This is a genomic window from Streptomyces sp. MAR4 CNX-425 (assembly GCF_048656465.1).
Classification (GTDB): Bacteria; Actinomycetota; Actinomycetes; order Streptomycetales; family Streptomycetaceae; genus Streptomyces.
This window is the reverse complement of the sequence record NZ_JBMDLF010000004.1, coordinates 229,371-287,041: the sequence shown is the minus strand read 5'-3', so window position 1 is coordinate 287,041 and position 57,671 is coordinate 229,371. Positions and strand designations below refer to the sequence as shown.

Here is a 57,671-nt window from a genome sequence, read left to right as displayed (position 1 = left end):
GGTGCTCAGGACCCGGCCGGCACCCGTCCCAGCTTCTCCGGGCTGCGCACCGCGCGTACGGCGGTGATGTGCGGCCGGCCGTCGTCGCTGAGGCCGACGTCCACGACGACGACGGCGAACACACCGGCCGGTGCGGCCAGTACGGCGGCGGGCGTGCCGTCGTACTGCTCGCGCAGGCGGACCGTGATCCCGGCCGGATAGCTCCCCGCGACGGACGCGAAGTACTCGGCGATGGCCGCGGCGCCGTGCAGCGGGGCGCGCGGGGTCTCCGCGCGGCCGTTGCCGTCCGCCCACATCGTCACGTCGGGGGCCAGCACCGCCATGAGCGACGCCACGTCGCCGTTGAAGCAGGCGGCGAGGAAGCGCTCGGTGATCTCCCGGACCTGCCGGCGGTCCGGCTCGAACCGCCGCCGGCCGAGCCGCACATGCCGCCGGGCGCGGCTGCCGAGCTGCCGTGCCGCCGTCTCGCTGCGATCGACGGCCGCGGCGACCTCGGGGAAGCTGAAGCCGAACACCTCGTGCAGCACGAACACCGCGCGCTCCAGCGGCGACAGCGTCTCCATCATCACGAGGACGGCCATGCCCAGCGACTCGCCGAGCAGCGAGGACTCCGCCGGAACATCGGAGGTGACCAGCAGCGGCTCGGGCAGCCACGGCCCCACGTACTCCTCGCGCCGGGCCCGGCTGCGGCGCATCTGGTCGATGGCGGTACGGGTGACGGCCCGGACCAGATAGCCGCGGGGATCGCGTACGGCGCCGCGGTCGGCGCGCCGCCAGCGCAGCCAGGTCTCCTGCAGGACGTCCTCCGCGTCGGTGACGGTGCCGAGCATGCGGTAGGAGATGCCGAACATCAGCTGCCGGTGCTGTTCGAACGGATCGGTGGTCCCGGACGTCTCGGAGACGGCTGTCAATTCGGCCATGGCTTCCCCGCTACGTCAGGATCGGCGCTCGTCGGGACTGCTCGCCGATTCTACAATCATGGCCTCCAGCCTCTCGTAGCGAATCTTGCCGTTCTCGTTGCGCGGCAGCTCCGGCGACACCTCCAGCAGCCGGGTCGGCAGGTACCACGGCGTCATACCGCGTTCGACGAGGATGCCCACCAGCTCCTCCAGCGTCGGGCAGCGTTCACCGGCGGCCACGACCACGGCGCACGAGCTCTCGTGGCCCGACTCATCCCGGTAGGGGACGAGGACCACCTCCCGGACACCGGAGTGGCGCTTGATCTCCTGTTCGACCTCGGCCACCGGGATCATGAACGTGCTGCCGATGCGCCGGCTCGCCCGGCCGACGAAGCGGATGCCGCCCCGGCCGTCCTCGCGGACCAGGTCCCCGGTGTCCAGCCAGCCGTCGTCGTGCCGCCACGTCTCGTGGAACGGGCGTCCCGAGCCCGGCTCCCAGAATCCGACGGCGAGCGAGGCGCCGCGGACCTGCAGCCGGCGGACGCCCCCGCCACCGGGCTCCGGGGGCAGCCGGACGTCCAGACCCGGTATCGGGGCGCCGTCGCTGCTGGCGGCGCGGTCCCCGGGGTCGTCCTCGCGGGTCCGGAACCCCATACCCACCTCGGTCATCCCCCAGCACGAGCGGGCCGGGACCCCTATCCGCTCGCGGATCTCCCGGACGAGGTCCGCCTCCACCGGAGCCCCCCCGGTCATGACGAACCGCAGGGAGGGGAACGAACGTGGGCGCCGGCGCTGCTCGTCGAGGAGCGGCTGGACGAAGTAGGGGGCCAGGAAGGTCTGGGTGACCGAGGCGGCCGACAGCAGTTCCAGATAGTGCTCGGGCGTCCACACGTCCTGATACACGCCGGTGCCCCCGGCCAGCAGCGGGCCCCACACGCAGTAGAGCAGGCCGGTCTGGCTGGTGATCGGGTGCGGGGTGCTGAACACCTCGCCGTCGTCCCAGCCCCGCTCGACCGGGCTGCCGCCCGCCCCGGTCCCCGCGAACAGGGTGTTCTCGGTGTGCAGCACCGCCTTGCGCTCGCCGGTGGTGCCGGAGGTGAACAGCAGCATGCAGACCCGGTCCAGATCGTCCCCCGCCGGCAGGCGCGGCGGCGGGTACCGCTCCTCGTGGGGGGTGTGCAGGAAGTGCCCGCGGAAGTCGACCGCCCACGACGGGACCCGGTCCCCGTGGACGACGGCGTGGCGCAGCCAGGGCAGCCGGCCGGCGATCTCCTCCAGCGCGGCCACGCACTCGTACCCTTCCCAGGTGTCCACCACGACGCACACCTGGGCACGGGCCACCCGCAGCATGCGCTCCAGCTCCAGCGCGCGCAGCGTGGGCAGCAGGGGGACGGCGACGGCTCCGGTCCAGCAGCAGGCGAGGGTGAGGGCGGGGACCTCCCACCAGTTGGGCAGCTGGAACGCGACGCGGTCACCGCGGCGCACCCCCAGGGCGGTGAGGGCGGCGGCGAACCTGCGGACGTGGAAGGCCAGTTCGGCGTAGCGCATGGTGGTGACACTGCCGTCCCGCGCGCCGAAGACGGTGATCGCGGGGTCGTCGGGGCGCCCGGCGCCGACCCGGAACAGGTCGTGCAGCACCGAGGTGTCGCGCCACAGGCCGCGCTCGCGGAACCGGGCGGCGACGTCGCCGGGGACCCGCAGCCAGCCGAGGCCCTCCGCGGTCCACGGCCGCTCGAGAAGCGTGCCGGTCACGGCCGGCCGCCGGGCGCGGGTGTGTGAGACGGCCGGGAGGCCGGGGGCCGCGCCGGCGCGGAGACGATCTCCGGGGCCGGATCGGCGGCGTCCGCCACGTACTCCACCTGCCACGCCTCCTTCTGCAGGAAGTGCAGCCCCAGGGTGCTGGCCGCGACGACCTGCTCGACGATCCGTCCGTCCGCCAGCCGCACGGTGTGCTGCTCGATGCTGGACCCGCGCTCGCCCGTGGGCAGGTTGCCGAAGTACGGACCCGTGTTGTGCCAGTGCAGTGCGAAGCGCAGGGCCGCCCGGCTGCCGTCGGCGCTGTAGAACTCGTCGTGCAGCACGGCGCGGACACCGGGGTGGGCGAGGTGGATCTCCCGACAGAACGCCAGCACGAAGGTCACGCCTTTCACCCCCCATGCGGTAGGCGTGTACATGATAACGTCCGGCGCGTACAACTTCTCCAGGGCGGCCCAGTCCTGGTCGCCGAGTGCGGTGATGTACCTCTGGACAAGGGTCTTCTCCGGCACGGGAACTCCTCCTCGGGAGTCGGGCGGGAACAACGGAGCACCGGCGTGCGGCCGGCGGAACGGGGCGTCAGTCGACGGCCGCGGCGGCGTCCTTGCCGGCGCGGGGTTCAGCGGCCGCCGGCCGCGGCGCCGCGGGCGGCAGCAGCAGCGCAACGGCGGCGGCCGCGACCGCCACGACAACCGTCAGGTACAGGCCGTAGTGCACCGCGTCGGTCAGCCCGTCGGCGAACGCGGCGTCCGCGAGCCGGCCGGCCTGCTGCTGCACCTCCTCCGGAACACCCTCGGCGGCGAGCCGGCTCTGCAGCACCGCGCCGACGGCCGCGGCGCCGACGACGGCACCGATCTGGCGGAACGTGGTGAACATGCCCGAGGCGACGCCGGTCAGCCGGGGCGGGATCTCCTGCATCGCGAGGGTGCTGGTGGGTGCGAAGACCAGACCCATACCGACGCCGAACACGAGCTGCCCCGGAATGATCGCCCACACGCTGGAGTCCGCCTGCGCCATGACGGCCGTCAGGGCGATCCCGCCGGCGAAGATCAGCAGCCCGGGGACCAGGATCCTCCGCCCACCGAGCCGGCCGACCGCGGCGCCCGCCACGGGCGCGATGAACAGCGACACGAGGGGCCCCGGCACCAGCGCGAGACCGGCCTCGCTCGCGGAGAGGCCGAGGACGGACTGCAGGTAGAGGGTGAGCGGCAGCAGCACCCCGATGGAACCGAACAGCAGCATCGCCCCGAGCGTCGCGGACACGGTGAACCCCCGGCTGCGGAACAGCTCGAACGGGACCAGCGGACGGCCGCTCTGGCCGGCGCGCTGGTGCAGCGTGAAGATCCCGAGCAGCAGGACGCCGGCCGCCAGCACCAGCGGGATGCTGAGGAACGACTCGATGGTGCCCCAGTCGTAGCGCTCGCCCTCGATCAGCGCGTACACGATCAGGCTGAGACCGGCCGTGGACAGCAGGACACCCGGCAGGTCCAGCGAACTCTCCCGGCCGGTACGGACGTCGGGCACCACGACGAGCGCGCCCACCAGGGCCACCGCCCCGATCGGGACGTTGATGAAGAAGATCCAGCGCCAGTCCAGCCCGGAAACCAGCACGCCGCCGACCGCGGGCCCCGCGACCGTGGCCAGCCCGGCGACCCCGGACCACACGCCGAACGCCGCACCACGGCGCTCCGCCGGAAAGACGGCCGTGATCAGGGCAAGGGTCTGCGGCATCATCACCGCGGCACCGAGCCCCTGGACGGCGCGGGCCGCGATCATCTGCCCCGGGGTGTCCACGAGCCCGCAGACCGCCGAGGCCGCGGTGAAGAGCGCGAGGCCGGCGACGAAGGTGCGCTGCGGACCGAACCGGTCGCCGAGCCGGCCGGACAGCAGCAGCAGAGTGGCGAAGACCAGCATGTAGGAGTTGGCGAACCACAGGATGTCGTCCAGCGACGCGCCAAGCCCCTCGGCCATCTCGGGGATGGCGATCGTGACGATCGTCGTGTCGAGCAGCGTCATGAAGAAGCTGGCGCAGAGTACGGCCAGCACCAGCCAGGGGTTTCGCTGCCGTGACTCGGTCATGTCCGTGGCCATCCCGTCGCCTCCCGTGCGTCGCGTGTGGAGCGTCGCCATGACCGACGCAGCGGGTCGCCGAACCGTGACATGGGAGGGACCGGGTCACCGGAGACGGATGCCGCCCCGGCGCCACGGCGGGTGCCCAACGGATGACCGGTCGGCCGTTCGAGGCGCACCGCCGCTCGCCCTCGCCTCGCCGTACCCTCTGGTCCTCGCCGGTGGGTACGCCGTGCGGGCGCACCGGCTCGTGAACCGCCCCCGTCAGGATCTCGACGTCGCCACCGAGAACCCGGCGCCCATGACCGAGATCGCCGCCACCCTCCGCACCGGTCTGGAAGCCCGTGGCTGGAAGGTGCACACGCTGGCCATCATGATCCGGGGCCGGGCCTTCCCCCTCGTTCTCACGGAGCGGACGACCAAGGTCCCCCACGAGCCGACCCCGCAGCAGCTCCGCCGACAGCAGCGGAACCCCTGGACGCGCCTGCCCAAGTACGACCAGAACCTGACCGACCAGCCGACGCTCGCCGGGAACATCCCGCTCTACGACGCGGGACAGCAGGTCTGGGGCGAGGAGCCGGGGCCGGCCTCCGGGGGTGAGACCGGTCGCGCGGGCCGGTGCCGTCCGGCACCGGCCCCTTCCCCGCACCACGGTCTCCCCGCGCCCGGTCGCGATGTCTGCGGGTCCCCCTAGCATCCCCGGATGGAACAGGAAGAGACGGAAGAGACCAGCGCCGCTCCACACCCGGCGGGTACGCCGGCCGGCCTCGCACCCGCGGTACGCACCTGCCTCGCGCCGCTGAAGCTGGAGCACGCCTTCGACGGTGCGGCCGCGTACGTCCTGCACGGCACGGGACCCGACGTCCTGGCCGCGCTCGCGAATCTGCGGACCACGCTGGGCGGGCGAATGGTGTCCCACGGCGGCAACTGGTCGGACGCCCGTGTCGCCACCGTCGCGGAGCTGGAGCCGGGATGGCACCCCCGCGCCGCCGATGCCGCGCGGCTCGTCCTCTACCGGACCGCGCCGGCCGACGTCCTCGCCCGCTTCGGGCACCTGCTGGGCGCGGTCGCCGTTCCGCACCGGCGGGGGCCCGTCACCTGGCTCAAGACGCTGACCGACACCGTGGCGAAGGCCACCATGTCCCGGTCCGCGGAGCACGAGGATGTGCGCGCGCGGTGGACCCCCGGCTTCGTGAGCGACGTCGCCCGGGCCGGCGACGCGCCCGGCCGCACGCCCGTGCACACGACGATACTGACGCTGCTGACCATGGCCCCCGGCAACGTGTGGAACCCCGGGCACCTGCTCCTGGCCACCGACGCCGGCGACGCGTTCCTCGACCGGCACGCCGAGGTCGTCGCCGAGGTCGCCGTCGAGGCCCTGCCCGGTCTCCGCAGGTTCGTGGCGCCCCGGTGCGCACGCGATCCCGAACGGCACGCCGGCCTCTTCGCCGCGCTGGCCGTCGACGAGGACCTTCGCGTACGGCACGACGCGCTCGCCGCGCTGGCCTGGCTCGACGGGCCCCGGCAGGTGGAACTGCTGAGCCCGCACCTGCGGACCGCGCAACCGGACCGGCTCGCCGGTGTCCTGGGGCGCCTGGCCGACGTCGACGGCGGCCTCGCCGCGATCGAGGAGGCGCTCAGGACGCCGGCGGGACCACCGCTCGACGCGGAGCGCGCGGCGTTGCTGCGCCGGACGGCCGACCGGGCGGCTCTCGCGAGCGGCCCCGGTGCCGTCGTCCCCGTCCCGCCGCCGGCGCCGCCGTCCGACGCCGGCCTGCTGGCGGACCTGGACACCCGGCCCGCCGCCGCCCGTACGGAGGGAGACCGCTTCTGGCCCGGCGTCGAGCAGCGGCTGGCGCAGCTGCCCGACGTCCGGGTGCTGCGGGACGCGCTGCGGCGGGCCGGGATGACCGACGCCGACCGCCGGGTCGCGGCGCTGCTGACCACCCGGACGGCCCCCGGGTCCGGCGGGATGATCGGGGCGGACCTGACACCCGAGGACGCCGGGCGGTGGTGGCCGCTGTTCGCCGAGCGGCCCGACCTGGTGGACGAGCACCTGGACGGAACCGACTCCAGGAGGCACCCGGACGACGCCCCCGTCGACACGACCGACATGGTGCTGAGGATCCTCCTGTGCTTCCCGGCGGCCCCGGAGACGCTCGTCCCGCGCCTGACGTCGATCGCGCTCGGTACCTCGCGGCACCGTCTGGCCGCGCGCCGGGTGCTCGGCGACCACCCGGGCGCCCGCGCCGCCGCGCAGGCGGCGCTGGACGGCGCCGGGAAGGCGGCGCGCGCGTCGGCGGCCGAGTGGCTCGCCGACCTGGGCGAGCCGGGCGCCGCGGTGCCGGAACCCGGCTGGGAGTTCGGCGACGGGGTGCTGTCCCCGGCCACCCGCGCCCTGCCCGCCGCAACCCTCCGGTGGCTCGACCGCTTCCGGCAGCAGGCACGGGCACGAGGCGTCCCGGCGGCGGACGTCGACCGCTGGCTCGGGCTCGCGCGCCCGATGCTGCGGACGGCCCCCGACGGCAGCGGACCGGTGGTGGGCAGGCTCGGCGGGCCGCTGATGCTCCCGCCCGACGTCCCCACCCCGGGCGACCGCTTCAGGTCGCGGGGCGAGGAACACCGCGAGGACCACCAGCTCATCGTGACGCTCGACCTCTCCGCCGTCCCGGCCGGGGCCACCGACCTGCCGCTCCCGCCGGACGGCTCGCTGCTCCTCTTCGCCAACGTCGACCTCGAACCCTGGCCCGCGGGCGGCGCCGTGTACGTCCCGGCCGGCGTACCGGTGGAGGAACGGGAGTCGTCCCCCGGCTACGAGGTCTACGAGTACGACACCCCGGAGGAGCTGGACAGCGTGCTGCGCGGCACGGGCGAGCTGCGCCTCACGTACGGCGTGTCCCTGCCGACCACCCCGCCCGACGACGGGACGCTCGCCCGGCACCCCCATGCGGACACCCTGCGGGACGTCTGGTCCGGCCAGACCGACGGCGGCGGCGAGTGGCAGGTCGGCGGCCACGCCGCCAACTTCGACGACTACGGCGACCCCGTGGCCGGCTCCGCGTACCCGGAGGAGGGTGAACGGACCACGGACCCCGGCGAGTGGGTCCTGCTCGCGCAGTGGGCCGGGTTCCCGATGTCGATCCTGTACTGGACCATCACCCGCCAGGACCTCGCGGCACGCCGCTTCGACCGGGTGGCCGTCCAGCTGCACGCCAACCCCTGAACCACCGGAGCGCACCGGCACTCCTCGCCCTCCGGAGCCGGAACCGACCTCCTCGCCCGTCGAAAGAAGGCCGAAGCCGCGGGGTGGGTTGGTGAGATCGAAGGCGCCGGACGATCCCCCACTCGTCCGGCACGACCCACGGCGACGTCCCCGCACCGGACCACACGCTCGTCGGCACCGGCCCACCTCACGGTGTCGACCGTTCCCCCTCCACGTACGCCAGCCGTTCCCGCAGGTAGTCCCGCTCCGCCTCGTTGGTGACCAGCGCGAGCGCCGCGCGGTACGCCTCGGCGGCCTCGCGGTGGCGGCCGGCGCGGCGGTGGAGATCGGCTTCGGTGGCGGGGACGTAGTGGTTGCCGGGGAGGCGTTCGGGCAGGCGGAGCTCGCCGAACAGGGCCAGACCGCGGTCGGGGCCGGCGGACATGGCGACGGCGACGACGCGGCCGAGGTCGACGTACGGCGAGTCGGTCAGGGCCGCCAGCCGCTCGTAGCAGGCGGCGATGGCCGGCCAGTCGGTCGCCGCCGCCGTCAGCGCCGTGGAGTGGTGGCCGGTGATCCGGGCCTGGAGGACGTACGGGCCGGGGGGCTCCCCCGCGCGCAACGCCTCGGCCAGGACGCCGGCGCCCTCGGCGATGAGGTCGCGGTCCCACGTGGAGCGGTCCTGCTCCTCCAGCGGCACCAGCCGCCCGCCGGCGCCGACGCGGCCGGGGCGGCGGGCGTCGTGGAGCAGCTGGAGCGCCAGCAGACCGAGGACCTCCGGCTGGCCCGGCAGCAGCCGGTCGAGGGTGCGGGTCAGCCGGATCGCCTCGCGGGAGAGCGACTCCCGTACCAGGTTGGGGCCGGACGTGGCCGCGTACCCCTCGGTGAACAGCAGGTACAGCACGGCGAGCACGCCGTCGAGCCGCTCGGGCAGCAGCTCGGCGGAGGGCACCCGGTACGGGATGCCGGCGCGGCTGATCTTTCCGCGGGCCCGGACCAGCCGCTTGGCCATCGCGGGCTCGGTGGTGCCGAAGGCGCGGGCGATCTCGGCGACGGTCAGGCCGCACAGGGTGCGCAGCGTCAGGGCGACGCGGGCCTCCATCGACAGCGCGGGGTGGCAGCAGGTGAAGATCAGGCGCAGCCGGTCGTCGGGGATGGCGTCCTCGGCGTCGCCCTCGCCCGGCTCGCCGCCGGCCACCCCCTCCGCCCCCTCGGATCCCATGAGCACGGCGGCCTCCCGCAGCTTGCGTGCCTCGGTGGTGGAGCGGCGGATGCCGTCCAGGGCGCGGTTGCGGGCGGCGGTGGTCAGCCAGGCGCCGGGGCGGCGCGGGACGCCGTCGCGCGGCCACCGCCTGGCGGCGGCGGCGAAGGCGTCCTGCGCGCAGTCCTCGGCCAGGGCCCAGTCGCCGGTGAGCCGGATGAGCGTGGCGACGACCCGGCCCCACTCGTCGGTGAACGCCGCCTTCAAGGCGCCCCGCGCCGACGAGGGGGCGGAGGGCTCGGTCACGGCCGCGGCTCCGGCTCCGGCTCCGGCTCCGGCTCCGGCTGCCACAGGGGGCGGATCTCGACGGCACCGCGCCACGCCGAGGGGTGCTTGGCGGCGATCTCGATGGCCTCGTCGAGGTCGGCGGCGACGACGAGGTCGTAGCCGCCGACCTGCTCGGTGATCTCGGCGTACGGGCCGTGGGTGAGCAGCGGCCGGCCGCCGCGGACCCGGGCGCCGGCGGCGGTCGCCTCGTCGGCCGGGCGCAGCCGGTGGGAGCCGCGGGTCACGCCGCGCCGTTCCATCTCCTCGTTCCACGCCGTCGGCGGCACATCGGAGCCGGGCGGGACGGCGGGGGCGTCCGGCACCGAGACCATCATCATCAGGTAGGGGCGGCCGGTGGACGAGGTCAGGTCGGTGGCGGTGGCCTCCTCCGGCTCGTCGAAGTCCTCCCAGACCTCGCGCACCTCGATGACGCCGAAGCGGGCCATGGGGTGCCGGGAGGCGTAGTCCGCGGCGGCGTCGAGACCGGCGGCCTCGACGATGTCGAAGCCGGCGATGTGCTCCTTGAACTCCGCGAACGGGCCGTCCGCGATCAGCACCTTCCCCTCGCGGACGCGCACCGTCGTCGCGTCGGCGGGCTCCCGCAGGCGGTGGCCCTCCAGCCACGCCCCGGTGCGGGCGCCCTCCGCGAGCCAGGCGGCGGGGTCGGCCTCCTCGGGGGCGGGGCGCGCCTCGGGGTCGACGCGTACCAGCAGCATGTACTTCATGACTCTCACTCTCCTCGGTTCGTCCTCGGCGGTGGGCGGCGGCCCGGGGGCCGCCTGACAGGACGACGAACGCCGCGGTCCGCGGAGGACACCCGCGGACCAGATTCTCCCCCACTTTTTCCGACGGCCCCCGTCCTCGCCGGCGTGTGCCGTGCGTCGTCCGGGTGGGCCGGCGATCGATGCCGGCCCGCGTGACTTCGATGCCGGAAGAATGCGGGGACAGCGATGACGACGAGCACGCACGGTACGAGGCGCGGCGCGCGGGGCGAGAGCCCGGGGCAGGGACGATGGCCGGTGACGGCCGTGTTCTTTCTCAACGGTCTGGCGCTGGTCAGCTACGTCGTGCGGCTGCCCGCGCTGAAGGAGGCACTCGGGCTCAGCAACGGCGAGATGGGCACCGTGGGCATGCTGTTCGCCGTCTCGGCGCTGGTCGCGATGCAGTTCGTCGGGCGGCTGGCAGCCCGGCACGGCAGCGCGTCCGTGATCCGGGTGTCGTTGCTGGCGACGCCGCTGGCACTGGGGTGCGTCGGCCTCGCGGGGAATCTCGTCACCTACGCGCTGGCGACCGTGGCGCTCGGGGCGGTCCACGGCACGATCGACGTCGCGATGAACGCGCGGGCGGCCACCGTGGAACGGCGTCTCGGGCGGCCCATCCTCAGCAGCTGCCACGCGGCGTGGAGCGTGAGCGCCATCGTGGCGTCGCTGGTCGGCGCGGCCGTGATCCGCCTGGGGCTGTCGACCGCCGCGCACCTGCTGGGCGTGGCCGCGGCGATGACGCTCGCGGGCGCGGTGCTGGGGCGCGTACTGGCGCGTTCCCCCGCGGAGCCGGAGGAGCAGAAGGAGCCGGGAGAGCCGGCGCCGCGGCGCGGCGTGTGGCGCGCGGGCTGGACGCGCGGCGTGGTGCGGCTGGGGGTGGCAGGGATGCTGCTGATGGTCCTGGAAGGCGCGGTGCTGGACTGGAGCGGCGTCTACCTCCACGACGACCGCGGAGCCTCGCTGGCGCTGGCGTCCACCGGGGTGGTGGCGTTCACCGGCTGCCAGGCGGCCGGCCGCGTCGTCGGCGACCGGCTCAGGTCGGCCTACGGGGACGCGGCGCTGTTCCGCATCGGCGGCCTGATCGGCACGGCCGGCCTGGCGCTGGCGGTCCTCAGCCCCGACCCGCGTCCGGCGGTGGCCGGCTTCGCGGTGCTCGGCCTGGGCAGCTCGGTGCTGATCCCCATGGCGTTCAGCGCGGTCGGGCGCCTGGCGGAGGCGGGCGGCGACGCCGCCGCGGCGATGTCCCGGTTCACGACGTTCACCTACGCCGGCATCCTGCTGGGGCCGGCGCTCATCGGGTGGATCGCGCAGGTGGCCGGGTTGGCGTGGACCCTCGCCGTACTGGTGCCGCTGCTCGGCACCGTGGCGCTGACGGTCCGCCTGCCACCGGCGGAGACGCCCCGGCCACCCGGGCCCGCCGGGCGGAAACCGGCAAAAGCAGATCCCCGCGGGTAAGGGCGGCGCACGCCGGCTCGACGATGCCCGCATCGCCGGAGCGCACCGGAGGGTGCGGGAAGCCCCGCGTGAGGGTCCATCGTTGAGAGATTCCAGACGGCTGAGGATCGCCCGATCCGCGCCGACGGGGACACCCCCTGAACAACCGTCGAGTCGCCAACCAGCCCAACCATCCGAATGGCCACGGCCGCCAGCTAAAACGGTGTCTTGATGGGTGGTGGGTTCCTGCCTGGCTGGGGTACTGGCTTCTCCTTCGCCAGTAGCTAAGCGGTGTGCCCGGGGGCTGTCCGAAGCGGTCCGCTCTGCCAGGGTGGGCGGATGTCCGTGGGGTTCAGTGGTGACGTCGCCGAGTACTACGCGCAATACCGCCGTGGGTATCCGTCCGCAGTCCTTGATGGCTTGCAGGCGGCCTTCGCGCTGTCTGTCGACGATGCCGTTCTCGATCTCGGGTGCGGCACCGGCCAGTTGGCCGTTCCGCTCGCGTCCCGGGTCGGTTCGGTCATCGGCATGGATCCGGAACCGGACATGCTCAGGCTCGCCAGGCAGACCGCGGCGAGGCAAGGGCTGCGGAACGTGATGTGGGTGCTGGGTGCCGACTCCGATGTCCCCGCACTGGCCGGGCTGATGGGGCGGCGGCCCCTGGGGATGGCCGTGATCGGACAGGCACTGCACTGGATGCGGCACGAGGAACTCTTCCAGGCGTTGCTTCCGCTGTGCCGCCGGGGCGGGGGCATCGCGGTGGTGGCCAACGGCGAACCCTTGTGGCTGCAGGACAGCGCCTGGTCGCGTGTGCTGCGATCGTGTCTGGAGGACTACTTCAGCACCCGGCTGGAGGCCACGTGCGGAACCAGCGCGGACGACCGGCGCCGGTATGCGCGGGCGCTGGCGGACGCCGGGTTCTCCGACGTACGGGAAGACACCCTGGACTACCGTGTCGAGCTCGGCCTCGACGAGGTCATCGGTTCGGTCTGCTCCGCGATTCCCGCAGGCCAGCTTCCCGGCCCACAGGAGCGGTCGGCCTTCGCCGAACGGATCGGCCGGGCGCTGCCATCGCCCCCTTACCGTGAGGACGTCCGGGTAACCACGCTGATCGCGCGGACGACGTGGTAGCAGATGAATTCTGTGGCGATGCCGACCAAGGCGAGGACGTGTACACCCTTGCGCGCGTAGCGGCGGTGCAGCCGACGGCAGCCGCCCAGCCACGACGTTCCCAGACCGACAACGGTGCCCGGTGGTACCACGTGTCCTTGAGCCTGTGGCCCACCGTCAGCACCCCCCACGGCGCCGACCGTGCCGAGCCGTTCGACGTGGCCTTCCCCGTACCGGCCACCCATGTCCAGCCAGTTCCCCCGGCATCGACTACGTACCCATCCCCATACGTCGCAGCCGCACCGCCCTCGCACGCACCCGCACCCGCCGCTCCCCCGCCCACGCCCACGCCCACGCCCACCGAAGTGCACCATGTCGAGTGCTTCGTCGGCCCGAGGAAAGCAGAGCTGACCACTGACCAAGCCCTCCAAGCACTCGCCCGACCGGGCGCCACCGCGTGCACCGTCTCCGGCGCCGAAACGGCACTGCCCCACACCAAGGGGAGCCGGTCTTTCGTGGGGATGAGCGCCTGGGCCACCGCCTCACGGGTTTGCAGATCGTCAACCGCATCCCGGAGAAGGGGCAGAGCTACTCACCGTTGACCCACGGATATTCCACGAGCTGTCCGTGGTCCTCATTCGTTGCTGTCGACTGCACCAGCGGGTGCCAGTTCGACTCGCAGTGGATGATGTCGCCATTGGAGTCGGCGTGGCAGGCCCGTGAGGAGATGTTGCGTATCTGGTACTTGGAGATGAACTCCCCGACAAAAACGCCCTCGTACTTCCCTCCGGTTGTGCAGTCGTAGCCCGCCACCTTGCGGTAGTGCCAGTGCCCGACCCAGGCTCCGTTTTCATAGATCTCGTAGCGGATCTGCGCCGTCGCGCAGTATCCGTCGGTGACAGTGTCGGAGATCAGGCCGTCCATAGAGAACCAGTTACCGTAGTTGCCCCAGCAGAGCTCCTGGTACACGCCGCTGACGTGGCTGAGAGAGCAGCCGGCGAAGGTGTGGTTCGCGGGTGGTTCCGCCGCGGTGTACCAGTCGTCGGTGCTATGGGCACTTGCGGCTCCGGGCAGACCTAACACCAGTCCCACGGCCGCAATGACAGCGAACAGGATGCGTCTCACGTTCCCTCTTCTCTTAGATGGCGTCGGCAGCGTACTGCGCGCGGATGGCCCAGTCATGAGCCGATCGCGCCATCTTGTTGCGTCGGCCTGCCGCACCTGCTCGCCGGCGCGAAGCGGCAGCCACTACGCGCGCCGGGCAACCGCCACGTCGACACCCGTGGCCCGGACGCGTGCCAGGGCTCGTTCGACGGACTCGGTGTGGGCGCCGAGCCGTTCGGCCAGTGCGTGGACCGGCAGCGAGCCGTCACACAGGCTCAGCAGCCTGTACAGATCCCGGGAGACGCGATGGACCAGGACCCGGGCGGGGGCCACGGAGGCGTGGGCAACGACGTAGTAGGTGGGCCGTTCGCGCAGATCCTCGTACGCGGCCTTTTCGATCAGCCGTCTTCTGATCTGCCCGACCGCGCACCCGAATTCCGCCATACGCACGTCGGCGCCCAGGGACGGTCCCACGGCAGGGGCCGTGGTCGGCCGGACGGAGTTCCCCCGGACTTCTTGCGGCAGGACTTCATAACGGACGATGTCCCGGATGACCGGGACGTCACCGGCCGCGGCGCTGCGGGAGGCGAGTTCTCCCAGTCGCGTGATCGCGCTGATGAGTCCCGCTGGAGAGGACATCTTGGCGGGCAGCAGGCAACGCGTAAAGATCTCGTCCTCGTCGGCCACGGCGCGGCACAGCGCCAGCGTGCCGGGCGCGGCTCCGTCGGCAAGCAGGAACTTCATCGCGCGGGTCTTGTCCGCGCTGAGAGACACACCCGGCCGGCCGGAGCCGCAGAACCGACGGACTTCGGCGGGCGTGAGACCGTATCGGTCCGCGTACTCCTCCGGGTTCGCCGCCGCATCGTCCAGCAGCGTGGGATCGGCCAGCGCGCGGGCCAGCAGTTCCTGTGCTCCCGGCACGCTCCTCACGCTCCTTCGCGTGCGGCCACGTGCCGCGCCCGACGCAGATCGGTGAGGAGTTCGTGGAAGTCTCCGGGGAGTTCGTCCCGCTCGATCAGAATTCCCTTGACCTGCCGCCGGTCCAGGAGATGGCTCAGCAGCCGCAGCACTTCGTCGCCGACCGGGGCGTTGTGGCCGTCGATCAGCTGTCCGTAATCGTCGGACACCGGGACATTGCCTGCCAGGTGTACTTGTTCGACCCGGTCCAGGGGTATCTCGTCCAGGAATTCATACGGGTCGAAGCCGTGGTTGCGGGCGTTGACGACGACGTTGTGCAGGTCCAGCAGGAGCCCGCAGTCGCAGTGCTCCATCACCTCGCTCATCAGCTCGCTCTCGGTGAGGTCGCCGGGCAGTTCCACGTAGTAGGTGATGTTTTCCAGCAGGAATCTACGGCCCAGCGTGTCCTGCACGTGCTGGGCCTTGCGCGCGATGCGGCGCACGTTCTCGCGGGTGCGCTGGACGGGTGTGAGGGTGCCCAGCTCGATGCCGCCCTCGCGGGTGAAGGAGAGATGATCGCTCACCCACGGTGCTTCCACGGCTTTCGCCAGCGTCCGCACCTGCTGGAGGTATTCGTCGTCGACCGGTCCCTGAGAGCCGATCGACATCTCCACCCCGTGCGGCACGATCGGAATCAGGCCCATGGTCTCCTGCACGAGCCTCAGCGCCTCCGGGGCGTCGAGGTACTGATCGGTGATGATCTCAAGGAAGTCGATCTCCTGCCGGTATTCGAGAATCGATTCGTGCAACGCATTTCGGTACCCGAGCCCCACTCCGAGGTTCGGCAGCTCCGCGCCAGTGGCCATCGTTCTCCTCCTCTTCCCGCTGCGGCCGGTCGCCGCTTGCGGCGGACATGCCCTGAGCGGCGAGCAGGGTGCTGTACGCACCGCCCGCTGCCCGGAGCCGGTCGTGGCGGCCCTGCTCCAGCACCCGGCCGTGCCCGAGCACGATCACTCTGTCGTCCGCGGCCAGGCGCGGAATCCTGTGTGCGATCACCATGATCGTGTGATCGGTCAGGGTGTCCCGCAGCGAGTCGTGGACGCGCTGTGCGAGCACCCCGTCGAGCGCGCTCGTGGTCTCGTCGAGGATCAGCACACGGCCGCCGGCCAGCAGCGCACGGGCGAGGGCCAGCCTCTGTCGTTCGCCTCCGGACAGGTGCTGTCCGCTCTCTCCGACGGGTGTGTCGAGGCCGTCCGGCTGCGCCGGGCCCGAGTCCGTCAGGCAGGCCGCGCGCAGTACACGATCCAGCTCACCGTCGGTGACGTCCTCTCGGCCGAGGCACAGGTTGTCGCGGAGCGAGGTGTTCGAGAAGGCGATGTGCTGGGGCACGATGGTGACGTGTTCGCGCAGGAGCTTCGGGTCGGCCGGCTCGCCGTCGAGCGTGACCGCTCCGTGGTCGGGCGGGAGCAGCCCGGCAAGCAGGAGGGCCAGCGTGCTCTTTCCGGAGCCGGAGGGGCCGAGCACCACGTTCATGACGCCCGGGACGATGGTGAGGCCGACGCCGTCGAGCGCGGCGTGCTCCGCTCCGGCGTAGCGGAACCGCAGCCCGCTCGCCTCCACCGTCGTCGGCTTGCCTGAGGTCTTGCGGATGTGCGGGAGTGCCACGACGGGCAGGCTCGTGTAGTGCATGATCCGTTCGAACATGGCCACCGATGCCTGCACCTGGGCGCTGAATCCGAGAAGCGTCTGCACGGGATCGGACAGCCGCATCTGCAGAACGGCCAGTGCGACCAGCTCGCCGACCGATACGTGATCCATGAAGACACCGCCCACCAGATAGATGGCGGGCGTGACCGTGCCGAAGCAGACGTAGATGACGGTGGTCGTGCCCGCGCCGATGATGCGTTGCCGCACCGTGGTGTCGCGGATCTCCTCGCATCGGTCGGCGAACCGCTCCCGCTGCCACCGGGTGTGTCCCAGCGTCCGGCCGAGAACGGCGCCGTCCAGGTTCAGCACGTCGGACACGTGCCGGATCAGCTCGGTGAGGTGCCGTTGCCGGTCCCTGGCCAGAGTGCGGCGCCGCATGGCGAACCGCTTGTTCAGCAGCGACAGCAGCCCGGTCAGCACCAGCGTGACGACCGCCAGTTGCCAGGCGATGATGAGCATGGCCACGGCCGCCGCGGCCGCGCCGGCGAAGGCGGCCACGGCGGAGCGCACCGTCTGGCTGAAGAACCGGTCGACGCCGTTGGCGTCGCTGACGAGGCGCGCCTGGATCTCGCTCACGCTCTGATCCGCGTAGAACTCCAGCGGCTGCGTCGCCGTGCGGTCGAACATCTCCAGGCGCAGATCACTTACCAGGCGTTGGCTGACCGAGCTGGTCAGCGCCGTCTCGGCCACGATGAGCACGCCCGACAAGGCGCTGACCAGCACCAGACCACCGCAGACCAGGACCAGGAGCGATGTGTCGTGCTGCGGCAGCGCCGTGTCGAGCAGCACCAGCAGGGCCATCGGGCTCAGCACGCCCAGCCCCATGCGGAGCAGAACGACAAAGAGGGCCAGGGCGGAGCGTCCGCGGTACCTCTTCAGCCGGACGGCCATGAAGCGGACGGTGTCCCATGTGGTGACCGTTTCCCACCGCGAGTTCTTCACCCAAGTCGCCAGTCCGCCGGGCCGGTCTCCGGCGGGTGGCCGATGACGACCGTGAACATGTGCCGCATGGCCGGGTCACGACTCCGCATGATCTGCCCCAGCCTGAAGTCGGCGGCGCCGTAGGCGCAGCAGTCCAGGCCGTACGCCCGGGCAGCGTGCCACACCGCGAGGCCGAGGGCTCCGGCGTGCGTCAGCAAGGCCCCGTACGTGCCGCCGGCGGTCGTCGCGACCGGGCCTCCGATGAACACGTACGCCGGCGCGTCGGTGAAGGTCTCGGCCCAGTGGCTCGGAGGTGCGGGTGTGTGTGACAGCCGCTCGAACTCCTCGGTCCCGCCCGCCGCCGCCAGGTTGTAGAGGCCCGGTGTCACGTCGGTGACACGACGCATGCCCACGAGGGCGCTGACCGGTGCCGGACCGTCCGGGTACGGCAGACGCCGGGCTCGGTAGCCGCGTTCCGCCCGGATGAGCAGGTGCCGGAGGGTGCCGAGCTCGATCGGCGCCGCCGTGAAAGCGCGCACCGTTTTCCGCCCGCGGAGCACCGACTCCAGGGGCAGCCGCTGGCGGGAATCGCGTTCGGGCTCGTCGGCACCCGCCCCGAAGAGGGTGCCGGGCGGGACGGGAGGCAGCGGTGTCCTGGTCCGCAGGAGTTCCTCCACGCTCCGCTCAAGGTCACTTTCCTCGATCAACGGCATGACGAGCCTCCGCTGTCCTGCGTGTCGGGCTGGTGCCTGATTCCGGCGATCGCCGTGATGAGTTGCTCGCGGGCATGGAGACCCAGCAGCTCTGTCGCCTTCTCGTCCCAGCTCTCCGCCCACGCGGTCTGCCAGCCGTAGCCGGCCGCTACGGTGTCGAGCTGCGTCATCGCCACGCCTGCGTCCAGATGCGCGAGGCGGTGGGCGAACGCGCGGTACTTCTGCGACGTCCTGCCGAACGCCGCGACGAGGGCGATCACGGCGTCATACGACTCGCCGGGCCGCAGATCGGTCGCGGTCAGCAGGTCGTCGACGGTGACAAGGTCCGGGCGCACCGCGATGAGGCGGTGCTCGATGTCGTCGTAGCGGAACGCGACCTCGGGCAGATCCGCACGACCCGTATCGCCCACCACGTAGAGCTCGACGGATCCGAGGTTTCCGCCGCTGGGTGTCCAGCGCTGCGTGGGACGCTCGCCGTCTCCCTTCCTGAGCCCTCCGACGCGGCGCAGCAGTTCGCCGAACGTCTCCGCCGCGTTCGCCGCGGGGACCGGCCCGTCCTCCTCGGCACCCGAACCGTCGCTCACGGGCGGGCTGCCCTCGGGGAGCAGCCAGCCCGGGTGGCTGGAGAGACGGGGCCGCTCGCTTTCCAGTGCGGTGAACTGCTCCGCCTGGCTCCTGGACTGCCGGGACTGCAGGACGAGCGGTGCGCCGCGGACGGCCCACTCGTAGAGCTGGACCGCCGAGGACTCCGGCGTGGGCTCGTCGCCGATGCCCGTCGTTCCGCACGGCTGGCACCCGGGATACGGGGTTGCGAGAACGTGCGTCATCCGGGCGCTGTCGACGGAGGTCCGCACGATGCGCTGGTCGAGCACGAGCCCTACGCCTCCGAGCAGGAACGACACCGCTTGGGCAGCTGCCAGGCCGACCGCCGTCTGCAGAGTTCCGTTCGTGACGGGACGGCTCGCGGGCAGGTCCCAGCCCGCTTCGTGACGCCCTCGCTCCAGGCATGCCAGGCACACGCTGTATCCCGGCAGGAGGTATGGGCCGAACTCCAGATGGTCGGCGCCCAGCAGCACCCGGAGCACCGGTGTTCCCTGCATGCCGGCGGCGGCGACCGCGGTCTCCGCCGTCCCGTCCGCTTCGTGGCCGGTCCACACCACGACCGCGAGGCCGGTTCCCTCGAAGAGCGCACGGGAACCGCCGGGCGGTATCCGGGGCACGTGCACGACAGTGCCGACTCCACTGCCGACGAGGTCCTGCGCCATCGGAGCGGCCACGTCGTCGCCCCCGATCACCACGACGCGCGAGTCGGCCAGGTCGGCGGTGAGATCGCTCGTCTCCCGGTATCCCGCCATGCTCCTGACGCGGGAGTAGTAGGCGGCCGCCGCGTCGGTCAGCCCCGTCGACCGCACCAGGCCGGGGGCGTGGTCCAGCAGCCCCCGATGGTCGAGTACGGAAAGGGCCTTCGCCAGCTGCATGGACGTAAGCCCCAGCGTCTGACATATATCGTCTCTGCTGTGCGTTCCGTCGAGCAGGCGGAGCAGTCCCGGCAGCACCTGCTTGGCGGCCTTGCCGCGGAAGTGCTGGCGCCGCGGGCCCCCCGTGACGGCAACGCCGTCCTCGACCTCGACCACCGCCACTCCGGGCAGCAGGCGTCCGACAGCCGATGTGGTCTCAGACATGGGAACCCTCCGGTTCGCTGAGGCGCAGCAGGGTCGTCATGTCGCGTGGCGCGGGCGTCTCCCGGCAACGGCGGCACGAGCCGACCGCCACCACCTGGTCCCGGCTGACGTCCAGGGACGGCAGGGCAAGCGTGACCACATGGCCCGGCGGGAGACTTCCCGCCGCCGACTGGGCGAGCATCCCCGCCGCCCATCCGGCTGCCGTGCGGGCATGTTGCGGCAGGAATCCCCGCGGCCCGAGCGCCCGGTCACCTTCGTATCCCGCACGCAGCGCCGCGGTGCTCTCCCAATGCCGATCGTGCTGTACGAGACGGGCGTCGAAGCAGGTGAAGCAAGGGCCGCTGCCGGGTACGACCAAAGGGCCGATCCGAATCGTCAGGTGATCGAGGACGACGGGCAGCCAGGGAATCCCGTTCTCGTGTGCGGCGTGCTCGGCCCGCCCGGCCAGACCGGCGTCGGCCCGCCACAGGGCGAAGGTCACCATGTCGGGCTGTGCATCGAACGCCGACGTGAAATCCGCGTGGCGCACTGCGCGCTCACCGGGATGGCACGTCTCCAGGAAGTCGATCACCTGACGCCCGAACTCTCCGGTGGCGGCCATGGCTATCGTGTTCAGGCGAAGGGCTGCGGCCACGGGTTCAACTCCTCTTCTGGCAGAACCCGGTATCCCATGAGCCGGGGAGAACTGTAGAGCCTGCCGTGTCCCTTGAACTGCACCCAGGGATTGGTGCTCATGGGCTGCAGGTCCGGAATGACGACGTTCATCGCGGTGAGGCCGACCCCGCTCAACTCCTCGGTGGTCCTGTCGACCACCGCGACCTGCATGCCCGCCGCCGCGAGCCGCTCCTTCAGCACCGCGAGCGCCGCATCCGGACTCTCCGGCAGGCCGTCCCGCGCCTCCCGTGGAGACGTCCGGCCCGCCGCCGTAAGAAAATCGAAGGCGTGCGCACGCTCGCGTGCCGCCATGTACCGGCTGGCCTCGCCGATGGAGCCGCGGATCTCTTCCAGCTTCGTCACCGGTTCCTCGCCGTGGATGAGAGCATCTCCGCCGGCGGTCTCCAGCAGCGCGCTCTCCGCGGCCGCCGCCAGGCTCCTGCCCGTACCGCATGAGACGTATCGGCAGGCGCGCTCGTCCTCGTCCGCGGCCGCGACCGCGTACACGGTGGGCAGGCCCAGGTCAGTGGTGGCGTCGAACAGGTGGATACGGGTGAAACGGCGCTCGAACCACTCGACGATATCCGCCATGGCGTCGGTCGTGATGTCCTCGCGCAGTCGGGGAATCGGAAGTCGCTGCAACCACAGCACAGCGATGGCGTCCCGCTCGATGACCTCGCAGATGCCGCGCACGGCGGCCTCCACCGGGTCCGTGTGCACCGCGTAGCCGGTCGAAATCTGGTAAGCGAACTTCTCTGCGGGCATGTCGGTCCCGGCATAGGCGGCCATGACCGCGGGGACCCACAGCTGCCTGCTCTCGATCAGATCCCATCCGCGCACCCACCTGATCTCCGCGGTGTCGTCGAACGGCACGACCGAGCATGCAGGATGCGCGTACTCCGCGGTCGAACAGCGCGGATACCTGGCGGGGTCGAGGCAGTCGCCGCCCAGTTCGGCCGCGCTCGCGACGATGGACTCGTCCCCGACGGGCACCATCCCCGCGTAACGCTCGGCCCCTTCGGCGATGGCCACGAGCCGGGCGAGGTCGGCGTCGTGCAGGCTGGCACCCCCACAGATGGTGTGGTATTTCGTCGTCAGTCCCCTGCCCGCCACGCCGGTGCCGATCTGCGAAACGGTCCGGTGGGCGCAGTGCGCGGAGGACCCCTTGGGACGAGCCTTCGTCGCGCTGACGACTCCGTACCGGGACACCAACCCCTCAAGCGATTCGAGTGTGTCAGTGATGTTGCCGCTCATCGCCCCTCGCTGTCCATGCTTCACCCTTCTCGATACACGACGTATGACGCTGACGGGTGCGCACCGGGCTCTCAGTTGTCCTGTAGCTCGTGTTGCCACAGGCCGCGTGAGAGCCCGGCGCGGCTACCGAATCGGATGTCAGTCAGGCTCGTTGCACGAAGGCTGGCCCGTGCAACCGCAGGGGCGGCTCTCGCAGCACTGACAGGCCGGTCCGGCCGGCCCGAGGTCGAACTCCTCCGACTCCTCGACCTCGATGCCGTACGGCGTCGATCGCCGCCAATAAATTTGGCAAGGATGCCTTTCGGCGGCCTGTCCACGATCTGTCTGCGTTACACGACCAGGGGCGAACCGGAGCTGAGGGCGGGATCCCGGGTGAGGATGCACTGGTGCAGCCGCTTCAGCTCGGGTCCGGGCTCGTCGCCGATCTCACGTATCAGCTGACTTCGGATCCGCGAGAAGCAGGCCAGAGCCTCGCTCTGCCGACTGCTCCGGTGCAGCGCGAGGATGAGCATCCAGGCGATCGACTCATCCAACGGGCGCTTCTCGGCGAGCCGGTGGAGCAGCGGCAGGATCTCGGCGTGCCGCCCCAGGCGCAAGTGGACCCGCGCGCGGTCGAGCTGCATGCCGAGCCGCTCCTGTTCGAGGCAATTCCTGGTCCGGCAGGCCCAGGCGGAGGACAGGTCGGACACCGGTGACCCGTGCCAGAGCGCATCGGCCCTGTCGAACAATGCCAGGGCCGTCTCGTTCTCGTCCTGGCGCATGGCGGTCCTGGCGGCATCGAGCGACTGCCGGAAGCGGTGCACGTCGACGTTCGCAGGGTCGAGTACGAGCCGATACGCACCGCGGCCCCGCGCGACGACCTCCGTCCCCATGCCGGTCGATACAGCGATCGTGCGCCGCAGCCGGTTCGCGCACGTATACAGCGCGGCACGGGGGTGCAGAGGCGGCGTTTCTCCCCAGATTTTCTCGACAGCCACGTCATCGGAAACGAATGTCATCGGCCGCCAGGCGAGCAAGGCGAGGAGGGCGCGGGCGCCTGCGGAGGAAATCAGGACGGTCTCGTCGGGCCCCCGGTCGATGGTGACGGCGCCCAGTATGCGAATCTGAACGTTCAATATCCACCCCGTGCGGTACATATCCTCCCGCGACGGGAGGCTACAGGGCGCAGAACTCCGGTCGTCTCTCGTGACGTGCGGAGCAATGGCCAGCGGTCCCCAGCATTCTGCGATCCGCCGCTTGCACTGAGCTGACACGATGCTGAACCGAGGGAGCGGGGAAATGCTCACCGAGGTCACGGGCAGTGCGGTCGTCGCCCTTCCAGGGCTGCCGCACCGGCTTGCCGGAGAAGCTGCGGAACAGGTGTATGCCGATCGTCCGGGGGTCGGTCGCGCGTACGCGGCCGTCGTAGTCTCGGCGCAGGCAGCTGCGGTGCGACGGTGGATCCGCCTCCTCGATCGCATGTCACAGCCGGGTGGCACAGGTGTGGAGCGGGGCGCGCGGATGCCGCGGGGGCCTCTCGCTCCCTGCGTGCCGGACGATCCCGCTACGGCTGGCTTCGCCGGCCCGACGGGCCGAGCTGGTTCTCCAGCTCGTCAAGGCGCTCGCGGACTTCGTCCGCCTCGTGCCGGGCGAACTCGTCCAGCATGCTCAATGCGCGTCGCAGGCTGCTGCGGGCCAGGTCGGGCCGGCCGGCCGCCAACTGGGCGTCGGCGAGCTGCGGCAGGGTCTCGGCGTCGTACACGCGCTCCTGGCCCCGCCGCAGCGTGAGCGCCTGCTCGTAGCAGACGATCGCCTGCTCCGGCCGGCCCAGGCTGCGGTGGAGGTAACCGAGGCTGTCCAGAGCCGCCGCCTCGCCGAGGCAGTCGCCGACGCGGCGCAACATCGCCACGGCGTCCGTGCAGTGGCGTCGAGCGGTCTCGTAGTCGCCGAGCTGGGCGGAGTACCAGCCGACGTTGTTGAGCGCCATGGCCTCGCCCGGACGGTGTCCCGCCTCCCGGCTGTGGGTCAGGGAGCGCAGGCTGTGGTCGAGCGCGGACTCCGGATCACCCCGCTGGCCTTCGAGCACCGAGAGCTGGGTGTGCACGATCGCCTGTCCGAGGTGGTCCGTGAGCTCGTGGTACATGTCGCGGGCGTCGCCCAGGTGGGCGTGCGCGTCGTCGAACCGGCCGAGACGCGCGTACGCCTGCCCGAGTCCGAACTGGCAGTAGGCCCGCGCCGCGGGGTCGGAAAGCCGCACGGCGGCCGTCAGCGCCACCCTGTGCACCTCTGCCTGCGTGTTGAAGTATCCGCACCTGTAGAGGAAGGTGCGCACCGCCTGGGCGAGTTGCCAGCACGGCGCGTCGAACCCATGGTGGGCCGCCTCGTGAACGGCCGCGACAAGTGACCGGTGCTCGTTGTGGAGCCAGTCCATCGCCGCACGGGGGTCATCGAAGTCGACGCTGACGGCCCCGGGCGTGTCGGAGGCCGCTTCGAGCGGCAGCTGATGGCTGAGGTTCGTCTGCCGTTCGGCGGCGCGGGCCGTGTGCAGGTAGTGGGAGAGCATGCGGTGCGACGCCCGGTGGCGCTCCGCCGGCGGGGTCCGGGCGTGGGCCAGCTCTCTGGCGTAGGCCCACGTCAGATCGTGCCACGTGTACCGGTCCGCCGACACCGCGGTCACCAGGTGGGCCTGGACCAGCTCCGCGAGCAGCTTCCTGGTGGCGGCCGTGGACACGCCGAGGAGGGAGGCGGCCGCGGCGACGGTGAACTCGGGTGTCGGATGCAGACCCAGCAGGCGGAAAAGGCCCGCGCTCTCGGCGCTGAGGGCGGCGTAGGACCAGGAGAACGCGCTGCGCAGGTCGGCGCGGGAGTCCTCACTGCTGAACGCGTCGAGGCGGCGGCCCGCCTCGTCCATTTCGGGCAGCAGCTCGGAGAGCGTGAGGTGGGGTCGCGTCACGGCGTGCGCGGTGACCATCGCCAGAGCGAGCGGCAACCCCCCGCACAACGAGACGAGCTTCCCGACCGCGTCCTCCTCGTCCGTGACCCGCCTGTGCCCGAGCCGTACGGCCATGACCTGACGCGCTTCCTGGGCGGTGAGCGGTTCCACGGCCAGGGGACGGGCACCGTCCTTCGCCACCAGGGAGGTGAGTTCATGACGGGTCGTCACCAGCACGACGCAGCCGGGAGAGCCGGGGAGCAGTGGCCTGACCTGGTCGGCGTCGCGGGCGTTGTCGAGGAGCAGCAGGATCCGCCGGTCCGCCAGCAGGCTGCGGAACATTCCGACGCGCCCGTCCTCCGAGGCCGGTATTCGGACCTGGGGGACCCCGAGCGCCTCGATGAGCGTCCTCAGGGCGTCCGCTGCCGGGACCGGGGTGCCGTGCGGCCCGAACCCGCGCAGGTCGAGGTAGAGCTGTCCGCCGGGGAACAGGTCGCGGTTACGGTGTGCCCAGTGCACGGCCAGGGCCGTCTTGCCCACGCCGGCAAGTCCGGTGATCACACCGATGCCCGGCGCGGCGGTCCGATCCCGTTCGTGGCCCGGCCGCACCAGGGCGTCGAGCCAGCCGTGCTCCCGCTGTCTCCCGCTGTAGTACGCGTTGTCCGGGGGCAGCTGCCGGGGCGCCCGGTCCGGGGACAGCCTGCCCGCGGCGGGCGCCTCCCGCCGTACCGGGGCGGTCCCCTCGTGGCGCAGCGCCTTCTCATGCGCGCGCTGCAGGGCATCGCCCGGCTCGACACCGAGCTCTTCCACCAGAGCCTGCCGGGTTCTCCGGAAGAGGACGAGTGCCTCCGCTCGCCTGCCCGACGCGTGCAGGGAGGTGAGGAGTGCCGCCGCGAGCCCTTCACGCAGGGGGTTCACCAGGTGCAGCGGCGTCAACCGGGCCACCGCCTTCTCGGGATGGCCGGTCTCCCTCTCCAGCCGGGCGAGTTCCTCGACGGCGTCGAGATACTCGTCTTCGAGGTTCTGGGCGACGGTCTCGGTCAGCCAGGTCCCGGCGACGCCCGCGAGGACGGGGCCGCGCCGTTCGCTGAGCGCCCGCGTCAACATGTCCCGGGCCACGGAGGGTTCGGCCGTCGAGGCATCGTGCACCAGGCTACGGAACCGGAAGAGGTCGACGCGGTCGGGAAGCAGATCGATGGAGTAGCCGGAAGCCGACGATGCCAGCCGGACCGGTGCCGACCCGAGGAGCCGGCGCAGCCTGGAGACCTGTACCTGCACACAGTTCCGGGCCGAGGACGGCGGTTCACCGCCCCACAGGGCGAGGCTCATCCGTTCCACGGGCACGCAGCGACCGTGCTCAAGCAGGAGCAGTGCGAGCACCGTCCGTTGCTGCGCGGTGGCGGGGCCCAGCGGCTGCCCCTTCCGCCACACCCCGACGGTATCCAGCAATCGGAAACTCAACTCGTCCATGTGACGCTCCACCGGCTGGTCTGGGCTTTCTGCTGTCCGGCGGGCGCCTGCGCGCGCGCCTACTCGACGGTGCCCGCGGCGTCCTTGAGGTACGTCAGCACGGCGCGCACCCGGCGGTTGTCGTCGTCCGAGATGGGCAGGTCGAGCTTGTTGAAGATGTTCGAGGTGTGCTTGATGACCGCCCGCTCGGTGATCACCAGCCGTTGCGCGATCGCGGCGTTGGACCGGCCCTCGGCCATCACTTCGAGAACCTCCAGCTCCCGGGCGGTCAGCCGGGCGACGGTGCTCTCGCGCGCCGTGGTGCTGCCGCTGAACAGCCGCGAGATGACCTCCGGATCCATCGCGGTGCCGCCGCGCGCGACGCGGCGCACGCCGTCGATGAAGTCGTCCGGGTCGAACACCCGGTCCTTGAGCATGTAGCCGATGCCGCCGTTTCCGTCGGCAAGCAGTTCCTTGGCGTACAGCTGCTCCACGTACTGCGACAGCACCAGCACCGGCAGTCCGGACAGCTCCCGGCGGGCCCGCAGGGCGGCCTGGAGGCCCTCGTCGGTGAACGTCGGGGGCAGGCGTACGTCCACCACGGCCACGTCGGGACGCTCATCGACGAGAGCTCTGAGCAGGTCCGGACCGTTGTCCACCGCCGCGGCGATCTCGAAGTCGTACGCCTGGAGCATCCGGATCAGGCCGTCCCTCAGGAGGAACTGGTCTTCGGCAAGGACAACACGCAAGGCAGCTCCATGGTGAGTGTCGTCGGGCCACCGGCCGGGCTGGCGAGAGCCAGAGTGCCGTCGAAGGTAGCAAGCCGCCGCTCCATGCCGCGCAGCCCTGTGCCCTGCGCCGGGTCCGCGCCACCGGCGCCGTCGTCGCTCACCCGGGCGCGCAGCGCGCCCTCGGAGTACCAGACGTCCACCGTGGCGTTGCGGGAGGAACCGTGCTTGGCCGCGTTGGTCAGTGCCTCGGAGATGGCGAAGTACATCGCGGACTCCACGGGCGCCTCAGGCCGGCTCGGCAGCTCCGCGTTCACCTCCACCTGAAGCGGGCTGTCCAGCCCCAGGGCCCGTACGGCGTCGGCCAGGCCGCGGTCGGCCAGCACCGGCGGGTGGATGCCCCGGACCAGGTCGCGCAGTTCGTTCAGCGCCTTCGCGGAGGCGGTGCGGGTGTCGACCAGGATCGTGCGGGCGGCCTCCGGGTCCTTGCTGAGCAGCCGCTCGGCGACGCCCAGGTTCATGCCCATCGCGACCAGCCGGGCCTGCGCGCCGTCGTGCAGGTCCCGTTCGATCCGGCGCAGCTCGGCGGCGCTGGTGTTCACGGCGTCGCTGCGGGTGGCGGTGAGATGGTGCACCTTGCGCGCCATCTCGGTGGGAGCGAGCAGGACGTACGCGAACCGTGCGTGGACCCGCAGCATGGCCGGGCCCGTCAGGTAGCCCACGAGAATGAGGGGGACGCCCAGCACGGCGGCGGTCAGTGCGGTGCCGCTGTTGTTGACGTGCACCATCATGTACCAGTTGTTGCCGCCCGCGTCCGCGATCGGCTCCCACAAAAAGGGCATGAGGACGCCGAGGACGCCGTAGGCGAAGAAGGTCAGTGGCAGCACCAGGATCAGCACGCCCGCCACCGGGTTCACCAGCATCCACAGCAGGTCGCGCCAGGTGGCCGGGTCGCTCAGGATGCCCATGGTGCGCTGGAACCGGCCCTTCGCGCCGGGCTCGGTGTCCCGGGCGGGGAGGTACGGGTCACCGATCTCGACGCCCGACCAGTCCCGGGCGCGGCGCCGCTGGACGTTCATCACCCCACGTGCGGCGATCGCGACGGCGGGCACGAGGAAGATGCCGAGGCCGACTCCCAGCAGGGAGACGGCGGCCACCAGGATGCCGAAGAGCAGTACCTCGACCGGCGCGAGCGCGAGGAGCGCGAGCGTACGGCCCAGCGCCCGCAAGGCGTGGGCGGGCCGCAGGCCCTCTTTCCGGCCGCCCCCGCGGCCGCGCTCCTTGTCGGCGCTGACGATGCTCATCCCGTGTTCCCCTCATCCGGCGACTGCTTGCCGCTGTGCACCTGCCAGTCTGCGGACGGGGACGAGGTTTCTCACTGGACCTCAGTGGCGTCTCCCGGGGTGTAGCCAGGTACCCCCCTGACACTACCGAGGGCCATGGTGAGGACGGTCCGCGCGGAGTTGACTCGCTGTCGTCGATCTTCCTGAGCGCGGCCGAAGGAGCCAACAGATGACAGCCCGACGGGCCCTTGCCCCGATGACCCTGGTCCTCGGAATCGTCCTGGTGCTGCTGGGTGGAGACGCCCCGGTCTTCGCGACGCCGGCGCACCAGGCGTCGCTCCAACGGGCGCCGAACGCCCCGTCCGGCCCGGACGGGCTGGGCGTGCGTCTGGACGGGCTGCTGAAGCGGCAACTGCACGAATACGACATCCCCGGCGCCGCCGTGTCCGTGGTGTCCGGCGACAGGCAGCTGATGGCGAGGGGTTACGGCGTGCCGGACGCGGACCACGAGAGCCGGCGGGTGGAACCGGACCGTACGGGCTTCTTCATGGGCTCGGTCGCCAAGGTCTTCACCGCGATCACGGTGCTGCAACTCGTCGAGGACGGGAAACTGGACCTGCACACCGACGTCAACGCGTACCTGAAGAGCTTCCAGATCAAGGACACCTACCCGGGCAGACCGGTCACGCCCCACCATCTGCTGACCCACACCGCCGGCTTCGACTTCAGCATTGTCGGCACGGCCAGCGAGGACCCGCAGAGCGCCGAGGACCTTGGCGAGAGCCTGGCGGACAACCAGCCGGACCGGGTCCGCGAGCCCGGTGAAGCTGCGAGCTACGACAACTACGGCGTGGCGCTGGCCGGTTGCCTTGTCGAGCAGATCACCGGGCAGTCCTTCGAGGAGTACGTCGAGCAACGGATCCTCGAACCGCTCGGCATGTCCCGCACCACCTTCGAGCAGCCGCACCCGAAGAGGCTGGAGATCACGCTCTCGCGCGGGCACCGGCCCTCCGGCGGTGGCCAGGAGACCGCGAAGGGGCAGTACGGCGCGTGGACCCCGACCGGGGCCGCCGCCGTCTCCACCGCCACCGACATGGGCCGGCTGATGCGCGGCCTGGTCGACGACGGCCGACCGGCGGACAAGCGGGTGCTCGGCGAAAAGGCCCTGCGGCTCCTTCAGGAGCGCCACTACGGCAACGACGAGCGGCTGCCCGGCATGGCGTACGTCCTGGAGGAGCGCCGGCACGACGGGCACCGCTACCTGGTCAAGGATGGTGACGTTCCGGGCTTCCACACCAACATGGTGCTGTTCCCGGAGGAGAGCCTCGGCGTGTACGTCAGTTACAACGGCGACGGCGACGGCGGCAAAGCCGCCCTGGCCGCCGACGAGGTCGCGGAGCTGGCCGCCGAGCATGTCTACGGGAAGGCCGAGGGCACGCCGAAGGCGACCGTCCTGGAGGACATCGGCCGGTTCGAGGGCAGTTACCGCGCCAACCGCACCAGCCACTCCGACTTCACCCGCGCCTCCGCGCTGACCGGCTCCATCGAGGTCTCGGCCGGCGACGACGGGATCCTGACCACCAACGGCCCGCTCAGCGCCGACCCGGACACCACCGAGCAGAAGTGGCGGCAGATCGAACCGGGGCTGTTCCAGGAGGTCGACGGCGACGCCAGGATCGCCTTCAAGGGCAATCGGCTCGCGGTGAGCACCGATGTCTCGGTCGCCTTCGACAAGGTCGCCTGGTACGAATCGCCCGTGCTGCACATGCAGTTGCTCACCGGCGGGCTCGGCGTGATCGCGCTGTCCATGGTCTGCTGGCCGGCCGTCGCACTCGTGCGCCGCTCCCGTGACCCGCGCCCCGGCCCGCGCGCGGCGCGGCTGCTGGCCTGGGTCAACAGCCTGCTGCTGGGAGGGGTGACGGCCTGCTTCGCGATGCTGGTCGCGGACTCCAACGTGATGAACCAGACGGTGTTCCTGGGCGACTCGCCGCTGCTCACCGCCGTACCGACGCTGCTCACCGCCTCCGGCGTGGCCACCGCGGCGGTGCTCTGCTGCTCGGTGCTGGCCTACCACCGCCGCTGGTGGGGCTGGGCCTCGCGGCTGCACTACGCCCTGACCGGGCTCGCGGCGGTGATCGTCCTGATGCTGGCCGGTAACTACGCGCTGTGGGGCTGACCGGCTCCCGGCAGCCCGGCAACCAAACGGGGCGCCTGTGATGTCCTTGGTTCCGCGCGGTGGGATGAGCGGGTGGGGAGATTCGTGGTGACGAGGACGATGGCGCCGGACGATCCCGAGCGGATCGGCGGGTACTGGCTTGCCGGGCGGCTCGGGGCGGGGGGACAAGGGACGGTCTACGAGGCGTACGACGGGGCCGGCGCGCGTGTCGCTCTGAAGGTGCTGCACCCCGGGGCCCCGGCGCCGGTGCGGGAGCGGTTCGCCCGGGAGGCCGAGGCGGCGCGGGCGGTGCCCACCTTCTGCACCGCGCGGATCCGCGCGGTGTCCGCGGACGAGGGGCAGCCCTTCCTGGTCAGCGACTACATCGCCGGGCCCGCCCTCTCCGCCCGGGTCAGGGGCGACGGCCCGCTGGACGCGGACGCGGTGGAGCGGCTCGCCGTCGGGACAGCGACCGCGCTGGCCGCCATCCACGGCGCCGGGGTCGTCCACCGGGACCTGAAGCCCGGGAACGTCCTGCTCGGCCCCGACGGGCCCCGCATCATCGACTTCGGGATCGCCCGCGCACCCGACATGACCCTCACCGCCACCGGCGGAATGGCGGGCACGCCGGGTTACATGGCTCCCGAGGTTCTCGCCGGGAAGCGGGCGACGGGGGCCGCCGACGTCTTCGCCTGGGGGGCCGTGGTGCTGTTTGCCGCGACCGGGGAGGAGCCGTTCCGGGGTGCCCATGTGGGCGAGGTCGTCCACCGGACGACCGAACTCGACCCCGACCTGTCCGCGCTGCCGGCGGGGGTGCGGTCCCTGGTCGCCGCGGCCCTCGCGAAGAAGCCCCACGAGCGGCCCTCGTCCGTCGAGTTGCTGGCGGCGCTCATGGGGGCGCGGCCGGAGTCCGGGGGTCTGCTGGAGGAAGGGGCCCGGCAGGCGGACTCCGCCGGGAACCGTCCGTTCGGGACCTCGCCCGCCCTGGTGGACCTCACCCTGGGCGAGGCGGCCGAGGCCGCCTACACGGCGCTGCCCGCGTCCGCCCGTACGACCGCCCGCGAAGTGCTGCTCAGGATGGTCGAGCCCTTCGACGACGCGGCGCGGGACACCGTGCGTACCGTGTCGCACGAGGAGCTGTACGCCGAGCGTGCCGAAGGGGAGGACGCCGCGGTACGGGCCTGCGTCGAGACGTTCGCCGCGGCCGGCGTGCTGCGGACGGCCGACGACGGCTCCACCGCACCGGTCAGCGCCGCCCTGCTGCCCGCGTGGCAGCGACTGCGGACGTGGGTGGCCGAGGACCGGGACAACCTCCGTACGCACCGCGCGCTCGGCCGTGATCTCCGTACCTGGCTGGCGCACGGGGAGCGGGACGAGGATCTGCCGCAGGGCAGCGGCCTCCGGCTCTATCTGGACTGGGCCGCGCGCACACCGGTGTGGATCCGGCCCGGCCCGCGGGAGGTGCGGTTCCTCGACACCGCCCGCGCCCGCTCCGTGCGGACGGTGCGGATGCGGCGGCGGCTCGTCACGGCGGCCTCGGTGTTCGTCGCCATGGCCCTGATCGCGGCGGGGATCTTCTGGCAGCAGGCCCGGCAGGCGTCGCACCAGCGGGACGAGGACATCGCCGTGGCCACGGTACGAGCGGCGCGCGAACTCAGCGGGAGCGCACCGGACACCTCCCGGCTCCTCGGCCTGGCCGCCTGGCGGATCGCCGACACCGCTGCCTCCCGCGAGGAGCTCCTCTCCGCCGCGGTGCGCCGGGAGGCGGAAATGTTCACGCTGCCCGACGACGGGTACGCCGGCACCGCGCTGTCCGCCGACGGGCGCGTACTGACGTGGGATTCCGGCTTCTGGGACCTGAGCGCGAGCGGCCGTGGCGGGCGGAGGCCCGTGCAGGTCGACCGCAGCGTGGCCGCCGGGGCCGGCGATCCGCTGCTGAGCCCCGACGGGCGCACCGCGCTGATCGGGGTGGTGGGCGAGGACGGCCACACCCGGATCTCGACCCGGACGGGAAAACCGGTCGGAAAACCGGTCGGAGGGCCGGTCGGTGACCTCGCGGAGGCCGAAGAAGCCGAACCGATCGCACTGTCGAACAAGGGGGACTTACTGCTGGTGTCGGACGGTCCGGACGCGGTGGTGGACGCCGAAGGGACGGTGATCACCACCGGGGAGCGGCTCATGGCGCTGTCCGCGGACGGCCGGTACGTCGCCGGCTGTGAGGCGGGGGACGTCGTGGTGCGGCCGGTGGGTGGCGACACGTCGCAGGGCGTCGCCATGGAGCAGCCGTGCCCGGGAGAGGACGGGGCCGTCCGGTTCGATCCCAGCGGGCGGTACGTGCTCCTCTCGGGAGGGTCACCGGACGAATCCACCGGAGTCGTCGAGGGGGACTCCGTCGTCGACGCCCGTACGGGGGCGTCGATCCACCCCACGACGTTGCAGGGTTACCACGGGCTGTCGTTCAGTTCGCGGGGCAACTACGTCATCGGGCAGGACCAGGACAACGGGCTGGTGGTGCTGTCGTCCGGCAGCAGGCTCGCCGTCGTCTTCGAAACCACGGAACCGGGCGCCGTGACCGGGCCCATGGCCCTGGACGAGGAGACCGGAACCCTCACCTATCTGCTGCCGGAGCTGCGGGAGGTCCACCGGATCGGCCTGGCGGAGATCCTGGGCGGCGACGGTCCGAAGGCCGCGTCCCCCGGGCCGGATCCGGCGTACCCGGTCGGCTACTCGGACGACGGGCGAACGGTGCTCACGGTGAGCCAGGGGTTCGGCGAGGATCCGGTCCTGCGGGTGATCGACACAGACACGGGCAAGCCGCTCGGGAAGCCGTCGGTGCAGACCGGTTGGGGCCGGACGGAGGGGATCCCTTTCCGTTCCCTGTCCGGCAACGGGCGCTACGTCGCGTACGACACCGTCAGCTATGAAACCCGCGACGGGGCCACCTGGATGCCGTGGATCCTCGACGTGACCACGGGCAGGCGTACGCGCCTGCCCGTACCGCAGCCGGAGAACCACCTGGTGCACGCGATGGTCCTCGCCGCCGACGCGAGCCACCTGTCGATCGTCTGGGATCACGCGGATGCGACTGCCACGAGTGAACCTTTTCTCCAGGTCTTCGACCGGCGCGGAAGGAAGATCCGTGAGTACCGGGGCGCCCGGAACGGCCACCTCTTCCTCCCGGACGGCCTCCACCACCTGACCACCCGCGGGGAACTGCTCGACCTCCGCACCGGCGGCGTCACGAAACTGCCCTTCCCCGACGAGGAGTACGCCGCGATCACCGTGTCTCCGGACGGGCGGACCCTGGCCGCTCTCACTCCGTCAGGTGCTCTCGACCTGTGGGACACGCGGTTACGCGAAAGGACCGAGCGGATCCCCGGCCCGGGATCCGACGGCTCCGGGAAGTCGGCCCCGACCGTCGTCGGACTCCCCACGTTCTCACAGAACGGGCGCAGTCTGGCCGTTCCCCTGGACGAGGGAGTCCAGATCTGGGACGTGCCCGGGCGCGTCCGGCTCGGCACGCCCCTGGACCTCGGCTCCGGCCCGGACGACGTGATCACGTTCCGGGACAACGCCCTGCGCTTCATCGACAACGAGCGCGTACGAACCGTCGACCTCACCCCGGACGCGCTCGCGGCCACCGTCTGCGAGCGCGTCGGCCGCGACATCACCCGGGAGGAGTGGGCGACGTACATACCCGCGGCCGAATACCGCGAGCTCTGCTGACCTGCCACCCCGGCCCGTTCACCTCCTCGCGGCGGTGGTGCGGCCGGTTCCGCGGGTGATCGAAGCCGTAGCCCTGGGCGGCCGTGCGGGACGCCCTCCTACGGTGGTGCCGCCGAGCCCGCCGGGCCGACGACAGGGCGGGGCTGCGACATCAGGCGCCGCCGGGGCGGCACAGCCATCCGTTGACGGCGAAGCGGCTGTCGGCGAGGTCCCTGGACGGGCAGGACACGGGCCGCACTTCGTGCAGGGTCGTGGGGCGGAAGAAGATGATGCTGTCGTGGTCCGGGGGCCACTCCCGGTAGGTGCAGTCCTGCGCCGTCAGGGCGGCTCCGCCGCGGACCGGGGAGGCGGCGTCGTAGATGCGCAGCGCGCCGCCGGTAAAGGGTGCGGGCGTGCGGTGCAGGTAGTAGACGAAGGTCAGGACCTTCTCACCTCCCGGTGCCTTGACCGGCACGCGGTGATTGACGTCCTGGTGGGGGCGGTAGAAGTCCCCGTCGTTGTGCACGTTGAGCGTGTAGCGCGCCCGGGTTCCGCGCAGCGGCACACCGAAGACCTGCTCCAGTTGCTCGTGCAGCGTTTCGAGGACCGTGACCAGCTCACGGACCGCGAAGCGGTGGCGGGTGCGGGAGCGGCGGATCGCGGGGTTGAGTTCGTCGTTGCGGATCCGTGCCGGGGCCAGCTCCTCCTGGGGGATGGCGAGCACGCGCTCCAGGACTCCTCCGGCAGCATCCTCGCCGAGTAGCCGCGGTACGCGGCAGACCTGCGGCGCCAGCTGCCACACGGCCCTGGGAGAAGGCTCCGGCGGCGACGCGCACCGCTGCTCTGCCGCGTCGTCTGTCTGCGTCATTTCCAGCCCTCCAACCTTCGCCCATGTGTCTCGCCATGGCTGAGGTTTGGTGAACCTACGGGTGCACACGGAGGAAATCAAGCGGCGGCCGGCAAAGCGATGGGGTGCGCGATTCGTATCTCATTCGTACGCGTCGGCGCCATGGTGTTCCCTGTCGAAGGAGAGGTGCAGAAGTGACCGAGTTCGCAGATGCTCTGGCAGCGCGGCTTGAGAAACTCGTGTCTCCTTACGGCGTGATTTCCGGGGTGTCGTCGGCGGTGCAGCTACGGGGCTTCGGGAGTTTGTCGCTGGCCGCGGGCCAGGTCGGTGCCGCTCCGGGGATCCAGCAGCCGGAAGAGTTCAACGGATCCGGCCGGGCCATGGGCAGACCGGATCTCGCGCGGCTGATCGCCATCGCGGAGGCGGCGGAGCGCTATTCGGGCGCCGACTTTCTCTGCGAGCTGGACGTGCCGGCCCGAGAAGCTGAACTGGACGGGCCGGTCCTCGATATGACGGCGTTGCCCAGGTGTTCTCCCCGCGAGTACGAAAGCGGGCACTGCCCCGTATCCACTTACCATCCCGAGGAGAGCATCAGATGGCTGCGGGGCCTTGAACTGGTCTCCGGTCATGACATGTGGGTGCCGGCCGTCATGGCACGCTACGGGAGACGCCGGGTACTCGAAGCGGAGGCTTTCTGGCACCGCATCTCCACCGGGTACGCGGTCCACTCCGATCCGGCCGAAGCGGTGCTCCGCGGCCTGTGTGAAGTGGCCGAGCGCGATGCGGCCGCGCTCACCTGGCTGCAGATGCTGCCGCTGCCCCCGGTCCGGTTCCGCAGCCCCGGAGGCGAGTTGGCGACGCTCCTGGAAGCCTGCGCCCGGCAGTTCGTCGAGACGCTCTTCTTCGACGCCACCACCGACGTGGGCGTGCCCACGGTCTGCTGCCTGCAACTGGCCGAGCACGACGAGTGGTGCGCCCAGAGCATGACCGTAGCCACCGGTCGCAGCCTGGCCGATGCGGCAGCGAAGTCGCTCCTGGAGTCGATCACCGGGCGAGCCCTCCACCACCGGCCGGACCGGGACGGGTACTCCCTGATCATGGCGGGGGCGGACGAGCTGGGGGCGCGGGAGCGGCGCCACGCGTTCGGGTTCCTGCTGGAGCACAAGGACGGCTCCGCGCAGGGGGAGCCCCGTCGCCGGGAGGACGGGCCGGTCCTCGCCGAGGACGCGCGGGAGGCGCTGCGGCACCTGGTCGGAGGGTTCGCGGCGCGTGGCCAGCAGGTCGTCGCCGTGGACAGGACCACCAGCGAGCTGCGGGAGGCGGGGCTGACCGCCGTCTGCGTGATCGTCCCGGCGCTCCAGCCGCTGACGTTCCACCGGTACGGACAGTACCGCGCACACCCGCGGCTGTACGCCGCACCCAAGCAGATGGGATTCCCGAGCCGTCCGGAGGAGGAGCTGAACCCGTGGCCAGTGCCGTACGTGTGAGGGGCGTCGGGGGTTTCGGCGAGCGCACCGCTCGCCTGCTCGCGGCGCAGTTGCCGGACGCGGAGACGAGGGGCGAGGCGGATCTCCTGCGTGGGCTCGACGGATCGCCGGGCGGGGTGGTGGTGGTGGCCGCGTGGCGTCCGTTGCCCGGTCTGACAGAGCTGGTCGACGAGTTCGCCTACCGGACCTCGACGTCCTGGCTGCCCGTCGTCATGGAGAACAGCGTCGTACGGGTCGGTCCTCTGGTACGCCCGCCGCAGGGGCCCTGCTTCAGGTGCTACCGGGAGCGGCGCCGGCAGCACGACCGGCAGCAGGCGCTGACGGCGGCCCTGCACACGGCCTACGACGAGCATCCCGACCGCGGCCCCGGCGGCCACCTTCCCCACCACGCCCGGCTGGCCGCCGCGGTCGCGGCCGGTGTCCTCCAAAGGGGGCGGGCGGGCGAGGTGACGGTCATCCGGCTCGGGGCGTGGGGCGTGGATACGTATCACGTCGTGCCGTGGCACGACTGCCCCCGATGCGGCGACTTCGGCGTGGGGCACGACCCGGGGAGCCTGCGGATGGCCTTGGCGGAGGAGGAACGCGGCGGACGACGCGCACGTTCCTTGCCGACCGCGGAGGGCGGCGCTGTTCCCGCTGCCGCCGCGCCGATCGCCCGGCAGGCCGGGGAGGTGCGGCCGTGAGCGATTCCGAACGGCTGCCCGCGCTCTGCCGCGGTCTGGTGGTGGTCACCGCACCGGCGGGAGTGGTGATCGAGGGGGGACCCCATCGCATCCTGCTGGAAGGGGAGGCGGCGAAGGCGTTCGTGCCCCGCCTGCTGCCGTTCCTGGACGGCGAGCACCGTGTGGCCGACGCGTGCGCGCAGCTCTCGGTCGTACCAGCGCGCGTTCGGCAAGCGGTGCGGCTGCTGGACGACTGGGGGGTCATCGAGGGCGGCACCCGCCCGCCGGGCGGGGTGCCGGAGGAAAGCGTGGTCTTCCACTCCCGTCTCCTCGCCCCCACGCGCGGACGCGGTGGCACAGGGGAGCTGCTCCACGAACTCGCCGGTGCGCGGGTGCTGCTCGCGGTCGACGGTGACGAGGAGTTCGCGAGCCGGTTGCGTGAGGACCTCACGGCGAGCGGTGTGGGGGCGGTCGAGACGGCCGGCGACCCGGCGGAAAGCTCCCTGGCGGTCGTCCTCGACGTGCCCGGGCGGCCGGAAGCCCTGGACTCACTCGTGCGGGCCGCCCACTCCGGCGGCGTTCCGGTGCTGCGCATCGCCTTCGCCGAGGACGCGGTGGAGGCGGGGCCCCTGTTCTGTGCCGCGGACTCCGCGTGCGTCGCCTGCTTCCGGCGGGACCACGACGCGGGCGGCATGGTTCTCACGCACGGCGGAACCGGCACGCGGGAGCTGCTGGCGGGGGTGGCGGCCACGGAGGTGCTGGCGGTGCTCGCGGCCACGACCGCGGTGGGCTCGCTGAACACTCTGATGCGGGTCTCCCTTTCCGACTGGGCGACCGAGCATTACCTCTTCGTACCGCACGACGACTGCGGCGTGGAGACGGAGCGGCCGGACGGGCACGACGAGTCCGGCGAGCCCGACGTGCCCGACGAGCAGGCACGGCTCATCGAGGGCTACGAGTGGTACCAGGCCCTGCCACCACCCGGGCTCAACGCGAAGCCACGCCTGCTGGCGCCCGAGAAGCAGCAGCTCGAAGCGCTGCGGCGGCAGCGCCCCCGGCGGATGTCGGTGCCGGCCCGCGGGCTGCCGCCCGAGCCCGACCTGCCCCCGCTGGACGGGGACCGGCCCCCGAAGGGAACGTCGCCCGTGGGGCGCGCCAAGCTGGCCGGTCTCCTCACCTGGGCCGCGGGGTATCGCGGCGCGGGTACCGAGGAGGCCGGAACCCGGCGGTGGGCACCCAGCGGAGGGGGCCTCGGCTCCGTCGAGCTGTACGTGGTGGCGGAGTCCGACCCCTTCGGACTGCCGGGCACGGTTTTCGCGTACGACGACATGGGTCACCGCATGCTCTCCGTCCGGGCGGACGCGGTACCGCTGAAGAGCGCGCTGGGGGCCACCGGACCGAACGCGGCCGACGTGGACGCGGCGATCGTGCTCGTGGCCACGGTCGGGCGGCTGCTGCCGAGGTACGGAAGCTTCTCGTGGCGGCTGGCCCACCTGGATGCCGGATTCACGGCGATGCAACTGGCCGCCGCCGCGCGCGGATACGGGTTGCGCGCTTCCTTCGCGTCGACGTGGGCTGACGATCTGGCGGACGTGTTGCAGCTGGATCCGGCCTCCGAATGCGTCGCGGCAGTGGTGGGCGTGGCGGGAACGGCGCGGGGTGAGGACCTATGACGCTGCTGCGCCTCGCCGACGCGGTGGATCATGTGGACGACGTACGCCGCCGTGCGCCGGCCGCGAGTTCCGCCGCCGGCCGGCCGCAGCCGGCCGAAGGGCCCCCGGACGGCGGCGGCCCGCCACGGCCCCCGGCCCTGGGAGAGATGTTCTCCCGGCGCCGCACGATCCACGAGTTCACCGCGGAACCGGCTGCCGGGGAGCAGCTGCAACCGCTGCTGACCGCCGCCTTCGCGACGCACGGGCTGGTCCGGCCCGCCCCCGCGGGGAAGCCGGAGTACGCCGTCATCGCCGTCCGCCGGTCGGCGGAACGGGACTTCCGGGGCATCTATGCCACGGCGGGGGCGACGGAGCCGCTGGCCGACGAGTCCTGGCTGCCCCTGCTGTCCGACTACTACACCGATGCCGCCGTCCTCTTCCTCGTCTGCGGGTCGGTCCGCGGCGCCCGGGCCGACTACGCCCGGCACCTCGTGGGGGCGGGCGCGCTGGGACACGCCCTGTGGCTGGCCGCGCTGTCGGCGGGGCTGGGCGGCCGCGTCTTCGGCAGGAGCTGCCACCCCGCGACCGTAGCCGCGCGGCGGCAGCGGGCCGACATGCGCCACTTGCTGACCCTGGCCGTAGGCCACGCCGAGGAGGCGCCCCTATGACCGGGCCGTCGCAGGTGCAACCGGGCCGGCCGGAGCGCCGAACGCATCCGGAGCCCGTCTTCGTGCTCGCGCCGCCTCGCTCGTTCTCGACGGTCGCTGTGGCCCTTCTCGCCGGCCACCCGCAGGTGTACGGGTTCCCGGAGCTGCTGGTCTTCGCCAACGCGACGGTGGGCGACCTGGTGGGCGACGGTACGGAGAAGGAGCGGTACCCCGAGAAGTTCCGCAGGGGGCGGATGAGCGGAGTGTGCCGGGCCATAGCCGAGGTCCACGAGGGCGTGCAGACCGAGGACGCCGTCGTCCGCGCGCACACGTGGCTGACCCACCGGGCCGGATGGCCGATGCACCGAGTCCTGGCGCACCTCCTGGAGGCGGTCAGCCCGCTCGTCGGTGCGGAGAAGTCGCCGGACACCGTGGGCACCGAGGCGGCGTTCGCACGGTGCCTGAGCCACTACCCGGACGCCAGGTACCTGCACCTGACGCGCCATCCCGTGACGACACAGCGCTCCATGCACGAACAGCTTCCCGAACCCGCCAACCGCACCGCCCGTGTGGTGGGCGCGGCCACCTCGTGGTACCTGTCGCACAGCCGCATCAGGGACCGGCTGGCCGCTCTGCCCGCCGGCCAATGGATGCGGGTCCGCGGCGAGGACCTGCTGCGCGAGCCCGAGGCGTTGCTGCCCGCCGTTCTCGACTGGCTCGACCTGGACAAGAGCGAGGCCGTGATCGCGCGGATGCTGCGGACGGAAGGATGGCGGTTCACCGGATTCGGCGCCTCTGGACAGCTGTACGGAGGCGACCACACCTTCCTGGCACACCCTCGGCTGCGGCCGGTACCGGACCCCGGCCCGGTGCGCTTCGACCCGGCGTGGGGACTGCCGGAGGAGATGGTGAGACGGATGAGCCGTCTCGCCGCCGAGTTGGGCTACGACGCCGCCTGACCCGGCGGCACCTGATTGTCGATCCGGTACCCGTCACGCCGGGTGGCCGATCGATGCCTGGTAACCAACCGAGAGGCGAGAGGAGGGAGAAGAGATGCCGACCGAGACCGCGGACCTCGAACAGACCACCGGGCAGGCACCGGAGGCCAGTTGGGAGGAGCTCGTCGCCACCGCGCTGCGGGGTGTCGAGGAGAGCCCGGGCTGGACCGACTGCTGGCCCACGAGCCCTTACTGCTGCACCCAGGACTGCCTGGCGTGGGAAGACCCCGGGCCTAAGTAGACCCGGGCGGACCGGGAGCAAGGCGCTGCCACAGCCGGTGGCGGCGCCTTGTCCCCGGGAGACGGAGGAGGTGGAGGAGGGTTTCGTGATTGTCCTCGGATACAACGGCTTCACCAAGGCTGCCGAGTTGTTCCGCCGGCACTACGGCGCCACCGGTGTGGACCGGCATCTGCTGATCGGCCACGACGCGGCGGCGGCGCTGGTCGTCGACGGCGAGCTGGTCGCCGCGGTCGAGGAGGAGCGGCTCAGCCGCGAGAAGAAGACCTCCGATTTCCCGGCCCGGGCGATTGCGTGGTGCCTTGCCCATGCGGGGCTCTCGGTCGAGGAGGTCGACGCCTTCGCCTTTCCCTGGCGCTTCTCCCGGCCGGTCGTCGAGGGGATGATAGAGGAGGTGCTGCGGGCGAGAATGCCCCTGAGCGGCGCGTTCGACCACCTGCGCCGGCTCGGCGAGCTGTACACCGGCATGCTGGGCAAGGAGGCGCTCCACGCGGACTTCGTGGAGCGCACCGGATACGACGTCGACCCCAACCAGCTCGTCCCGGTGCCGCACCACATCGCGCACGCGATGTGCGGCTACCACATGTGCGGCGTCAGGGACGCGGCGTTCCTGGTGAGCGACGGACGCGCCGAGCACGCCTCCGCGATCATGGGAGAGATCCGCGACGGTGTGGTCCGGCAGCTGGACCAGGGAACCGTCGCCATGTCGCACTCCCTCGCCCTCTTCTACGGGAAGGTCACCCGGTACCTGGGATTCGTGCCCAACAGCGACGAATACAAGGTGATGGGGCTGGCCGGCTACGGAGAGCCGCCGAGCCCCAACCTGTTCCTGGAGCGCCTCGTGGAACTCCACGAGGACGGTGGTTACTCGATTTCCGCGCCGGCGGACACGAAGGCGTGCGGCACCTTGTTCGACATGCTCTTCGACGGAAATCCCCATGTGCGGGAGGACTTCGACTACCGGGTGCGGGTGGCGGCCGCCGCGCAGCACCTGGTGGAGACGGTCACGGCCCACCAGACACGGGCACTGGCCGCCGCGACGGGCCTCGACACGCTGGTCTTCGAGGGCGGGCTTGCGCTCAACTGCGTGAGCAACACCAAGATGCTCAACCGCTCGCCGTTCACGGACATGCACGTCAGCTTCGGCGCGAGCGACCCCGGGGTGGCCATCGGCGCCGCGCTCCACGTGGCGGGAGCGCACAGGGGAAGCCGCCGCGGCGGCACGGCGGCGGCGCACTCGCCCTATCTGGGACCCTCGTACGGCAAGGACGACCTCCTGGCCGCGCTGACCGCCCGGCGCGACGAGGTCTCGTGGCGCGAAATCCCCGGCGGCGCGGTCTCGGACGAGGTGGCGAAGCTGCTGCTGGAGAAGAACGTCGTCGGATGGTTTCAGGGAGCCGTCGAGTACGGGCCGCGTGCCCTCGGCAACCGCAGCATTCTGGCGAATCCGCAGCACGCGGACATCAAGGATGTCATCAACGTCCGGGTGAAGCGGCGCGAGCCGTTCCGGCCCTTTGCCCCGGTGGTCCTCGAAGAGGCCGCCCCGTCCGTGTTCGAGATGGGGAAGAAGGCGACGTCCCCGTACATGACCTTCGTCTTCCCGGTGCGGAGGGAATGGCGCGAACGGATCCCGGGGGCCTGCCACGTCGACGGAACGGCGAGGATCCAGACGGTGAACGAACAGCAGAACCCGGAACTCACCCGGCTGCTGCGGTCGTTCGCCGCGCTCACCGGTGTCCCCTGTCTCGTGAACACGTCCTTCAACCTGGCCGGGGAGCCCGTCGTCGCCTCTCCGGAGGACGCGCTCACCTGTTTCCTGCGCACGGAGATCGACTACCTGGTCCTGGGAGACCTCCTCGTCCGGAAGCTCGACTCCCGACGCCGGGCACGCACCGCGGAGGCGGGCGGCCGACCACCCGCGCGGTCGGACAGATCACCGTAAGATCGCCGAAAGACCCGGTTGGCACAGTGGGTGACCGTGACCGCTCCAGTGGAATACCGGGTTCTCGGTGTCGTCGAGGTCAGCGTCGGGGGGCGCTGGCTCTCCCTGAACGGCAAGCAGCGCTCTTTGCTCGCGCTGCTGCTGCTCCGTGCCAACGAGCGGGTCTCCGTGTCGGGAATCGTGGAGGCGTTGTGGGGGGACCGGCCGCCGGCGTCGCCGGCCACGCGTGTGCGCACGCTCGTGTCGGAGCTGCGCACGAAGCTCAGGTACGCCCCGCCGAACACACTGGTCACCCGGCCGGCCGGCTACACCCTGCGGGTGACGGACGGCCAACTGGATCTCGACCGCTTCTCCTCACTGGTGGAGCAGGCACGCCGCTCCTCGGCGGCACTGCGCCTGGACCGCGCGATCAGCGAGTACGACGCGGCGATGGGACTGTGGCGCGGTGCCGCGCTCGGCGGCGTCAGCGGCGGCTTGCTGGAGGCGGAGGCGGCCGGTCTCGGGGAGCTGCGTCTGCGCACGTTCGAGGAGCGTTGCGAGGTCCTGATGGCGAGCGGACGTCACTCCGACGCGATCCTGCAACTCGGCTCCCTCGCGGCCGAGTGCCCGCTGCGGGAGCAGGTCCACGCCCTGCTGATGACGGCCTACTACCGCGCCGGATACCGCCGCGAGGCGCTGGATGTCTACCAGACGCTGCGCGAGAACCTCGTATCCGAGCTGGGCCTGGAGCCCATGCAGTCCCTCAGGACACTCCAGCAGCGGATCCTCACCGGCTCGCTCGATCCACAACCGCCTCGCAACCGGGCGGGATGAGATCCAGCGGCGGCGAGTCCAGGTTCCGGTACGGCGCGCGCGGGTCGATGCCGGCCTCGCGCAGGGCCGCCGCAACGGCCGCTGCCCTCGGCCCTTCGTACCTGCCGACGGCGTGGTCCACCAGCCCGTCGGCCACCGCCAGGGCACGGTGCTCACCGAAGCTCGGCCGGTGGCCGGCCCCGCCCGCCGCCGGCGGTTCCCAGGCGGCGGCGACACCCGGTGCGAGTCGCGCGGCGAACGCCGAGACGTCCGTGCCCACGCCCTCGACGCCCGCGAGCGACGACGACACCTCCGCCGCCGCGCGCCGGCCCTCGGATCCGAGGTAGACGATCAGTCCGTCGCGGCGCGGCAGGAGCGCCGGCGAGGAACTGACCTTGGCCCGGTACGGGACGCCCTGGCCCTCCAGGCAGTGCAGCACCGCCGACCACACGGCGGGCACGGACGGGAGGCCGGCCAGGTGCACGTACACCCGAAGCCGGGGCCGTCCCCGCGGGCCGCCCCTGCTCCCGTCGGCCAGGAAGTAGCCGGGGGACAGGGCGGGCCGGGCGGCGGGCAGCGCGAGGCTGACGTCGTCCGCCCCGGCCGCATCCAGAACACGCCCGGCCGGCACGCGGACGCGCACCCCGTCGATGTCGGCCACCAGCTCTCCGGCCCGCCACTCACGCGGTCTCGCGCGCGCGACCGTGTCGTGGTGGGGCATGGCGGCCAGGAGCCGGGACTCAAGGCCGGTGTCCCGCGGGGCGCCGGACCTCCAGATCTCCGGGCTCGGTGAGAGCCCTGCGTGCAGGTGCTCGTAGACGGCGATCTTCAGCATCATCCGCAGGTGACGGGGGTTTCGGGCGGCGATCTCCGCTCCCCAGGCAAGCGCGGAGTGACCGTCCGGGCGGACGGACACGTTCTCCAGCGCGCTCCCGATGGCCTCGGGCAGGGCGTCAGACGTGCGCGGCACCGGCCGGCTCCGGCCCCATGAGGTGCGCGAGGTCTCCGGACGACACCAGGGTCGTACGGGCGAATCCGAACGCCGTGTGATGGGCTGTCCTGAGGCGCGGGAGGGTGGCGACGTCAGTCAGCAGCCGGTCGAGCACGTGCCAGCCGGCGAAGGCCGTGGCCCGCCGCGGCAGTCCGGGATCGTCCGTCGCACGGACGGCGAGGTAGCCGAGCCAGAACGACGCGACCAGCGGCTGAACCCGCCGCAGTTCGGCCACCACGTCCGCCGCGCCGCCGACGGAGCGCTCCTCCCCCGGCTCGGCGCGGTGTGCCGTCCGCAGGGCGTGATACATCCACTCGCCCAGGAACGCGCCGACGTCACGGGCGGCATCGGCGAGGCGGAACTCCTCCCAGTCCACGAGATACGCCGCACCGTCGACGAACAGGAACTGGTCGAACCGGACATCACAGTGGGCCGGCACGCGCAGAGCCGAGCGCTCCCGGCTGCGCAGGCCCCGTACGGCCTCGCAGACCCGCGCGTCCCGCTGGATGAGCCGCCACAGCTCCAGCACCGCCCCGCTCGCTGCCGCAAACCACGGAACCGGGAGCGCCTCCAGCCCTTCCACCGGCGGAAACGGCAGAGTGCCGGGGTCGAGTGACACGTCGTCGTACGCTTGCGGAAGCGGCGCCTCGTGGAGAGAGGCGAGGGCCTCGCCCACGCGCCGGGCGCACTCCGGCCCGAACCGGCTCTCCCGCACCAGCTCGTCGCCCGCGACGGCCGGCTCCAGCAGCTCGTAGACCACGATGTCCTCTTCTTCGACCGTGCCGAGCAGCAGAGGCCGGCGGAGGCCCGGGAGGTGCATGCCCTCGACGGCCCGAACACGTTCCAGGCCGGCGGGGCTTTCCCGCTTGACGAAGACGCCGCGACCGTCGGACGTGATTCCCGAACATTTGTCCCGGCGGCCCGGATAAGCCCTGACAGATTCCGGAGCCACCGCACCGAAACCCAGTTTTTTCATGCAGGTGTTGACGGTTCCGAGATCGAGCATGGGCGCATTTCGCTGGCGAACCATGATGCACATTCTCCCGTACCCGCATACACGCCGCATACGCCCGAGATACGCGAATGGAGAGGGTCCCGCGATATTGATCCGGCCGCGTCCCACTGCCAGTGTGGAGGGCGTGTCCATGAACATCACCGAGGCCGGACGCACGCTTGCCGACCCCAGCGCCTATGCCGATGACGATCGGCTGTATCGGGCACTGTCACTGCTACGTCGTGAATCTCCCGTGCACTGGGTCGACGCGCCCGGCTACAACCCTTTCTGGGCCGTCACCCGGCATGCCGACATTCAGGAGGTCGAGCGCCGCAGCGACGTCTTCCTGAACGGCCCGCGGCCCATGCTCGTCACCCGCGGCGCCGATGAGATGAACAGGCTGCGAGAGCAGCGCAACCTGGGTCTGCGCCCCCTCGTCCACCTCGACGGCCAGGCACACCGCACGTTGCGGTCGGTCACCGCGGACTTCTTCCGGCCCCCGGCCCTGAGCCGCTTCGACGTCACGGTGCGCACGTGCGCGGAGCGGGCCGTCGACCGCATGGCCGAACACGGGGACTCCTGCGAGTTCGTCGGGCAGGTGTCGGATGTCTACGCCCTCCGGGTCCTGCTGGCCCTGCTCGGCATCCCGGAGCGCGAGCACGAGGCGGTCTTCCGCTTCACTCCGGCCGCCCGGCGTTCCCTGCCGCCACCGGCCAGGAAAGCGGCGATGGACGACTTCTACCGGTACTTCTCGCGGCTGGCGGCGCACCGCCGCACCAGCCCCGCGGACGACCTCGCCTCGGTCATCGCCAACGCCCACGTCGCAGGGCGGGAACTCACCCGGCGGGAAACCCTCGCCTATTACATCATCATCGTCGCAGCGGGACACGACACTGCCAGCGCCACGATCGCGGGTGGCCTGCGGGCACTGATCGACCACCCCGCGCAGCTGCACCTACTCCGCGAAGATCCGGGGCTGCTGGACCCCGCGGTGGAGGAGATGACCCGCTGGGTCACCCCGGTCAAGGCGTTCATGCGCACGGCCGCCGAGGATTACGTGCTGCGGGATGTGCGCATAAGAAAGGGGGAATCCCTGCTGCTTTCCTACCCCTCGGCCAACCGCGACGCGGCGGTCTTCGAAAGACCGGGCGAGTTCGATATCCGACGGCGCCCCAACAGGCATCTGGCCTTCGGGTTCGGGGTGCACCACTGCCTGGGTGCCGCGCTGGCGCGCATGGAGATACGGGCATTCTTCGCCGAACTCCTGCCCCGGCTCGTGTCCGTGGAGCCGGCGGGGCCGCCGGAACTGATCAGCACAACCTTCTCCGGCGGACCCAAACGTCTTCCCCTCCGCTGCTCCGTCGGCCCGTCGCGCAATCCCGGCAGCAACGGAAAGGACTCCCGTGAACCCAGGGGCTGACGAGACCGGGGAAGGACCCGGCCTCGGAGACGCGTTCGGCATGCAACTGTCCGATGCGGTGCAGCTCGCACGCCCGGTGATGGCGTTCGTCGAGCGGTCCGACGGCCTGCTCGTCCCCTCCGGTTCGGCGCAGTGGCTGGACGAGGAGCAGGACTGGCCGGCAGCGATGCGCGAACTGCTCGACCGGGCCAGGGGGCGCGTCCTCGACGCGGGTGCGGGTGCCGGCAGGCACGCCGCACACCTGGCGGCGAAGGGCCACGACGTGGCGGCCTTCGACAACTCGCCCCTGGCGCTCGAACTGTGCGAGCAGCGAGGCATCACGGCACGGGTCCTCGGCGAACTGGAGGCCGTGGGCACCCTGTTCCGCGGCTCGCCGCCGTTCGACACCGTGCTGCTGCTGGGCAACAACGTCGGGCTGCTGGGCTCCACGGCCGTCGGGACCCGCATTCTCCGGCAGCTGCACGCGATCACGAGCCCCGAGGCGGTGATCCTCGCCGAGGGCCGCCGCCCGGTCGTCGGCACCGGGGACAACGCCGCGTACGTGGCACGCAACCGCAGTCTCGGCAGGCTCCCTGGCGAACTGCGGATGCGTATCCGCTACCGGACCACCGCCACACCGTGGTTCACCTACCTGTTCTGCGACCCCGCGGACCTCGCCGCCATCGCCGAGGCCGCCGGCTGGGCGGTATCGAACGTCACGCCCTTCCGCCACGCGCACGATGCATCCCGGCAGGAACCGCTCTCCTACACAGCGGTGCTGCACAAGGCCGCCTGACGAGGTATCCGGTTCGAGCGCGCACAGACATGGCGTGGACAGACCGCCGAGAGTCTTCTTGCCGTATTGAGCGGCAGTGTTCGGGCCATAGCTCGACGGCTGTCTTGCTGGCACCAGCCTGGCCCTAGCCTCGCTGTTTCAGTTGCGGCGATGAGGTGTTGTTGAGGGGTAGCGGTCGGGTGGGCCGAGGCGATTTCGGTGTTCGGGCATGGTGGAGACCCGGCGCGGTGGTTGGGTTCTCCAGGTCCTTCGGGTCGTGGGCGGTCAGGGGTTTGCCGGTCAGTCGGCGGGACGGGGCAGTGCGGCGAGGCGATGGAAGGCCGTGGCCAGTTCGTTTCTGCAGGGCCAGGTCGCTGATATCCGCAAACGCAGGCGTCGGCCGCCGCCGGTGAGGCGGGCGGCAACGTGCAGGAGCCGGTAGCGAAGCTTCTTCGGCTCGGCAGAGGCGAGTTCGCCGTCCAGCAGCAGGACGCGCGTCCGGGCCAGCAGGTCGATCGCCGCGAGGCTGAGTTCGAGCCAGACGGCGTTGATGGCGAAGTCGCGGGAGGGGAGGCGGCCGAAGCCTGTGGTCTTGCCGCACCGGATGTGGTCTTCGACGGTGGCGTGCCCACGGTGGCGGACTTTCAGGAACTGGGCGGATCCGCCGCCGGAGTATGGGGTGTCGGTGAGGAACACCTGGTGGCGCAGGCCTTCGTCCTGGTCGAAGAGGGACAGCTGGGCTCCGGGGTGCGGCCGCTCCCGGTGCACGATGATGCGGGTGCCGTCGGGGTAGCCGCCCAGATCGACCATGCCGGTCAGCTCGGCGACCTCGGCGCCGTCACGCAGCGTCCCGTCCTGGTCCAGGGCTCGATGCCAGAAGCGGTCGGGCATGGCCCGGACAGCTCGGCGGACCGGCTCGGTGATGGCGTATCCGACCGAGAAGAAGTTACGGATTCCTCGTTTCCGCATGTCGCGGACGTGGGCGAGGAAGGCTTTCGCGGATCCGGCACTGTCGGCGCGGACGAGGATGTCGGTGCCGTGCCGGTGAGCGTCGGGGATCTGCGCGCGGTGGAGTACGCGCCTGTCAGCCCGGTGGCATCGGCAAGATCAGCCAGCACCCGTGCCCCGGCGTGCCCGACCACACCGGAACCGTCAGCGGAGACATCGAGCTTGGGACAAGAACCGATACCCTGCACGCGGAAAGTGCCTTCTGCTTGGACCGACAGAACCCCTCGACAAGGTTCATCGTCCCAGCTCGGAGGGCACTTTCATACTTCCGCCCCGCGTCCGCACCATCCCAACCAAAACAGCGAGGGTAAGGCGCTCGGCAGCCCGGAGATCGGCGAGACGGTGAACCGCCACCCTGCGCCGCCCTCGTCCCTGACGTTGCCGTCAACTACTGCCGTCACCCCACGCAGAAGCCCCGCCACTCGCCTGACGGGGCTTCGACTTTGCTACCGATGCGACGATTTTGGGATCGAGAAGAGGTTACACTTCACTCTCCGCTGATCATTCTTCACCGAGAAGACCAATAGCTTCCGGAAACCCCATAATCACCCTCCTGCGCTCCGGATTCTCTTCCAGTTCTGCGCACTCAAGGATCAGGGAAGCAACTTCCCGACGCCCCTCTTCCGAGAGATCACGAAACAGGGCGGCAGCTGGTTCGAGAATGTCCGTTGCGACATCCGGATCAATATCGTCATCGTCCGTCAATTCGACCGAGGCGACGACGTTTACGAATGCGCGAACCAGAACCTTGTTGACATCCATCATGGCACGACCCTCACTCGAATGTTGGTTATCAGAAGGCCGCCGAGGACTTTTCGAGCCCGTGCGGCCTCAGCCGCAGTGGGGACTTCCCACAGGCCACTGTAACCGTTCTGTTCAAGCGCTAGAGACTGGTTCATGGCTTGCCGGTATGTCTTGTTGAAGGTTGTAACACTCACCTTTCGGTCGATATTGGGAACCTGCCATCCGAATGCGCGTTCAGGAGCATCACGTCGCCCGGATGAGGTTCCCGCCCGACGAATCGAGTGAGCTCATGAGTGACGATGTCCTCTCCGTCATTCCGACCGACCCCCGCTGGCAGCCCGCCGAGATCGACGTCACCTGGCACGACACGCTCACCGTTGTCGACTGTGGTCAGAATCTGCAGAAGATCGGTTGTCCCCACTGCGGCGCGTCGAACCAGGTCAGGGCCACCATCCGACTCACTTGCCCATCGCACGGGCGCTCAGAGCGTCAAACGAGCGTCACGATCAGCAGCCCGAGCCTCGCCTTCAGCCCGACCGGCTCACCTGGACCCACCGCCCCGCTCCCTCCGTACGGAGGCTCGCCCGATCTGCTCCTCCGGCTGTGGCCGGTGCTGCGCACGCTCGTCGGCCACACGGTACGCACCGTGTGGGAGGACGCTTTTCCCCGGCTCGCATCGCCGTACACCCTTGTGCTCACCGGCGGGTACGCGCTGCGGGCCCTCTGAGAACGGCGTTTCAGCCGGTTACGGAAGGCGGCCTGCACCAGGACAGATCCAAGGTCCTTCCCCCCTGGCCGCCGGCCGGCCGGCCGGAGGGGACTCTCCTCCCCGGTGTTCCTCCTGGTAGCGCAGGAGGTCGTCCCCGTGGAGCTGCCTGGTAGCGCTACCGGCCCGGTACCGCGTGGGCGGCATGGGCCGGGGCGACCTGACGCTACGTGGGTGCGTGCGGGCGGGTCGTCGCGGCGGTCCCGCCCACGCGGGCCTCGACGCACTCCCGTTCGCCGTCGGCCGACGCGGGCCGGAAGCAGGCCCGGACGGTGCTGCCGGGGTGGACCGCGGTCATCCCGGTGTAGACGTAGGTTTCCGTGTCGTCTTCGTTCCTGACGCGCACGTCGTGGGTCGGGCCGTCCGCCGTGACCGCCAACCGGTCGCCGATCCGGGTCCCCCAGGTCCGGGCCCAGCCCGCACCGCACTCCTCGCTGTAGCGCAGCTCCACGTGGGCGCCGGTGGCGGTGCGGGCCGTGGTGAGGGTGGCGGGGCCGACGCCGCAGACGAGGCTCATCGGATCCCGGCCCTCGCAGGCGGCGCCATGGCATTCCGGGACGAGGGAGTGCGGGGCGGAGGCCGGCAGCGGTTCGTCGTCCGCCGCGTCCCGGGCCGGCAGCAGGAAGAGCACCAGGGCCGCACCACCGGCGAGCAGCGTGTACACCGACGCCAGCACCGCCACGAGCCGGACCCCGCGGCTCCCGGGGTCGCGCGGCTGCTCGGCTTCCGGGGGCGGCGGTTCCTGCGGCCGCGGTCGCGGTTCGGGCCGTGGCTCCCCGGCGGCGGGGGCGAGGACCGACGCGCGTCCCTTCCAGTCCGACTCGGCGATCTCCCACAGGGCCAGCAGCCGCCCGTCCGGTTCGTTCGTGACCCGGCACAGCTCACGTACGGCCTGCCGGGGAGGCAGGCTCTTGCCGTTGAGATAGCGCTCCCAGGAGGACTTGCTGTACGCCGTCCGCTCCGCCAGCGCGGCCAGGCTCAGGCCCGTACGGGCTCTCAGCTCCCGCAGCGCCGCGACCAGCGGGGTGTGCTCCGTGGTCACTCGGGCGTCGCCTCCCGCAGGGCCTGCCAGGTGTGCGGGCCGACGACACCGTCCACGACCAGGCCGTTCCGCGTCTGGACGCGCTCGACGGCGCGCTGCGTCTTCGGGCCGAAGACGCCGTCGATGTCTCCGGGCGCTGCGTCCGCCCGGCGCAACAGGCACTGCGCTTCTGCCACTTCCGGCCCCACGTGGGTGTACGCCACGATGGCGTCCGTGGTCCGGCTCAGGCCCGCGTACCAGCGGCCGTCGCGCTGCTCAAGACGGCAGGAGTAGACGACCGGCACCAGGGACTCCGACACCGTGGTCGGGGCCGCCGCGCCGGTGCCGGTGCGGGCCTTCGCGAGCTGGGCGCGGGCGTCGGCGAGCTGCACGGCCAGCAGGAGCGCCGCGGAGACGGACAGCACCAGGACCACCGCTCCCGCCATGACCATGGCCCGCGCGCGGCGGCCGTACGACCGCTGCTCCGCGGGCGGGGGCGCCGGTGGCACCGGGAGCCGCTCGGGGGCACCGGCGGTGACCGCGCGTCCCTCCGCCCAGCGTTCCGCGGCCGTCTCGCGCAGTGCCAGCAGGCGGGTCGGATCGTCACCGCCGATGCGGGCCACCGCCGCCACCGCCTCCCGGGGCGGCAGTGCGGCGGCGTTCAGATACCGCTGCCACGACTTTGCGCTGTAGCCGGTCTTCGCGGCCAGCTGGCGGGTGCTCAGCTCGCTGCGGTCCTTCAGTGTGCGCAAGCGCACGATCAGTTGGTGGACGCGTGGATGCAGGTCTGCAGGCAGCTCTTTCCAGCGCGACATACTTTCCCCCGTTCGCGTCAGGGACCGCCGGCCCGACCGCGCGGGGCCCGGTCCCGTTCCGCATCAGCCGTCGTGGCACGCTCGGATCGACGACTCCGTCTGTAGTGCAGAATAAGCCACCCGCCGTTCCCAGGCGTCCCGCCGTGGTAACTCTGCGGGTGGCATCCCCGCAGGTCAGCGAGTTGCATGTCCCGGGATGTGGTCACTTTTCCGCCGACTGTGGCCAGGCGCCGCGTCCCGGCCTCACCCTCGTTTGCGGAGCTAGCGGGGGCGGCCCCGCACATCGGGACCGGAAGGAAGCATCCCTTGCGAAAAGTCAGAGCAGCCCTGATCGCATTCACGTCCGCGATCGCACTCCTCGGCGGCGTCCTCGCCGCCGCCCCCGCCGCCCAGGCCGGCACGACCTGGAAGGCCCACGACAGGAACTGCGAGGAGATTCCCGGCGGCGTGAGCCCCGGCACGGTCTGCGTCAACGTGCAGAAGCGCGTCACCGACTCGGGCTCCGTCACCGGCTACCGCGGGCGCGTACACGTCACCCCGGCCGAGGGGCAGTGGCTCCAGCCGCTCACGTACTCGTGGACCTCCGGCGGCAGCTCCCAGGTCTGTCCGGACGGCTGCACCAGGAAGACGTCGTCGTGGACCTCCTCGTGGTCGCCCGTCAACACCTCCGCCGCCGTGTACAAGGTCGAGGGTGCTTCCCCGACCGACCGGTGGGATGTCATGGCCTCCTGGAGCCCCTGGGTCAAGCTGGCCGGGAAGTGCGACTCCTACCGCGCCGGCAAGTTCTGCGTCACCCGGCTCCAGCGCCAGGTCCGCGACGAGTGGCAGCAGCGCGGCAGCCTGACGGTGGTCCCGGCCAGCGGCATGTGGATCGCGCCGCGGTGGGTCAGGACCGGGATGGACAACGACGACGGCAGGGTCGCGAAGACCAAGGACCTCTGCGACCCCTCCTGCACCCGGCGCACGTCCAAGTGGAACACCACGGTGACCACGACAGAGGGCGTTCTGATCGGGGGCCCGTATGAGTACTTCGCCACCGCCAGGGTGTTGCTGCCCTCCGGCGACCTGAAGACCATCAAGGCCACGCTCAGCGGCTGATCACGGCACCACCACCCGGCCCGGTCCCGCCCCCCGGCGCGGCCGGGCCTCGGCCGTGCCCGGCACAGCGCACATCATGCGCATCACGAAAATCGCGGGTCAGGTGGCCTTTTCGGATCTCACCAGCACCGCGACGCACTCCATGTGGTGGGTCATCGGGAACAGGTCGAAGGCGCGGAGCCACTTCGGGGCGTAGCCGGCGTCCTGGAAGTACGACAGGTCCCGGGCCAGGGCCGCCGGGTCGCAGGCCACGTAGGCGATGCGGCGGGGCTGGAGGGCGGTGATCTGGGTGACCACGCGGCGGCCGGCGCCGGTGCGGGGCGGGTCCAGGACGACGAGGTCGGCCTCGGTGATGCCCGTGCGGGGCAGGACCTGTTCGACCTTGCCGTGTTCGACGCGTACGCGGTCGAGGTCGGCGAGGTTGTGGCGGGCGTCGGCGGCGGCGCGTTTGGCGGACTCCACGCCCAGGACGGCGCCCTTGGGGCCGACGCGCTCGGCGAGGGCGGCGGCGAAGAGGCCGACGCCGCAGTAGAGGTCGAGGGCCATGTCGCCCTTCTTCGGCATCAGGCCCGTCATGACGGTGTCGACGAGCAGGTCCGCGCCCTTCGGGTGCACCTGCCAGAAGCCGCCCGCGCCGACGCGCCAGGTGCGGCCGGCGGCGCGTTCGCGGACGAAGTCGCGGCCGTGGACGCGGTGGACGGCGGGCGGGGCGCCGGGGGTGGCGGGGGGTTCGGTGCGGAGGACCGAGACGGGGCGGTCCAGTTCGACGAGGGGGAGGCGGGCGCCCGGGCGGGGGGTGAGGACGACCTGGCGGTCGCCGGAGCCGGTGGCGGCGATCGCCTCGACGGTGGCCAGCTGCGGCCACTCCCGGCTCTCCACGCCCAGCTCCTCGACCTCCGGCGCCGCGATGAGGCACCGGTCGACCGGCTGCACCTCGTGCGAGCGGTGGCGGCGCAGGCCCGCCCGGCCGTCGGGGTCGATCGCGTACTGCACCCGGGTGCGCCAGGCCGGCACCTCGCCCTTGTTCACCTTGTCGCCCGGCGCCGGCTCCACCGTGCCGTCCCACCCGGCGTCCTCGGGGGTCAGCCCGGCGAGCCGGCTCAGCTGCTCGGCGAGTACGTCCGCCTTCAGCCGCCGCTGCGCGCCCGGGGCGACGTGCTGGAAGTCGCACCCGCCGCACTTCCCGGGGCCGGCGTAGGGGCACGGCGCCTCGATGCGGTCCTTCGCGGGCTCCAGCACCCGCACCGCGTCCGCGCGCAGGAAGCGGGCCCCGGCGCGGCCCTCGGTGACGCGGGCGACGACCCGCTCGCCGGGCAGCGTGTGGCGTACGAAGAGCACCTGGCCCTCGGCCGTACGGGCGACGCAGTGCCCGCCGTGCGCGACCGGGCCGACCTCGACCTCGTACTCCTCCCCCGCGCGCGGCTCGGACGTCGCGGGCGGCGGCTGCTCTTCGGGCACGGGGGCGGCTCCTGGCGTACGAGGGGGGTGGGGCGGACGGTCGGGGTGGGGGCTCGTCGCCTCAGTCTAGGCGCCCGCGCGTGCCGCCCCGCCCGCCCCACCCGGGGTGCCCCCCTGCCCCGGGGGTGTGTAGCTTGAACGGAAACGGCCGGACATGGCGGAGGGACGCCGCGTGCACATCGTGATCATGGGGTGCGGCCGGGTGGGGTCCACCCTGGCGCGCACCCTGGAGCAGCAGGGACACACGGTGTCGGTGATCGACCGCGACCCCACCGCGTTCCGCCGCCTGGGCTCCGGTTTCGGGGGGCGCCGGATCACCGGCATCGGCTTCGACCAGGACACGCTGAAGGACGCCGGTATCGAGGAGGCCGGGGCGTTCGCCGCGGTCAGCTCCGGCGACAACTCCAACATCATCGCCGCCCGGGTGGCGCGCGAGATGTTCGGCGTGGAGAACGTCGCCGCCCGCATCTACGACCCCCGCCGCGCCGAGGTCTACCAGCGCCTCGGCATCCCCACCGTCGCCACCGTCCGCTGGACCGCCGACCAGATGCTGCGCCGGCTGCTGCCCTCGGGCGCGGAGCCGCTGTGGCGGGACCCGAGCGGCCGGGTGGAGCTGGCCGAGGTGCACACCTCGGCGGCCTGGATCGGGCACCGGGTGGCCGAGTTGCAGGAGGAGACGGGGGTACGGGTCGCGTTCCTCACCCGGCAGGGCGAGGCGGTGCTGCCCACCGCCAAGACGGTGCTGCAGGACGGCGACCTGCTGCATGTGATCATGCGTACCGACGAGGTGGAGCAGGTCGAGGCGGCCTGCGCCAAGGGCCCGGACACGGAGGACCGACGGTGAGAGTGGCTATCGCGGGCGCCGGCGCGGTGGGCCGTTCCATCGCGGGTGAGCTGCTGGACAACGGGCACGAGGTGCTGCTCATCGACAAGACGCCCACCGCCATCGCGGTGGAGCGGGTGCCGCGGGCGGAGTGGCTGCTCGCCGACGCCTGCGAGATCGCCTCGCTGGACGAGGCCGCGTTGCAGCGCTGTCACGTGGTCATCGCCGCCACCGGCGACGACAAGGTGAACCTCGTCGTCTCGCTGCTCGCCAAGACCGAGTACGGGGTGCCGCGCGTGGTCGCCCGGGTCAACAACCCGCGCAACGAGTGGCTCTACAACGAGGCGTGGGGCGTGGACGTCGCCGTCTCCACCCCGCGGCTGATGTCCGCGCTGGTGGAGGAGGCGGTCAGCGTCGGCGACCTGGTCCGGCTGCTGCGCTTCAGCCACGGCGACGCGAACCTCGTCGAGCTGACGCTGCCGGAGGAGTCGGCGCTCACCGGCACCGCCGTCGGCGACGTCGACTGGCCCGCGGACACCACGCTGGTGACGATCATCCGCGGCAGCACGGTCCTCACCCCGAAGCCGGACGACACCCTGGAGGCCGGGGACGAGCTGCTCTTCGTCGCCGCGCAGGCGCGCGAGGAGCAGCTGGAGGAGCTGCTTTCCGTACGGCGCGGGGGCTGACCCGGCGAGGGGCCGGCGGCGGCGCTACTCCAGCTCGGCCGCCGTCCGCGGCTCCCCCTGCCGCTGCTTCTCCCGCTCGTCCCGCTTCTCCCGCTCCTCCTGCGCCTTCTCCTCCGCCTCCATCTCGGCGATCACGTCGATCGGCGGCGGCGCCTGCTTGAGGAAGACGTACGTGAGCGTGACCGCCAGCAGCAGCGGCGGGATCTTCAGCGCCACGATCACCCAGCCGAACTCCTTGGGGTCGGCCCAGAAGTAGAGCGGGAAGAGGATCGCGGACTTGGTCAGGAAGATCAGGCCCCAGGCGTAGCTGGCCTTGGTGTACGCCTTCTTGCGGCCGGGGTTGCGGGTGCGCCAGGACAGGTTCTCGCGGAACAGCGGGCCGAGGATCAGCCCGATCAGCGGCAGCCCGGCCGCGCTGCTCAGCAGGTACGCCAGCGCCAGCCCGAGGCCGTAGAGCAGGCCGGGGAGGTAGAAGTCCTTGGCGTTGCCGGTCATCATCGCGAAGGCGACGCCGATGGCCACGCCGAAGGCGCCGCCGAAGGAGTGCTTGAGGGTGCCGCGGGTGACCAGCCGGGAGAGGCCGAGCAGCAGCGAGACGCCGAGGGCGGCGAACGCGGACGGCCGGATCTCCGAGCCGATGGTGTAGACGAGTACGAAGACCAGCCCGGGGACGGTCGTCTCCACCATGCCGCGGACGCCGCCGAACGCCTCGGCCATCGCGGCCTGGGTGACGGCGTGCGAGTCGCCCTGCGGCGCGTCGGAGGCGGCGGCCGGGTCGGCTTCCTGCCCCGGCGGGGCGCCGGGCGTGCCCCCGGGGGCGGCGGCCCCGCCGGCACGGTCGTCGGCCGGCTTCTCGAAAGACGTCACCGCTGCTCCTGTCCGAGGGGTCGCAGTTCGTACTTGGGGTTGAAGAGCACCCGCCGCCCGCGGCTCATCGCGATCCGGCCGGAGGCGGTCAGGCCGCGGCCGGGTTCGATGCCGGTGATGGCGCGGCGGCCGAGCCAGACCAGGTCGAGCGAGTCGGTGCCGTCGAAGAGCTCCGCCTGCAGCGCGGGCACGCCGGCGCGCGGCTGGAGCGTGACGGCGCGGAGACTGCCGGTGACGGTGACGACGGCGCGGTCGTGGCACTGCCGGATGGGCGTGACCTCCGCGGTCTCCTCCTCGGGCGGCAGGGAGTCCTCGGCCGGCGGCTCCGCGGCGCCGGTGATCCGGCCCAGCAGCCGGCGGAGCCGGCCGGCGGGTCGGTCGGGGCTGCGGGCGGGGTCCATGCCCGCAGGGTACCCGCCCGGGGCGGTCCGTTTCACTGCTCGAAGCGGTAGCCCATGCCGGGCTCGGTGACGAAGTGCCGCGGGTGTGCGGGGTCGGCCTCCAGCTTGCGGCGCAGCTGGGCCATGTAGACCCGCAGGTAGTTGGTCTCCGTGCCGTACGAGGGGCCCCAGACCTCCTTGAGGAGCTGCTTCTGGCCGACCAGCCGGCCCGCGTTGCGGACGAGCACTTCGAGCAGGTGCCACTCGGTAGGCGTGAGGCGTACGTCGGCGCCGTCACGGTTGACCTTCTTGGCCGCGAGGTCGACGGTGAACGCGTCCGTGGTGACGACGGCCTGGTCGCCGGCGGGCACGGACGGCTCGGCGCGGCGGACGGCGGCGCGCAGCCGGGCGAGCAGCTCGTCCATGCCGAAGGGCTTGGTCACGTAGTCGTCGGCGCCGGCGTCGAGGGCCTCGACCTTCTCGTCGGAGCTGTGCCGGGCGGAGAGCACCAGGATCGGCACCCGGGTCCAGCCGCGGATGCCGCGGATGACGTCGACGCCGTCCATGTCGGGCAGGCCGAGGTCCAGGACGATCACGTCGGGGTGGCGTTCGGCGGCGAGCCGGAGCGCGGTGGCGCCGTTCTGGGCGGCGTCCACCTC

General features: G+C 71.7%; 48 protein-coding genes and 2 pseudogenes (1 of these 50 only partly in view). 21 read left to right on the top strand and 29 right to left on the bottom strand.

Annotated features, from left to right (window positions below; genetic code table 11):
* Positions 1–5 precede the first annotated feature (5 nt).
* From sigJ to ACHZ99_RS14270, 4 genes are all read right to left on the bottom strand, one after another.
* Positions 6–920 carry an RNA polymerase sigma factor SigJ gene (sigJ, locus tag ACHZ99_RS14285; RefSeq protein WP_420304914.1) on the bottom strand — a complete coding sequence of 305 codons (915 nt, stop codon included), beginning with the start codon at positions 918–920 and terminating at the stop codon, positions 6–8.
* Between the two features lie 15 nt (positions 921–935).
* Positions 936–2,651, bottom strand: coding sequence for an AMP-binding protein (locus ACHZ99_RS14280; RefSeq protein WP_420304913.1), 1,716 nt, complete (start codon positions 2,649–2,651; stop codon positions 936–938).
* Positions 2,648–3,166, bottom strand: a complete 519-nt coding sequence (locus ACHZ99_RS14275; RefSeq protein ID WP_420304912.1) for a nuclear transport factor 2 family protein — start codon at positions 3,164–3,166, stop codon at positions 2,648–2,650. Before ACHZ99_RS14275 ends, ACHZ99_RS14280 begins: the two co-directional genes overlap by 4 nt.
* A 67-nt stretch (positions 3,167–3,233) precedes the next feature.
* Positions 3,234–4,733, bottom strand: coding sequence for an MFS transporter (locus ACHZ99_RS14270; protein ID WP_420304911.1), 1,500 nt, complete (start codon positions 4,731–4,733; stop codon positions 3,234–3,236).
* A 109-nt stretch (positions 4,734–4,842) separates the two neighbouring features.
* On the opposite strand from ACHZ99_RS14270, the pseudogene ACHZ99_RS14265 reads away from it, so the two are divergent.
* Both ACHZ99_RS14265 and ACHZ99_RS14260 read left to right on the top strand, forming a co-directional pair.
* Positions 4,843–5,091, top strand: a pseudogene (locus ACHZ99_RS14265) (hypothetical protein); the annotation flags it as partial.
* A 336-nt stretch (positions 5,092–5,427) separates the two neighbouring features.
* Entirely contained in the window at positions 5,428–7,947 is a 2,520-nt protein-coding gene (locus ACHZ99_RS14260) for a hypothetical protein (RefSeq protein WP_420304910.1), read from the top strand.
* Positions 7,948–8,134: 187 nt separating this feature from the next.
* On the opposite strand, the gene ACHZ99_RS14255 is transcribed toward ACHZ99_RS14260, so the two are convergent.
* Both ACHZ99_RS14255 and ACHZ99_RS14250 read right to left on the bottom strand, forming a co-directional pair.
* Positions 8,135–9,433 (bottom strand): RNA polymerase sigma factor, encoded by a 1,299-nt coding sequence (locus ACHZ99_RS14255; RefSeq protein WP_420304909.1) that lies wholly within the window; start codon positions 9,431–9,433, stop codon positions 8,135–8,137.
* Positions 9,430–10,179 carry a YciI family protein gene (locus ACHZ99_RS14250; protein ID WP_420304908.1) on the bottom strand — a complete coding sequence of 250 codons (750 nt, stop codon included), beginning with the start codon at positions 10,177–10,179 and terminating at the stop codon, positions 9,430–9,432. Before ACHZ99_RS14250 ends, ACHZ99_RS14255 begins: the two co-directional genes overlap by 4 nt.
* Positions 10,180–10,473: 294 nt before the next feature.
* On the opposite strand from ACHZ99_RS14250, the gene ACHZ99_RS14245 reads away from it, so the two are divergent.
* The 3 genes from ACHZ99_RS14245 (at position 10,474) to ACHZ99_RS14235 (ending at position 13,361) form a co-directional block, all read left to right on the top strand.
* Complete coding sequence (locus ACHZ99_RS14245; RefSeq protein WP_420304907.1) at positions 10,474–11,670, top strand: MFS transporter; 1,197 nt, start codon at positions 10,474–10,476, stop codon at positions 11,668–11,670.
* Between the two features lie 318 nt (positions 11,671–11,988).
* Positions 11,989–12,780, top strand: a complete 792-nt coding sequence (locus tag ACHZ99_RS14240; protein ID WP_420304906.1) for a class I SAM-dependent methyltransferase — start codon at positions 11,989–11,991, stop codon at positions 12,778–12,780.
* A complete protein-coding gene (locus tag ACHZ99_RS14235) occupies positions 12,774–13,361 on the top strand; it encodes a DUF6233 domain-containing protein (RefSeq protein ID WP_420304905.1) in 588 nt (195 codons plus the stop codon). The genes ACHZ99_RS14240 and ACHZ99_RS14235 overlap by 7 nt, the downstream gene beginning before the upstream one ends.
* Here the strand turns inward: ACHZ99_RS14235 and ACHZ99_RS14230 are convergent.
* From ACHZ99_RS14230 to ACHZ99_RS14175, 12 genes are all read right to left on the bottom strand, one after another.
* Entirely contained in the window at positions 13,348–13,884 is a 537-nt protein-coding gene (locus ACHZ99_RS14230) for a hypothetical protein (RefSeq protein ID WP_420304904.1), read from the bottom strand. The genes ACHZ99_RS14235 and ACHZ99_RS14230 overlap by 14 nt on opposite strands.
* 123 nt (positions 13,885–14,007) lie before the next feature.
* Entirely contained in the window at positions 14,008–14,784 is a 777-nt protein-coding gene (locus ACHZ99_RS14225) for a hypothetical protein (RefSeq protein ID WP_420304903.1), read from the bottom strand.
* 5 nt (positions 14,785–14,789) lie between these two features.
* Positions 14,790–15,569, bottom strand: coding sequence for a DUF692 domain-containing protein (locus tag ACHZ99_RS14220; RefSeq protein ID WP_420304902.1), 780 nt, complete (start codon positions 15,567–15,569; stop codon positions 14,790–14,792).
* On the bottom strand, positions 15,523–17,358 hold the full coding sequence (locus ACHZ99_RS14215) for an ABC transporter ATP-binding protein (protein ID WP_420304901.1): 1,836 nt from the start codon (positions 17,356–17,358) through the stop codon (positions 15,523–15,525). The genes ACHZ99_RS14220 and ACHZ99_RS14215 overlap by 47 nt, the downstream gene beginning before the upstream one ends.
* 47 nt (positions 17,359–17,405) lie before the next feature.
* Positions 17,406–18,101 carry a nitroreductase family protein gene (locus ACHZ99_RS14210; protein WP_420304900.1) on the bottom strand — a complete coding sequence of 232 codons (696 nt, stop codon included), beginning with the start codon at positions 18,099–18,101 and terminating at the stop codon, positions 17,406–17,408.
* Entirely contained in the window at positions 18,092–19,783 is a 1,692-nt protein-coding gene (locus ACHZ99_RS14205) for a nitroreductase family protein (protein WP_420304899.1), read from the bottom strand. The genes ACHZ99_RS14210 and ACHZ99_RS14205 overlap by 10 nt, the downstream gene beginning before the upstream one ends.
* On the bottom strand, positions 19,776–20,417 hold the full coding sequence (locus ACHZ99_RS14200; RefSeq protein ID WP_420304898.1) for a TOMM precursor leader peptide-binding protein: 642 nt from the start codon (positions 20,415–20,417) through the stop codon (positions 19,776–19,778). The genes ACHZ99_RS14205 and ACHZ99_RS14200 overlap by 8 nt, the downstream gene beginning before the upstream one ends.
* Positions 20,396–21,691 (bottom strand): YcaO-like family protein, encoded by a 1,296-nt coding sequence (locus tag ACHZ99_RS14195; protein ID WP_420304897.1) that lies wholly within the window; start codon positions 21,689–21,691, stop codon positions 20,396–20,398. The genes ACHZ99_RS14200 and ACHZ99_RS14195 overlap by 22 nt, the downstream gene beginning before the upstream one ends.
* 329 nt (positions 21,692–22,020) lie before the next feature.
* The gene (locus ACHZ99_RS14190; protein ID WP_420304896.1) at positions 22,021–22,806 is read right to left on the bottom strand and encodes an AfsR/SARP family transcriptional regulator; all 786 of its coding nucleotides are present in this window, start codon (positions 22,804–22,806) and stop codon (positions 22,021–22,023) included.
* A 428-nt stretch (positions 22,807–23,234) separates the two neighbouring features.
* The gene (locus ACHZ99_RS14185; protein ID WP_420304895.1) at positions 23,235–26,072 is read right to left on the bottom strand and encodes an AfsR/SARP family transcriptional regulator; all 2,838 of its coding nucleotides are present in this window, start codon (positions 26,070–26,072) and stop codon (positions 23,235–23,237) included.
* A gap of 59 nt (positions 26,073–26,131) precedes the next feature.
* Positions 26,132–26,800 carry a LuxR C-terminal-related transcriptional regulator gene (locus tag ACHZ99_RS14180; protein ID WP_420304894.1) on the bottom strand — a complete coding sequence of 223 codons (669 nt, stop codon included), beginning with the start codon at positions 26,798–26,800 and terminating at the stop codon, positions 26,132–26,134.
* The gene (locus ACHZ99_RS14175) at positions 26,764–28,083 is read right to left on the bottom strand and encodes a sensor histidine kinase (RefSeq protein WP_420304893.1); all 1,320 of its coding nucleotides are present in this window, start codon (positions 28,081–28,083) and stop codon (positions 26,764–26,766) included. Before ACHZ99_RS14175 ends, ACHZ99_RS14180 begins: the two co-directional genes overlap by 37 nt.
* A 208-nt stretch (positions 28,084–28,291) precedes the next feature.
* Between ACHZ99_RS14175 and ACHZ99_RS14170 the strand changes: the two genes are divergently transcribed.
* Positions 28,292–30,238, top strand: coding sequence for a serine hydrolase domain-containing protein (locus ACHZ99_RS14170; protein WP_420304892.1), 1,947 nt, complete (start codon positions 28,292–28,294; stop codon positions 30,236–30,238).
* Between the two features lie 87 nt (positions 30,239–30,325).
* The gene (locus tag ACHZ99_RS14165; RefSeq protein WP_420304891.1) at positions 30,326–33,943 is read left to right on the top strand and encodes a protein kinase domain-containing protein; all 3,618 of its coding nucleotides are present in this window, start codon (positions 30,326–30,328) and stop codon (positions 33,941–33,943) included.
* Positions 33,944–34,094: 151 nt separating this feature from the next.
* Here the strand turns inward: ACHZ99_RS14165 and ACHZ99_RS14160 are convergent, their stop codons facing one another.
* A complete protein-coding gene (locus tag ACHZ99_RS14160; RefSeq protein ID WP_420304890.1) occupies positions 34,095–34,790 on the bottom strand; it encodes a 2OG-Fe(II) oxygenase in 696 nt (231 codons plus the stop codon).
* A 173-nt stretch (positions 34,791–34,963) separates the two neighbouring features.
* On the opposite strand from ACHZ99_RS14160, the gene ACHZ99_RS14155 reads away from it, so the two are divergent.
* The 8 genes from ACHZ99_RS14155 (at position 34,964) to ACHZ99_RS14120 (ending at position 43,208) form a co-directional block, all read left to right on the top strand.
* Positions 34,964–36,256 carry a YcaO-like family protein gene (locus tag ACHZ99_RS14155; RefSeq protein ID WP_420304889.1) on the top strand — a complete coding sequence of 431 codons (1,293 nt, stop codon included), beginning with the start codon at positions 34,964–34,966 and terminating at the stop codon, positions 36,254–36,256.
* Positions 36,235–36,939, top strand: a complete 705-nt coding sequence (locus tag ACHZ99_RS14150; RefSeq protein WP_420304888.1) for a TOMM precursor leader peptide-binding protein — start codon at positions 36,235–36,237, stop codon at positions 36,937–36,939. The genes ACHZ99_RS14155 and ACHZ99_RS14150 overlap by 22 nt, the downstream gene beginning before the upstream one ends.
* Positions 36,936–38,591 (top strand): nitroreductase family protein, encoded by a 1,656-nt coding sequence (locus ACHZ99_RS14145; RefSeq protein ID WP_420304887.1) that lies wholly within the window; start codon positions 36,936–36,938, stop codon positions 38,589–38,591. Before ACHZ99_RS14150 ends, ACHZ99_RS14145 begins: the two co-directional genes overlap by 4 nt.
* Positions 38,588–39,238 carry a nitroreductase family protein gene (locus tag ACHZ99_RS14140; protein WP_420304886.1) on the top strand — a complete coding sequence of 217 codons (651 nt, stop codon included), beginning with the start codon at positions 38,588–38,590 and terminating at the stop codon, positions 39,236–39,238. The genes ACHZ99_RS14145 and ACHZ99_RS14140 overlap by 4 nt, the downstream gene beginning before the upstream one ends.
* A complete protein-coding gene (locus tag ACHZ99_RS14135) occupies positions 39,235–40,176 on the top strand; it encodes a sulfotransferase family protein (RefSeq protein ID WP_420304885.1) in 942 nt (313 codons plus the stop codon). Before ACHZ99_RS14140 ends, ACHZ99_RS14135 begins: the two co-directional genes overlap by 4 nt.
* A 94-nt stretch (positions 40,177–40,270) precedes the next feature.
* Positions 40,271–40,456: a hypothetical protein gene (locus ACHZ99_RS14130; protein WP_420304884.1), complete on the top strand. Its 186-nt coding sequence runs from the start codon at positions 40,271–40,273 to the stop codon at positions 40,454–40,456.
* Positions 40,457–40,541: 85 nt separating this feature from the next.
* Positions 40,542–42,395 (top strand): carbamoyltransferase, encoded by a 1,854-nt coding sequence (locus ACHZ99_RS14125; protein WP_420304883.1) that lies wholly within the window; start codon positions 40,542–40,544, stop codon positions 42,393–42,395.
* Positions 42,396–42,443: 48 nt separating this feature from the next.
* On the top strand, positions 42,444–43,208 hold the full coding sequence (locus ACHZ99_RS14120) for an AfsR/SARP family transcriptional regulator (protein ID WP_420304882.1): 765 nt from the start codon (positions 42,444–42,446) through the stop codon (positions 43,206–43,208).
* Here ACHZ99_RS14120 and ACHZ99_RS14115 read toward each other — a convergent pair.
* Positions 43,162–44,157, bottom strand: a complete 996-nt coding sequence (locus tag ACHZ99_RS14115) for a T3SS effector HopA1 family protein (RefSeq protein ID WP_420304881.1) — start codon at positions 44,155–44,157, stop codon at positions 43,162–43,164. The two genes, ACHZ99_RS14120 and ACHZ99_RS14115, sit on opposite strands and share 47 nt — an antisense overlap.
* On the bottom strand, positions 44,141–45,208 hold the full coding sequence (gene lxmK, locus ACHZ99_RS14110) for a class V lanthionine synthetase subunit LxmK (protein ID WP_420304880.1): 1,068 nt from the start codon (positions 45,206–45,208) through the stop codon (positions 44,141–44,143). The genes ACHZ99_RS14115 and lxmK overlap by 17 nt, the downstream gene beginning before the upstream one ends.
* A 115-nt stretch (positions 45,209–45,323) precedes the next feature.
* Here lxmK and ACHZ99_RS14105 point away from each other — a divergent pair, with 115 nt between their 5' ends.
* On the top strand, positions 45,324–46,592 hold the full coding sequence (locus ACHZ99_RS14105; RefSeq protein WP_420304879.1) for a cytochrome P450: 1,269 nt from the start codon (positions 45,324–45,326) through the stop codon (positions 46,590–46,592).
* Positions 46,593–46,632: 40 nt separating this feature from the next.
* Positions 46,633–47,367: a methyltransferase domain-containing protein gene (locus ACHZ99_RS14100; protein ID WP_420304878.1), complete on the top strand. Its 735-nt coding sequence runs from the start codon at positions 46,633–46,635 to the stop codon at positions 47,365–47,367.
* 279 nt (positions 47,368–47,646) lie between these two features.
* Here the strand turns inward: ACHZ99_RS14100 and ACHZ99_RS14095 are convergent.
* Together ACHZ99_RS14095 and ACHZ99_RS14090 are read right to left on the bottom strand one after the other, a co-directional pair.
* Positions 47,647–48,408 (bottom strand): annotated as a pseudogene (locus ACHZ99_RS14095) (transposase); the annotation flags it as partial.
* Positions 48,409–48,855: 447 nt separating this feature from the next.
* Positions 48,856–49,119, bottom strand: a complete 264-nt coding sequence (locus ACHZ99_RS14090; RefSeq protein WP_420304877.1) for a hypothetical protein — start codon at positions 49,117–49,119, stop codon at positions 48,856–48,858.
* A gap of 268 nt (positions 49,120–49,387) precedes the next feature.
* Between ACHZ99_RS14090 and ACHZ99_RS14085 the strand changes: the two genes are divergently transcribed.
* The gene (locus ACHZ99_RS14085) at positions 49,388–49,825 is read left to right on the top strand and encodes a hypothetical protein (protein ID WP_420304876.1); all 438 of its coding nucleotides are present in this window, start codon (positions 49,388–49,390) and stop codon (positions 49,823–49,825) included.
* A gap of 205 nt (positions 49,826–50,030) precedes the next feature.
* Here ACHZ99_RS14085 and ACHZ99_RS14080 read toward each other — a convergent pair whose 3' ends face one another.
* A complete protein-coding gene (locus ACHZ99_RS14080; protein WP_420304875.1) occupies positions 50,031–50,906 on the bottom strand; it encodes a DUF2690 domain-containing protein in 876 nt (291 codons plus the stop codon).
* The gene (locus ACHZ99_RS14075) at positions 50,903–51,643 is read right to left on the bottom strand and encodes a peptidoglycan-binding protein (protein ID WP_420304874.1); all 741 of its coding nucleotides are present in this window, start codon (positions 51,641–51,643) and stop codon (positions 50,903–50,905) included. Before ACHZ99_RS14075 ends, ACHZ99_RS14080 begins: the two co-directional genes overlap by 4 nt.
* Positions 51,644–52,006: 363 nt before the next feature.
* Between ACHZ99_RS14075 and ACHZ99_RS14070 the strand changes: the two genes are divergently transcribed.
* Positions 52,007–52,798, top strand: coding sequence for a hypothetical protein (locus ACHZ99_RS14070; protein ID WP_420304873.1), 792 nt, complete (start codon positions 52,007–52,009; stop codon positions 52,796–52,798).
* 99 nt (positions 52,799–52,897) lie between these two features.
* On the opposite strand, the gene ACHZ99_RS14065 is transcribed toward ACHZ99_RS14070, so the two are convergent.
* Complete coding sequence (locus tag ACHZ99_RS14065; protein ID WP_420304872.1) at positions 52,898–54,256, bottom strand: class I SAM-dependent RNA methyltransferase; 1,359 nt, start codon at positions 54,254–54,256, stop codon at positions 52,898–52,900.
* Positions 54,257–54,428: 172 nt separating this feature from the next.
* Here ACHZ99_RS14065 and ACHZ99_RS14060 point away from each other — a divergent pair, with 172 nt between their 5' ends.
* Both ACHZ99_RS14060 and ACHZ99_RS14055 read left to right on the top strand, forming a co-directional pair.
* On the top strand, positions 54,429–55,100 hold the full coding sequence (locus tag ACHZ99_RS14060) for a potassium channel family protein (protein WP_420305207.1): 672 nt from the start codon (positions 54,429–54,431) through the stop codon (positions 55,098–55,100).
* Positions 55,097–55,765, top strand: a complete 669-nt coding sequence (locus tag ACHZ99_RS14055) for a potassium channel family protein (RefSeq protein ID WP_420304871.1) — start codon at positions 55,097–55,099, stop codon at positions 55,763–55,765. Before ACHZ99_RS14060 ends, ACHZ99_RS14055 begins: the two co-directional genes overlap by 4 nt.
* 24 nt (positions 55,766–55,789) lie before the next feature.
* On the opposite strand, the gene ACHZ99_RS14050 is transcribed toward ACHZ99_RS14055, so the two are convergent.
* The 3 genes in view from ACHZ99_RS14050 to ACHZ99_RS14040 are tightly spaced (at most 32 nt apart) and all read right to left on the bottom strand, a layout consistent with a single transcriptional unit that may run on beyond the window.
* Complete coding sequence (locus tag ACHZ99_RS14050; protein ID WP_420304870.1) at positions 55,790–56,632, bottom strand: DUF3159 domain-containing protein; 843 nt, start codon at positions 56,630–56,632, stop codon at positions 55,790–55,792.
* Entirely contained in the window at positions 56,629–57,033 is a 405-nt protein-coding gene (locus ACHZ99_RS14045) for an OB-fold nucleic acid binding domain-containing protein (protein WP_420304869.1), read from the bottom strand. The genes ACHZ99_RS14050 and ACHZ99_RS14045 overlap by 4 nt, the downstream gene beginning before the upstream one ends.
* Before the next feature lie 32 nt (positions 57,034–57,065).
* Positions 57,066–57,671 carry the 3' portion of a response regulator gene (locus tag ACHZ99_RS14040; RefSeq protein ID WP_420304868.1) on the bottom strand. The gene runs 78 nt beyond the window's last position, so the window shows 606 of its 684 coding nt (coding positions 79–684); the start codon falls outside the window, past its right edge — the gene reads right to left on this strand; its stop codon occupies positions 57,066–57,068.

What these genes read in the sequence shown, in the direction of transcription:
- ACHZ99_RS14105 (WP_420304879.1), top strand. Translation starts at nt 45,324, where the DNA reads ATGAACATCACCGAGGCCGGACGCACGCTTGCCGACCCCAGCGCCTAT.
- ACHZ99_RS14215 (WP_420304901.1), bottom strand. Translation starts at nt 17,358, where the DNA reads ATGGCCGTCCGGCTGAAGAGGTACCGCGGACGCTCCGCCCTGGCCCTC.
- ACHZ99_RS14085 (WP_420304876.1), top strand. Translation starts at nt 49,388, where the DNA reads ATGAGTGACGATGTCCTCTCCGTCATTCCGACCGACCCCCGCTGGCAG.
- lxmK (WP_420304880.1), bottom strand. Translation starts at nt 45,208, where the DNA reads ATGGTTCGCCAGCGAAATGCGCCCATGCTCGATCTCGGAACCGTCAAC.
- ACHZ99_RS14130 (WP_420304884.1), top strand. Translation starts at nt 40,271, where the DNA reads ATGCCGACCGAGACCGCGGACCTCGAACAGACCACCGGGCAGGCACCG.
- ACHZ99_RS14250 (WP_420304908.1), bottom strand. Translation starts at nt 10,179, where the DNA reads ATGAAGTACATGCTGCTGGTACGCGTCGACCCCGAGGCGCGCCCCGCC.
- ACHZ99_RS14135 (WP_420304885.1), top strand. Translation starts at nt 39,235, where the DNA reads ATGACCGGGCCGTCGCAGGTGCAACCGGGCCGGCCGGAGCGCCGAACG.
- ACHZ99_RS14170 (WP_420304892.1), top strand. Translation starts at nt 28,292, where the DNA reads ATGACAGCCCGACGGGCCCTTGCCCCGATGACCCTGGTCCTCGGAATC.
- ACHZ99_RS14160 (WP_420304890.1), bottom strand. Translation starts at nt 34,790, where the DNA reads ATGACGCAGACAGACGACGCGGCAGAGCAGCGGTGCGCGTCGCCGCCG.
- sigJ (WP_420304914.1), bottom strand. Translation starts at nt 920, where the DNA reads ATGGCCGAATTGACAGCCGTCTCCGAGACGTCCGGGACCACCGATCCG.
- ACHZ99_RS14090 (WP_420304877.1), bottom strand. Translation starts at nt 49,119, where the DNA reads ATGATGGATGTCAACAAGGTTCTGGTTCGCGCATTCGTAAACGTCGTC.
- ACHZ99_RS14100 (WP_420304878.1), top strand. Translation starts at nt 46,633, where the DNA reads ATGCAACTGTCCGATGCGGTGCAGCTCGCACGCCCGGTGATGGCGTTC.
- ACHZ99_RS14045 (WP_420304869.1), bottom strand. Translation starts at nt 57,033, where the DNA reads ATGGACCCCGCCCGCAGCCCCGACCGACCCGCCGGCCGGCTCCGCCGG.
- ACHZ99_RS14270 (WP_420304911.1), bottom strand. Translation starts at nt 4,733, where the DNA reads ATGACCGAGTCACGGCAGCGAAACCCCTGGCTGGTGCTGGCCGTACTC.
- ACHZ99_RS14140 (WP_420304886.1), top strand. Translation starts at nt 38,588, where the DNA reads ATGACGCTGCTGCGCCTCGCCGACGCGGTGGATCATGTGGACGACGTA.
- ACHZ99_RS14205 (WP_420304899.1), bottom strand. Translation starts at nt 19,783, where the DNA reads ATGTCTGAGACCACATCGGCTGTCGGACGCCTGCTGCCCGGAGTGGCG.
- ACHZ99_RS14185 (WP_420304895.1), bottom strand. Translation starts at nt 26,072, where the DNA reads ATGGACGAGTTGAGTTTCCGATTGCTGGATACCGTCGGGGTGTGGCGG.
- ACHZ99_RS14175 (WP_420304893.1), bottom strand. Translation starts at nt 28,083, where the DNA reads ATGAGCATCGTCAGCGCCGACAAGGAGCGCGGCCGCGGGGGCGGCCGG.
- ACHZ99_RS14260 (WP_420304910.1), top strand. Translation starts at nt 5,428, where the DNA reads ATGGAACAGGAAGAGACGGAAGAGACCAGCGCCGCTCCACACCCGGCG.
- ACHZ99_RS14210 (WP_420304900.1), bottom strand. Translation starts at nt 18,101, where the DNA reads ATGCCGTTGATCGAGGAAAGTGACCTTGAGCGGAGCGTGGAGGAACTC.
- ACHZ99_RS14240 (WP_420304906.1), top strand. Translation starts at nt 11,989, where the DNA reads ATGTCCGTGGGGTTCAGTGGTGACGTCGCCGAGTACTACGCGCAATAC.
- ACHZ99_RS14195 (WP_420304897.1), bottom strand. Translation starts at nt 21,691, where the DNA reads ATGAGCGGCAACATCACTGACACACTCGAATCGCTTGAGGGGTTGGTG.